This window comes from Nocardia sp. NPDC024068 (genome assembly GCF_040638875.1).
Classification (GTDB): Bacteria; Actinomycetota; Actinomycetes; order Mycobacteriales; family Mycobacteriaceae; genus Nocardia.
This window is the reverse complement of record NZ_JBEZYU010000026.1, coordinates 23,608-77,667: the sequence shown is the minus strand read 5'-3', so window position 1 is coordinate 77,667 and position 54,060 is coordinate 23,608. Positions and strand designations below refer to the sequence as shown.

Annotated in this window: 54 protein-coding genes and 2 pseudogenes; 26 read left to right on the top strand and 30 right to left on the bottom strand. The window is 68.2% G+C overall.

Features of this window, described 5'->3' with window-relative positions:
• Positions 1 to 409 precede the first annotated feature (409 nt).
• On the bottom strand, positions 410 to 2,986 hold the full coding sequence (locus AB0F41_RS20125) for a bifunctional FO biosynthesis protein CofGH (protein WP_357425904.1): 2,577 nt from the start codon (positions 2,984 to 2,986) through the stop codon (positions 410 to 412).
• A 187-nt stretch (positions 2,987 to 3,173) separates the two neighbouring features.
• Here AB0F41_RS20125 and AB0F41_RS20120 point away from each other — a divergent pair, with 187 nt between their 5' ends.
• Together AB0F41_RS20120 and AB0F41_RS20115 are read left to right on the top strand one after the other, a co-directional pair.
• The gene (locus AB0F41_RS20120; RefSeq protein ID WP_357425902.1) at positions 3,174 to 3,686 is read left to right on the top strand and encodes a PH domain-containing protein; all 513 of its coding nucleotides are present in this window, start codon (positions 3,174 to 3,176) and stop codon (positions 3,684 to 3,686) included.
• Positions 3,683 to 5,329: a PH domain-containing protein gene (locus tag AB0F41_RS20115; RefSeq protein ID WP_357425900.1), complete on the top strand. Its 1,647-nt coding sequence runs from the start codon at positions 3,683 to 3,685 to the stop codon at positions 5,327 to 5,329. Before AB0F41_RS20120 ends, AB0F41_RS20115 begins: the two co-directional genes overlap by 4 nt.
• 16 nt (positions 5,330 to 5,345) lie before the next feature.
• Here AB0F41_RS20115 and AB0F41_RS20110 read toward each other — a convergent pair whose 3' ends face one another.
• Together AB0F41_RS20110 and AB0F41_RS20105 are read right to left on the bottom strand one after the other, a co-directional pair.
• Positions 5,346 to 5,693, bottom strand: a complete 348-nt coding sequence (locus AB0F41_RS20110) for a hypothetical protein (RefSeq protein WP_357425898.1) — start codon at positions 5,691 to 5,693, stop codon at positions 5,346 to 5,348.
• Between the two features lie 95 nt (positions 5,694 to 5,788).
• Positions 5,789 to 6,577, bottom strand: coding sequence for a hypothetical protein (locus tag AB0F41_RS20105; RefSeq protein ID WP_357425896.1), 789 nt, complete (start codon positions 6,575 to 6,577; stop codon positions 5,789 to 5,791).
• A gap of 505 nt (positions 6,578 to 7,082) precedes the next feature.
• Between AB0F41_RS20105 and AB0F41_RS20100 the strand changes: the two genes are divergently transcribed.
• Positions 7,083 to 8,246: a mannosyltransferase gene (locus tag AB0F41_RS20100; RefSeq protein ID WP_357425914.1), complete on the top strand. Its 1,164-nt coding sequence runs from the start codon at positions 7,083 to 7,085 to the stop codon at positions 8,244 to 8,246.
• Here the strand turns inward: AB0F41_RS20100 and AB0F41_RS20095 are convergent.
• A complete protein-coding gene (locus AB0F41_RS20095) occupies positions 8,194 to 8,481 on the bottom strand; it encodes a 4a-hydroxytetrahydrobiopterin dehydratase (RefSeq protein ID WP_357425894.1) in 288 nt (95 codons plus the stop codon). The two genes, AB0F41_RS20100 and AB0F41_RS20095, sit on opposite strands and share 53 nt — an antisense overlap.
• Before the next feature lie 49 nt (positions 8,482 to 8,530).
• Positions 8,531 to 8,707, bottom strand: a complete 177-nt coding sequence (locus tag AB0F41_RS20090; protein ID WP_168165626.1) for a hypothetical protein — start codon at positions 8,705 to 8,707, stop codon at positions 8,531 to 8,533.
• Between the two features lie 148 nt (positions 8,708 to 8,855).
• Between AB0F41_RS20090 and typA the strand changes: the two genes are divergently transcribed.
• The 4 genes from typA (at position 8,856) to AB0F41_RS20070 (ending at position 13,960) form a co-directional block, all read left to right on the top strand.
• Complete coding sequence (gene typA, locus AB0F41_RS20085; protein ID WP_357425892.1) at positions 8,856 to 10,754, top strand: translational GTPase TypA; 1,899 nt, start codon at positions 8,856 to 8,858, stop codon at positions 10,752 to 10,754.
• Between the two features lie 116 nt (positions 10,755 to 10,870).
• Positions 10,871 to 12,586 carry an ABC transporter family substrate-binding protein gene (locus AB0F41_RS20080; RefSeq protein ID WP_357425912.1) on the top strand — a complete coding sequence of 572 codons (1,716 nt, stop codon included), beginning with the start codon at positions 10,871 to 10,873 and terminating at the stop codon, positions 12,584 to 12,586.
• Positions 12,583 to 13,473 (top strand): N-acetyl-1-D-myo-inositol-2-amino-2-deoxy-alpha-D-glucopyranoside deacetylase, encoded by an 891-nt coding sequence (gene mshB, locus AB0F41_RS20075; protein ID WP_357425890.1) that lies wholly within the window; start codon positions 12,583 to 12,585, stop codon positions 13,471 to 13,473. The genes AB0F41_RS20080 and mshB overlap by 4 nt, the downstream gene beginning before the upstream one ends.
• A gap of 55 nt (positions 13,474 to 13,528) precedes the next feature.
• Positions 13,529 to 13,960 carry a hypothetical protein gene (locus tag AB0F41_RS20070; RefSeq protein ID WP_357425888.1) on the top strand — a complete coding sequence of 144 codons (432 nt, stop codon included), beginning with the start codon at positions 13,529 to 13,531 and terminating at the stop codon, positions 13,958 to 13,960.
• Between the two features lie 43 nt (positions 13,961 to 14,003).
• Here the strand turns inward: AB0F41_RS20070 and AB0F41_RS20065 are convergent, their stop codons facing one another.
• The 4 genes from AB0F41_RS20065 to AB0F41_RS20050 form a co-directional block, all read right to left on the bottom strand.
• Positions 14,004 to 14,720 carry a DUF1906 domain-containing protein gene (locus AB0F41_RS20065; RefSeq protein ID WP_357425886.1) on the bottom strand — a complete coding sequence of 239 codons (717 nt, stop codon included), beginning with the start codon at positions 14,718 to 14,720 and terminating at the stop codon, positions 14,004 to 14,006.
• A gap of 191 nt (positions 14,721 to 14,911) precedes the next feature.
• A complete protein-coding gene (locus tag AB0F41_RS20060; protein WP_357425884.1) occupies positions 14,912 to 16,087 on the bottom strand; it encodes a hypothetical protein in 1,176 nt (391 codons plus the stop codon).
• Between the two features lie 70 nt (positions 16,088 to 16,157).
• The gene (locus AB0F41_RS20055; protein ID WP_357425882.1) at positions 16,158 to 16,760 is read right to left on the bottom strand and encodes a CHAP domain-containing protein; all 603 of its coding nucleotides are present in this window, start codon (positions 16,758 to 16,760) and stop codon (positions 16,158 to 16,160) included.
• Between the two features lie 115 nt (positions 16,761 to 16,875).
• Positions 16,876 to 18,201 (bottom strand): MFS transporter, encoded by a 1,326-nt coding sequence (locus AB0F41_RS20050; protein WP_357425910.1) that lies wholly within the window; start codon positions 18,199 to 18,201, stop codon positions 16,876 to 16,878.
• A 184-nt stretch (positions 18,202 to 18,385) separates the two neighbouring features.
• On the opposite strand from AB0F41_RS20050, the gene AB0F41_RS20045 reads away from it, so the two are divergent.
• Positions 18,386 to 18,907 (top strand): MarR family winged helix-turn-helix transcriptional regulator, encoded by a 522-nt coding sequence (locus tag AB0F41_RS20045; protein ID WP_357425881.1) that lies wholly within the window; start codon positions 18,386 to 18,388, stop codon positions 18,905 to 18,907.
• Positions 18,908 to 18,959: 52 nt separating this feature from the next.
• A complete protein-coding gene (locus tag AB0F41_RS20040; protein WP_357425879.1) occupies positions 18,960 to 19,550 on the top strand; it encodes a TerD family protein in 591 nt (196 codons plus the stop codon).
• 198 nt (positions 19,551 to 19,748) lie between these two features.
• Here AB0F41_RS20040 and AB0F41_RS20035 read toward each other — a convergent pair whose 3' ends face one another.
• The 5 genes from AB0F41_RS20035 to AB0F41_RS20015 form a co-directional block, all read right to left on the bottom strand.
• Positions 19,749 to 20,168 (bottom strand): TIGR03668 family PPOX class F420-dependent oxidoreductase, encoded by a 420-nt coding sequence (locus AB0F41_RS20035; RefSeq protein ID WP_357425877.1) that lies wholly within the window; start codon positions 20,166 to 20,168, stop codon positions 19,749 to 19,751.
• Positions 20,168 to 22,120, bottom strand: coding sequence for a VWA domain-containing protein (locus tag AB0F41_RS20030; RefSeq protein WP_357425875.1), 1,953 nt, complete (start codon positions 22,118 to 22,120; stop codon positions 20,168 to 20,170). Before AB0F41_RS20030 ends, AB0F41_RS20035 begins: the two co-directional genes overlap by 1 nt.
• A gap of 22 nt (positions 22,121 to 22,142) precedes the next feature.
• Positions 22,143 to 23,540: a sigma 54-interacting transcriptional regulator gene (locus tag AB0F41_RS20025; protein WP_357425873.1), complete on the bottom strand. Its 1,398-nt coding sequence runs from the start codon at positions 23,538 to 23,540 to the stop codon at positions 22,143 to 22,145.
• 103 nt (positions 23,541 to 23,643) lie between these two features.
• Entirely contained in the window at positions 23,644 to 24,282 is a 639-nt protein-coding gene (locus AB0F41_RS20020) for a maleylpyruvate isomerase family mycothiol-dependent enzyme (RefSeq protein WP_357425871.1), read from the bottom strand.
• Between the two features lie 183 nt (positions 24,283 to 24,465).
• A complete protein-coding gene (locus tag AB0F41_RS20015) occupies positions 24,466 to 25,512 on the bottom strand; it encodes a nitronate monooxygenase (RefSeq protein WP_357425869.1) in 1,047 nt (348 codons plus the stop codon).
• Between the two features lie 134 nt (positions 25,513 to 25,646).
• Between AB0F41_RS20015 and AB0F41_RS20010 the strand changes: the two genes are divergently transcribed.
• Both AB0F41_RS20010 and AB0F41_RS20005 read left to right on the top strand, forming a co-directional pair.
• Entirely contained in the window at positions 25,647 to 25,784 is a 138-nt protein-coding gene (locus tag AB0F41_RS20010) for a hypothetical protein (RefSeq protein ID WP_357425867.1), read from the top strand.
• Positions 25,785 to 25,882: 98 nt separating this feature from the next.
• Positions 25,883 to 26,344: an SRPBCC family protein gene (locus AB0F41_RS20005; protein WP_357425865.1), complete on the top strand. Its 462-nt coding sequence runs from the start codon at positions 25,883 to 25,885 to the stop codon at positions 26,342 to 26,344.
• A 40-nt stretch (positions 26,345 to 26,384) separates the two neighbouring features.
• Here the strand turns inward: AB0F41_RS20005 and AB0F41_RS20000 are convergent, their stop codons facing one another.
• From AB0F41_RS20000 to AB0F41_RS19955, 10 genes are all read right to left on the bottom strand, one after another.
• On the bottom strand, positions 26,385 to 27,191 hold the full coding sequence (locus AB0F41_RS20000; protein WP_357425863.1) for an NmrA family NAD(P)-binding protein: 807 nt from the start codon (positions 27,189 to 27,191) through the stop codon (positions 26,385 to 26,387).
• A 141-nt stretch (positions 27,192 to 27,332) separates the two neighbouring features.
• Positions 27,333 to 27,749: a PPOX class F420-dependent oxidoreductase gene (locus tag AB0F41_RS19995; protein WP_357425861.1), complete on the bottom strand. Its 417-nt coding sequence runs from the start codon at positions 27,747 to 27,749 to the stop codon at positions 27,333 to 27,335.
• An 81-nt stretch (positions 27,750 to 27,830) separates the two neighbouring features.
• The gene (locus AB0F41_RS19990) at positions 27,831 to 29,255 is read right to left on the bottom strand and encodes an MFS transporter (RefSeq protein ID WP_357425859.1); all 1,425 of its coding nucleotides are present in this window, start codon (positions 29,253 to 29,255) and stop codon (positions 27,831 to 27,833) included.
• A gap of 73 nt (positions 29,256 to 29,328) precedes the next feature.
• A complete protein-coding gene (locus AB0F41_RS19985) occupies positions 29,329 to 29,808 on the bottom strand; it encodes a MarR family winged helix-turn-helix transcriptional regulator (protein WP_357425857.1) in 480 nt (159 codons plus the stop codon).
• 112 nt (positions 29,809 to 29,920) lie between these two features.
• Positions 29,921 to 30,706 carry an SAM-dependent methyltransferase gene (locus AB0F41_RS19980; RefSeq protein WP_357425855.1) on the bottom strand — a complete coding sequence of 262 codons (786 nt, stop codon included), beginning with the start codon at positions 30,704 to 30,706 and terminating at the stop codon, positions 29,921 to 29,923.
• Between the two features lie 72 nt (positions 30,707 to 30,778).
• Positions 30,779 to 31,774: a glycine betaine ABC transporter substrate-binding protein gene (locus tag AB0F41_RS19975; RefSeq protein ID WP_357425853.1), complete on the bottom strand. Its 996-nt coding sequence runs from the start codon at positions 31,772 to 31,774 to the stop codon at positions 30,779 to 30,781.
• Positions 31,771 to 32,508 (bottom strand): ABC transporter permease, encoded by a 738-nt coding sequence (locus AB0F41_RS19970; protein WP_357425851.1) that lies wholly within the window; start codon positions 32,506 to 32,508, stop codon positions 31,771 to 31,773. The genes AB0F41_RS19975 and AB0F41_RS19970 overlap by 4 nt, the downstream gene beginning before the upstream one ends.
• Positions 32,505 to 33,887 (bottom strand): ABC transporter ATP-binding protein, encoded by a 1,383-nt coding sequence (locus AB0F41_RS19965; protein ID WP_357425849.1) that lies wholly within the window; start codon positions 33,885 to 33,887, stop codon positions 32,505 to 32,507. Before AB0F41_RS19965 ends, AB0F41_RS19970 begins: the two co-directional genes overlap by 4 nt.
• A gap of 64 nt (positions 33,888 to 33,951) precedes the next feature.
• The gene (locus AB0F41_RS19960; RefSeq protein WP_357425847.1) at positions 33,952 to 34,596 is read right to left on the bottom strand and encodes an ABC transporter permease; all 645 of its coding nucleotides are present in this window, start codon (positions 34,594 to 34,596) and stop codon (positions 33,952 to 33,954) included.
• Between the two features lie 290 nt (positions 34,597 to 34,886).
• Complete coding sequence (locus AB0F41_RS19955) at positions 34,887 to 35,825, bottom strand: TauD/TfdA family dioxygenase (protein ID WP_357425845.1); 939 nt, start codon at positions 35,823 to 35,825, stop codon at positions 34,887 to 34,889.
• Positions 35,826 to 36,237: 412 nt separating this feature from the next.
• Between AB0F41_RS19955 and AB0F41_RS19950 the strand changes: the two genes are divergently transcribed.
• Both AB0F41_RS19950 and AB0F41_RS19945 read left to right on the top strand, forming a co-directional pair.
• On the top strand, positions 36,238 to 37,617 hold the full coding sequence (locus AB0F41_RS19950; protein ID WP_357425843.1) for an FAD-dependent oxidoreductase: 1,380 nt from the start codon (positions 36,238 to 36,240) through the stop codon (positions 37,615 to 37,617).
• A gap of 112 nt (positions 37,618 to 37,729) precedes the next feature.
• A complete protein-coding gene (locus tag AB0F41_RS19945) occupies positions 37,730 to 38,149 on the top strand; it encodes a PASTA domain-containing protein (protein ID WP_357425842.1) in 420 nt (139 codons plus the stop codon).
• 103 nt (positions 38,150 to 38,252) lie between these two features.
• Here the strand turns inward: AB0F41_RS19945 and AB0F41_RS19940 are convergent, their stop codons facing one another.
• Positions 38,253 to 38,711, bottom strand: a complete 459-nt coding sequence (locus AB0F41_RS19940) for a nuclear transport factor 2 family protein (protein ID WP_357425840.1) — start codon at positions 38,709 to 38,711, stop codon at positions 38,253 to 38,255.
• A gap of 300 nt (positions 38,712 to 39,011) precedes the next feature.
• Here AB0F41_RS19940 and AB0F41_RS19935 point away from each other — a divergent pair, with 300 nt between their 5' ends.
• The 3 genes from AB0F41_RS19935 (at position 39,012) to AB0F41_RS19925 (ending at position 42,084) form a co-directional block, all read left to right on the top strand.
• Entirely contained in the window at positions 39,012 to 39,896 is an 885-nt protein-coding gene (locus tag AB0F41_RS19935) for an aldo/keto reductase (protein ID WP_357425838.1), read from the top strand.
• Positions 39,897 to 40,014: 118 nt separating this feature from the next.
• Positions 40,015 to 41,304 (top strand): MFS transporter, encoded by a 1,290-nt coding sequence (locus AB0F41_RS19930; RefSeq protein ID WP_357425836.1) that lies wholly within the window; start codon positions 40,015 to 40,017, stop codon positions 41,302 to 41,304.
• 210 nt (positions 41,305 to 41,514) lie between these two features.
• The gene (locus AB0F41_RS19925) at positions 41,515 to 42,084 is read left to right on the top strand and encodes a hemerythrin domain-containing protein (protein WP_357425834.1); all 570 of its coding nucleotides are present in this window, start codon (positions 41,515 to 41,517) and stop codon (positions 42,082 to 42,084) included.
• Between the two features lie 163 nt (positions 42,085 to 42,247).
• On the opposite strand, the gene AB0F41_RS19920 is transcribed toward AB0F41_RS19925, so the two are convergent.
• On the bottom strand, positions 42,248 to 42,442 hold the full coding sequence (locus AB0F41_RS19920; protein ID WP_357425832.1) for a hypothetical protein: 195 nt from the start codon (positions 42,440 to 42,442) through the stop codon (positions 42,248 to 42,250).
• A gap of 350 nt (positions 42,443 to 42,792) precedes the next feature.
• Here AB0F41_RS19920 and AB0F41_RS19915 point away from each other — a divergent pair, with 350 nt between their 5' ends.
• The 3 genes from AB0F41_RS19915 to AB0F41_RS19905 all read left to right on the top strand — a co-directional run bounded on the left by AB0F41_RS19915 (position 42,793) and on the right by AB0F41_RS19905 (position 44,818).
• A complete protein-coding gene (locus AB0F41_RS19915; RefSeq protein ID WP_357425830.1) occupies positions 42,793 to 43,593 on the top strand; it encodes a helix-turn-helix transcriptional regulator in 801 nt (266 codons plus the stop codon).
• Positions 43,587 to 43,778, top strand: coding sequence for a DUF397 domain-containing protein (locus AB0F41_RS19910; RefSeq protein ID WP_357425828.1), 192 nt, complete (start codon positions 43,587 to 43,589; stop codon positions 43,776 to 43,778). The genes AB0F41_RS19915 and AB0F41_RS19910 overlap by 7 nt, the downstream gene beginning before the upstream one ends.
• 185 nt (positions 43,779 to 43,963) lie before the next feature.
• Positions 43,964 to 44,818, top strand: a complete 855-nt coding sequence (locus AB0F41_RS19905) for a chromosome condensation regulator (RefSeq protein ID WP_357425826.1) — start codon at positions 43,964 to 43,966, stop codon at positions 44,816 to 44,818.
• Between the two features lie 18 nt (positions 44,819 to 44,836).
• Here the strand turns inward: AB0F41_RS19905 and AB0F41_RS19900 are convergent, their stop codons facing one another.
• Positions 44,837 to 45,427: an isochorismatase family protein gene (locus tag AB0F41_RS19900; protein WP_357425824.1), complete on the bottom strand. Its 591-nt coding sequence runs from the start codon at positions 45,425 to 45,427 to the stop codon at positions 44,837 to 44,839.
• A 131-nt stretch (positions 45,428 to 45,558) separates the two neighbouring features.
• Here AB0F41_RS19900 and AB0F41_RS19895 point away from each other — a divergent pair, with 131 nt between their 5' ends.
• The 5 genes and pseudogenes from AB0F41_RS19895 (at position 45,559) to AB0F41_RS19875 (ending at position 49,335) form a co-directional block, all read left to right on the top strand.
• Positions 45,559 to 46,542 (top strand): DJ-1/PfpI family protein, encoded by a 984-nt coding sequence (locus AB0F41_RS19895; protein WP_357425822.1) that lies wholly within the window; start codon positions 45,559 to 45,561, stop codon positions 46,540 to 46,542.
• A gap of 55 nt (positions 46,543 to 46,597) precedes the next feature.
• On the top strand, positions 46,598 to 46,915 hold the full coding sequence (locus AB0F41_RS19890; protein ID WP_357425820.1) for a hypothetical protein: 318 nt from the start codon (positions 46,598 to 46,600) through the stop codon (positions 46,913 to 46,915).
• A gap of 453 nt (positions 46,916 to 47,368) precedes the next feature.
• Complete coding sequence (locus AB0F41_RS19885; RefSeq protein WP_357425818.1) at positions 47,369 to 48,199, top strand: hypothetical protein; 831 nt, start codon at positions 47,369 to 47,371, stop codon at positions 48,197 to 48,199.
• A 151-nt stretch (positions 48,200 to 48,350) separates the two neighbouring features.
• Positions 48,351 to 48,581, top strand: a pseudogene (gene gabD2 / locus AB0F41_RS19880) (succinic semialdehyde dehydrogenase); the annotation flags it as partial.
• A gap of 70 nt (positions 48,582 to 48,651) precedes the next feature.
• The gene (locus AB0F41_RS19875; RefSeq protein ID WP_357425816.1) at positions 48,652 to 49,335 is read left to right on the top strand and encodes a type 1 glutamine amidotransferase domain-containing protein; all 684 of its coding nucleotides are present in this window, start codon (positions 48,652 to 48,654) and stop codon (positions 49,333 to 49,335) included.
• A 245-nt stretch (positions 49,336 to 49,580) separates the two neighbouring features.
• Here the strand turns inward: AB0F41_RS19875 and AB0F41_RS19870 are convergent, their stop codons facing one another.
• Positions 49,581 to 50,669, bottom strand: a complete 1,089-nt coding sequence (locus tag AB0F41_RS19870) for a hypothetical protein (RefSeq protein ID WP_357425814.1) — start codon at positions 50,667 to 50,669, stop codon at positions 49,581 to 49,583.
• Positions 50,670 to 50,987: 318 nt separating this feature from the next.
• On the bottom strand, positions 50,988 to 51,626 hold the full coding sequence (locus AB0F41_RS19865; RefSeq protein ID WP_357425812.1) for a dihydrofolate reductase family protein: 639 nt from the start codon (positions 51,624 to 51,626) through the stop codon (positions 50,988 to 50,990).
• An 87-nt stretch (positions 51,627 to 51,713) separates the two neighbouring features.
• Here AB0F41_RS19865 and AB0F41_RS19860 point away from each other — a divergent pair, with 87 nt between their 5' ends.
• Positions 51,714 to 52,202 (top strand): helix-turn-helix domain-containing protein, encoded by a 489-nt coding sequence (locus AB0F41_RS19860; protein ID WP_357425810.1) that lies wholly within the window; start codon positions 51,714 to 51,716, stop codon positions 52,200 to 52,202.
• Between the two features lie 406 nt (positions 52,203 to 52,608).
• Positions 52,609 to 53,424 (top strand): alpha/beta hydrolase, encoded by an 816-nt coding sequence (locus AB0F41_RS19855; RefSeq protein ID WP_357425808.1) that lies wholly within the window; start codon positions 52,609 to 52,611, stop codon positions 53,422 to 53,424.
• Positions 53,425 to 53,859: 435 nt separating this feature from the next.
• On the opposite strand, the pseudogene AB0F41_RS19850 reads toward AB0F41_RS19855, so the two are convergent.
• Positions 53,860 to 54,060 (bottom strand): annotated as a pseudogene (locus AB0F41_RS19850) (hypothetical protein); the annotation flags it as partial.

Sequence of the window (54,060 nt, the reverse complement as noted above, 5' to 3'; positions counted from 1 at the left end):
GCTGTCAGCCCTCGAGACTCGCGGCTGCGCCGCCTCGCTTCGAGGGCTGACAGCAGACGCGGGCCGAACCCTTTCAGGGCCTCGCTGAACTCGGCGCCGAGGGGGTGGCCCGTACTGTAGATCGGGCCTGCTCGGAGCGTTGCCGGGTTGTCGCGTTGCGACCGCGCGGCACGCAGTGTGCGGTTGCCGGTCCATAGGTTGTGGCCTGTGCGCACTTCCATGATCGCGGAGCCGGCTCAGGCGGGCGGGTACAAATTCTGTTGAGTTTTCGGCGAGTCGGGCCTTCGTGCTTCACGTATGAGGCGTGGGAGGCCCGGGTCGCGGGCAAGCGATCGGCGAGAACCACGTGGTCGAGCGGCCTGTTCTTGGGGACCGCATGCCGCGGTGCGGCCGCTCGACCTCTTGCCCTTTACACCAGTTCCAGGCCCGGAACCGGGCCGCGACCTGCGGGGACTCCGTAGGTGGTGGTGCGTTCGCGGACGGGGCGTCCTATGCCTTCCGCTATTTCTGTGAGTTCGGCCACCGTTTTCGCCGAGCCGTGCTGGGAGCCCGCCATCCGGGAGATGGTCTCCTCCATGAGGGTGCCGCCGAGGTCGTTGGCGCCGCTGCGCAGCATCACCTGGGTGCCGGTGGTGCCGAGCTTCACCCAGCTGGTCTGGATATTGTCGATACGGCCGTGCAGCATGATCCGCGACAGAGCGTGGGCGGCGCGGTTGTCGCGGTTGGTGGGGCCGGGGCGGGAGGCGCCCGCCAGATACAGCGGGGCACTCTGATGCACGAACGGCAGCAGCACGAATTCGGTGAAACCACCGGTTTCGTCCTGGATGCCGCGCAGCACCCGCAGATGCCCGACCCAGTGGCTCGGGTTGTCGACGTGGCCGTACATCATCGTCGAACTGGACCGGATCCCCACCTGATGCGCCGTGGTGACCACATCGATCCAGGCCGAGGCCGGCAGTTTGCCCTTGGTGAGCACCCAGCGGACCTCGTCATCGAGGATTTCCGCGGCCGTTCCGGGAATGGTGCCGAGACCGGCTTCCTTCAACGCGGTCAGCCAGTCCCGCACACTCTCGCCGCCGCGGGAGGCGCCGTTGACGATCTCCATCGGGCTGAAGGCGTGCACATGCATGGCGGGCACCCGGGCCTTCACCGCGCGCACCAGATCGGCATATCCGGTGACCGGCAGATCGGGATCGATACCGCCCTGCATGCAGACCTCGGTCGCACCGTCCACATAGGCTTCCCAGGCCCGGTCGGCGACCTCGTCGGTGCTGAGTGTGAACGCGTCGGCGTCGCCCTTGCGCTGGGCGAAAGCGCAGAAGCGGCAGCCGGTGTAGCAGATATTGGTGAAGTTGATATTGCGGTTCACCACGTAGGTGACATCGTCACCGTTGACATCGCGACGCAACTGGTCGGCCAGTCCGGCCACGGCCTCCAGGTCGGCACCGTCGGCGGTGGCCAGCGCCAGATACTGGGCGTCGGTGAGCCCGGCCGGGTCCTTCTCGGCGGCGCGCAGGGCTGCCAGCACATCGGCGTCGAGTCGCGGGGCGGCCGCCAGGTCCCGGACCTGCTCCCGGATGGTGTCCCAGTCGCCGAACGCGTTATCGATATCGCTGCGGGTATCGGTATTGCGGCCGGCGGTGTCGATCGCCGTGTTCAGATCGGTCCGGCCGGCCGACTCCCAGGTCTCGTCCGGTTCCTGCCAGGGCAGACCCACCGGCCGCGCCTCACTGTCGGCCAATCCGGTCTCCGGATCGGTGAGGGCGGCGACGTGCGCGCCGATCCGCGGGTCGATCCACGGGCTGCCGGCCCGCACATATTTCGGATGCGCCGAGGTGCGTTCCACCAGCTCGAACCCGGCCGCGGCGGTGAGTTCGGCGAGCGCATCGAGGTTGGGCCAGGGCCGTTCGGGGTTGACATGGTCGGGGGTGACCGGCGAAACGCCGCCCCAATCATCGATCCCGGCCTCCAGCAGGGCCCGGCACTCCTCGCCCGATACCAGGTTCGGCGGCGCCTGCACCGAGACGTCCGGTCCGAGCAGCAGCCGGGTCACCGCGATGGTCGCGAGGAATTCGGTCAGGTCGGCGTCGGGCGCGTGCCGCATCGCGGTGTCGTCCTTGGCCCGGAAGTTCTGCACGATCACTTCCTGGATATGCCCGAACGCCTTGTGCTGTTTGCGGATCGCCAGAATCGTGTCGGCCCGCTCGGCGATCGTCTCGCCGATACCGACCAGAATTCCGGTGGTGTAGGGCACGGACAGCCGCCCCGCGTCGGTGATGGCGCGCAACCGGACCGCGGGATCCTTGTCGGGACTGCCGTAGTGGCAGTTGCCCTTTTCGGTGAACAGCCTGGTCGAGGTGGTTTCCAGCATCATGCCCATCGACTGGGCCACCGGCTTGAGACGGGAGATCTCCTCCCACGACATCACCCCGGGGTTCAGATGCGGCAGCAGCCCGGTCTCCTCGAGCACCAGGATGGATACCGCGCGCAGGTAGTCCAGGGTGGAGTCGTAACCGCGCTCGTCGAGCCACTGCGCGGCCTCCGGCCAGCGCGCCTCCGGGCGGTCACCCAGGGTGAACAACGCCTCCTTACAGCCCAGTTCGGCGCCGCGGCGGGCGATATCGAGAACCTCGTCCGGTTCCAGGAACATGCCGCGGCCCTGGGCGCGCAGTTTGCCCGGCACGGTGACGAACGTGCAGTAGTGGCAGGTGTCGCGGCACAGGTGGGTCAGCGGGATGAACACATTGCGCGAATAGGTGATGGTGGCCGGGCGGCCGGCCGAGGCGAGCCCGGCGTCGCGAACCCGGGCCGCGCTGCGGGACAGGTCGGCCAGATCGTCGCCGCGGGCATGCAGCAGGACCGTGGCTTCGTCGGCATTCAGGGTGACCCCGTCACGTGCCCGGCGCAGCGCCCGGCGCATGGCGGACGGGGTCGGCACGGGGGTCGGGACGCTCGGTTTTCCTAGCTCGGTCACGCCCTCGATCATGCGGCACACATCCGGAACTGTCTCCTCCCAGGTCGTTGAGCGTTCACAACCGTGGTGTAGTTCGGGCTATTCCGTGCAGGTCACAGCTGCGGGGACAATCGGGTCCGGCGGTTCCGGCCGTTCCTGAGAGGCCGGAGCGCCGTTCTCGGCCGGACCGGCCGACCCGACACCGTGCGACGATGAATATATGACGCCGGACAGCCTGCCGCGGTCACCCGATCTTCTGACCGAGCCGTCGTGGCGGCCGAGTCCACGCGCGAAAACCTTCTGGACTGTGCAGACTGCCCTGGGATGGCTGTTCGTTCTCGCCGTACTGCTCGGGTGGTTCGCCCTCGACGACGGTCGGCGGCCGTGGCAGATCGCGGCCCTGCTGATCGCGGTTCCGGTCGCGGTGGCCGCCACGATCGCGGTACCGCGGTGGCGGTACCGGGTGCACCGCTGGGAGGTCACCGAGGAGGCCGTGTACAGCCGGGTCGGCTGGCTGACCCAGGAGAGCCGGGTCGCGCCGATCTCGCGAGTGCAGACCGTGGATACCGAACGCGGCCCGCTGGAACGGCTGTTCGGGCTCTCCACGATCACGGTGACCACTGCGTCCTCAGCGGGCGCGGTCCGTATCGAATTGCTCGACGGATCGGTGGCCGACCGCACGGTGGCACGCCTGACCGAGGTCGCCGCGCGGCACCGCGGTGACGCGACATGACCGGGCCCCCGGAACCGGGAGCGGCCCCGGGGCCGGAGCCCCGAACCCCGGGCGCCGATGCGCCCGACCCCTGGCTACGGCTGGACCGCCGGATGCTGCTGGTGCATCCGGTCCAGGAGATCGTGAAATTCCTGCCCGCGGTGATCGGCGCCGCGATCCTCGGGGTCAGTTCCGGAAACCCGCTGTACGCGCTGCTGGGCCTGGTGGTCGTGATCCCCTACGGGCTCGCGATCTGGTTCACCACGACCTACCGGATCGGTCCCACCCATGTGGAACTGCGCACAGGAGTCCTGCGGCGGAAACGGCTGTCGGTGCCGCGCGCGCGAATCCGGTCGGTCGATATCGAGGCCGATCCGCTGCACCGGATCCTGGGATTGGCCGCCGTGGTCATCGGCACCGGCCAGGAAGCCGGATCCGAGGACAAGTTCACCCTGGACGCGCTGGCCGCCGACCAGGTGCGGCCGCTGCGCACCCAGCTGCTGGCGCACACCCGCGAACCTCATCACGCCGCCGATGAACCCGGTTCGGCCGCACCCGATCCGGCCGCCCCGGCATCGGCGCCGAAAACCCTCGAACCGCGGGGCGGCCGGGAGATCGGGCACTGGCAGTCGCGCTGGGTCCGCTACGCGCCACTATCGCTGACCGGGTTCGCGCTGGCGGCCTCGGCGCTCGGCCTGGCCGCACAATTCGGCTACGGCGCGGCCGAGGTCGAGATCACCCGCGAAACCGTGCGCAGTTTCCGGGATTTCGGTGTCGCGGCACTGCTGATCGCCGTGCTCCTCGCGCTGGCCGCGCTGGTGGTCCTGGTCAGCGCGGCGGCCTGCGCCCACTATCTGATCACCTATTACGGCCTGCGGGTCATCGATTACGGGAGCACCCTGCAGATCCGCCGCGGCCTGTTCACGCTGCGCCAGATCACGCTGGACACCGCGCGCCTGCGCGGTGCGACCATCCGGGAACCCCTGCTGTTGCGCGCGGCGCGCGCCGCACAGCTGGAGGCGATCATGACCGGTGAGAACCCCCGGCAGAAGATCCTCCCGCAGGCACCGCGTGAAGCCGTGGAACACACGCTGGCCCATCTGCTGAGCCCACACCGGCACGACGGGCCCCCCGCGTCCGGCGACCGGCTCGCGCACCTGACGACACTGGCCGAGATCCCGCTGATCCCGCACGGTCCGGCGGCGCGGCGGCGCCGCCATATCCGGGCCGGCTGGCCCGGCCCGCTGCTCGCGGCCGCGCTGCTGCTCGCCACCGCGGCCGGCTGGGAGTTCTCGGCGTGGTGGTGGTTGCTACCGGTCTGCCTGGTGCCGGTGGGTGCGCTACTGGCCGAGGACCGTTACCGCGGCCTCGGCCATGCGATCCTCCCCGCGACCACCGGCTCCCCCACCTGGTTGATCGTGCGCTCCGGCTCCCTGGACCGGGCCCGGTCCTGCCTCGAGGCGCCCGGCATAATCGGCTGGTCCGTACGACAGACCCTCTGGCAGCGCCGTTCCGGCCTGGTGACCCTGGGTGCGGTGACCGCCGCGGGTAAGAAGGTGTACGTGCTCGAGGACCTCCCCCTCGACCGGGCCCGGCCGGTGCTGGAGGCCGTCACGCCCGGGCTGCGCGGGCCGTTACGCGATCCCGAAACCGCCGCGTCGTGAGTCCGGGCTCGCCGGATCAGGTCTGACTGTGCCGGGTGGCGGCCACCCTGAGCTCCGGTTCGTCGGCCACCACGCGGAGATCCGGGCGCTGGTCCGGACTGGAGTGGTCGCCCCGCCATGACAGCAGTGACCACCTGGACAGCCCCGATAACGCCGAACCGAGGCTGGCGAAGGATCCGCTGGAAATGATCGAGCCGAAGGAACCGATCGAGCCGATCGACAAGAAGGAACCGACACTGCCGACGGACAGGATCGAATACGCCGACCCGATCGACAAAATCGATCCCTCGGACCGGATAGAAAGAATCGAGCGCGAGGAGCCTCGGCTCTTACGGGACCCATTCGAGGTATCGACAGTCACCATGGCCCCGGTCTACCACAATCGCACGTCGAATGCGGCCGGATACGAGCCCGGAGCGGAGCCATATGGCTCCGGTCCGGGCTCAACCGGTGCTCTATTTATCCGACGGTGAAGAATCCGATGGTCGGCGCGAAGGTGCAGCTGCGGACCTCGGTTTCGGTGGCCTGGGTGGTGAGCCCGCCGCCGATCACCGCGACGATCCGGCCGGCCCCGGTCTCGGCGATCGCCGAGAGGGTGGCCGGGCCGTCCGGGTTGATCTTGGCCGCGTCGGTCAGCGGCTGGGAGCCCGAGGCGCCGGTGTCGAGGTTGCGCCACTGCACCATCAGCGGTTGCGTCTGCTCGGCCGTCGGTCGCTCGGTGCCCAGTGCGGTGAAGACGAAACCGGTCTGCCCGGCGGCCGGGCCCGGCGGCGGCAGTTGCGCGGGGCCGGGAACGGCCAGCGCGGTGCCGATCGAATCACCGGACGGGGCAATGCAGCCCTTACCGATTGTCGGGTACAGGAACTGGGCGATCGCCGGGCCGGATTCCGGAATGTCGGGGCCGCCACCACCACTGCCGTCCAGGAAGGTGATGACCCGTTCCAGGGTCGCTTCGATCTGCGGCGGCAGATTCACCGTGTCCAGAAGCGCGCGGGCCTGCGCCAGGATGGCCGCCTGGGGGCTACCCGGGGCGGCGATATCCTGCGCGGCGGGGGCCGGCGCGTTGACGATGGCCGGGGCCAGGGCGGCGAGAACGTCGGTGGGGACCCCTTCGGGGACCATCGGGACGCTGCTCACCGATGCCTCCGTGGCCGGATCCGCGACGGCTGTCGCGGGCGCCACGAGGGAGGCGCTCGCCGCGAAGGCGAGCGCGGACAATGCGATCCGCGATCCTCGGGTGCGAAGCACTGGTCTAGCCGTCCTTACCTCGGGTACATCTGGGCGACGCTGAAAAGCCGTCGTTTCGGGGTCACTCTAAGGACACTGCCGCGCGTTGTACAGCACCGGGGTCGGGATTGCGAGCCCCGTTTCGCTGTGCTACCGAGCAGTAGGTGTAAGTGTAGTGACGGGTGTGAAAACTGTGGCGGCAACAGCCGGGTGTCGCGATAGGTTGCTCAATGGTTACCGGACCTACGGCCGAATGGTTACCGGATGCACCGGAGGGCGCCCCGGAGCCGCATTCCGCGCCGCGGCCGAGGCTCGCGCGGGACCCGGAACGGGTCGGGTTAATGTAGTCCGAGCCGGAAACTCCTGCCGACGCGCGCAACCGCACCGGGCCCGGCCGCCGGAGCGGAACTAGTCGAAAGCTCCTGGATTGAATCTGCCCAGCGCCCGGACCGATATTCGGGGGTTCGTACCGTTTCGCGCGGCCCTGGCCGTGCTCGGGATCAGCGTGCTGGTGCGCCTGCTGTGGATGCTGCTCACCCCGAACGGGATGAACCTGGTCGACCTGCACGTCTACGTCGACGGGTCGGCGGCACTGCTCACCGACCACCTCTACGACTTCACCTACGCCGAGAAGACTCCGGATTTCCCGCTGCCCTTCACCTATCCGCCGTTCGCGGCGGTGGTGTTCTACCCGCTGCACTTCCTGCCGTTCACGGTGGTCGCGGTGCTGTGGCTGTTCGCGATCGTCGCGGCCCTGTACTGGGTGGTGCGGATCTGCTTCGAACTGCTGCTGGGTCCCGAGGCGCTGCGTGATCCGGGCCGGCGTACCGCGATGGTGGGGTGGACCGCGGTGGGACTGTGGTTCGAGCCGGTGCGCACCACCATCGACTACGGGCAGGTCAACGTCTTCCTCATGCTCGGCGTGATGATCGCGATCCGCAGCACCCGGTGGTGGCTGTCGGGCGCGCTGGTGGGGGTGGTCGCCGGCATCAAACTCACCCCGGCGATCAGCGGCCTCTACTTCGTCGCGCGGCGGCGCTGGGCGGCCGTGGCGTGGTCGGCCGCGGTCTTCGGGCTGACGGTGGGCGCCAGTTTCCTGATCAATCCGGCGGAGACCCGTCGTTATTTCGGCACCCTGCTCGGCGACGCCGATCGCATCGGGCCGGTGGGCTCGGTATGGAACCAGTCGCTGCGGGGTGCGCTGAGCCGGCTGCTGGGCAGCGATGTCGGCACCGGTCCGTGGTGGATCGCGGGTGTACTGGTGATCGCCACGCTGGGCTGGTTCGCCTGGCGCTCCCTGCGTCGCGACGATCTGCTGGGTACGGCGCTGATCGTGCAACTCTTCGGCCTGATGGTCTCGCCGATCTCCTGGTCCCACCATTGGGGCTGGCTGTTACCGGCGGTGCTGTGGCTGCTCTACGGCCCGTTCCGGGACGTGCCGGGGGCGCGGATCCTGGCCGGCTATTGGCTGTTGACCACGCTGATCGGCGCCCCTTGGGTGCTGTCGTTCCTGCAGGATTCGATCTGGACCATCTCCCGCTGGGGAGTCTGGTCCTGGCTGGGGGCGGTCGACACGATCGGCGTACTCGCCCTCTACGGGTGGACCATCTGGGCGGGCCGCCGGACCGCGGCCCGGGTCAGCCCGCCAGCCGATCTATCTCCCGGGCCAGCGATACGTCCTGTGCCGTGAGACCACCCTCGGAGTGGGTGGACAGCGCGAACGTGACCTTTCGCCAGCGGATATCGATATCGGGATGATGGTTCGCGGCCTCGGCCACCTCGGCGACCCGCCGGACCAGTTCGATCCCGGCGGGGAACGATTCCGCTTCGACGGTCCGGCTGATGACATCACCCGCGCGAGTCCACCCGGGCAGGGATTCGAGCGCTTCCGAGATTTCCGTATCGGACAACAGTGGTGTGGTCATATCGCCGTGGTACCCCGAACCGCGGCGGCTAACAACGGCCGCGCACGATTCAGGCGGCGCGGGCCTTCTTCAGGCCCTTCTTCAGTTCCTTGCCGCTCGCGCCCGTGGCTTCCAGGCGCTTCATCCGCATAATGACGACAGGGCATTTCACGCAGCGCGTCTTCTTACGACAGCACTTCTTCTTCGGCTTGAGGCTCGAAACCTCGCTCGCCTTGACCTTGCCCATGCGGGTTAGCATACCCTTACCTCCGGGCGCCGCCAGCAGGCCACCGGCTTCCCGGTAGGGTGTAACCGGCCCAGATGCCCGGTGAGTTTCGAATCTCCCTGTCGCAGGGTCCGGCCGCAAGCAACAGTTAACAGCAGGAGGAACCGGCGTGTCGTCTACACGCGATTTTCGCAACGTAGCCATCGTGGCCCACGTCGACCACGGTAAGACGACGCTCGTCGACGCCATGCTGCGGCAGTCCGGCGCTTTCGCCGAGCGCGCCGAACCGGTCGACCGAGTGATGGATTCCGGCGATCTGGAACGCGAGAAGGGCATCACCATTCTCGCCAAGAACACCGCCGTACACCGGCACCACCCCGACGGCACCGTCACCGTCATCAATGTCATCGACACCCCCGGCCACGCCGATTTCGGCGGCGAGGTCGAACGCGGCCTGTCCATGGTCGACGGTGTGGTGCTGCTGGTCGACGCCTCCGAGGGCCCGCTGCCGCAGACCCGGTTCGTCCTGCGCAAGGCGCTGGCGGCCTGTCTGCCGGTGATCCTGGTGGTCAACAAGACCGACCGCCCCGACGCGCGTATCGCCGAGGTCGTCGAGGAAAGCCACGATCTGCTGCTGGACCTGGCCTCCGACCTCGACGACGACGCCGCCGAAGCCGCCGAACTGGCCCTGGATCTGCCCGTCCTCTACGCCTCCGGCCGCGCGGGTAAGGCATCCAAGGAGCAGCCGCAGAACGGCGAGGTGCCGAACGCGGAGAACCTGGACGCGCTGTTCGACGTGCTGTTCGAGAACATCCCCGCCCCCAAGGGCGATGTGACCGCGCCGCTGCAGGCCCATGTCACCAACCTCGACGCCTCGGCCTTCCTGGGCCGGCTGGCGCTGGTGCGAATCCACAACGGCGAACTGCGTAAGGGCCAGAACGTCGCGTGGATGCACGCGGACGGGGTCAAGAACGTCAAGATCACCGAGCTGCTGCAGACCATCGGGGTGGAACGGCAGCCGGGTGAGGTCGCGGTGGCCGGCGATATCGTCGCGGTCGCGGGTATCACCGACATCATGATCGGCGATACGCTCGCCGATCCGGAGAACGCGGTCGCGCTGCCCCGCATCACCGTGGACGAACCGGCCATCTCGGTGGTCATCGGCACCAACACCTCGCCGCTGGTCGGCCGGGTGCAGGGCCACAAGCTCACCGCCCGCATGGTGAAATCGCGCCTCGACCAAGAGCTGGTCGGCAACGTCTCGCTGCGGGTGCTCGATATCGGCCGCCCGGACGCCTGGGAGGTGCAGGGCCGCGGCGAACTCGCGCTGGCGATCCTGGTCGAGCAGATGCGCCGCGAAGGTTTCGAACTGACCGTCGGCAAACCGCAGGTGGTGACCCGGCAGGTCGACGGCAAGGTGCACGAGCCCTACGAGGAGCTCACCATCGACTGCCCGGACGAGTACCTGGGCGCCATCACGCAGCTGCTGGCCGCCCGCAAGGGCAAGATGGTGCAGATGAACAACCACGCCGCCGGCTGGGTGCGGATGGAGTTCATCGTGCCCTCGCGCGGACTGATCGGGTTCCGCACCGATTTCCTGACCGAGACCCGCGGCACCGGTATCGCCAACGCCGTCTCGCACGGATACGCGCCGTGGGCCGGGGAGATCCGGGCCCGGCACACCGGCTCGCTGGTGTCCGACCGGTCCGGCAGCGTGACCCCGTTCGCCATGATCCAGCTCTCCGATCGCGGTCAGTTCTTCGTCGAGCCGGGCGCGGAGACCTACGAGGGCATGGTCGTCGGGATCAACCCGCGCGCCGAGGATCTCGATATCAACGTGACCAAAGAGAAGAAGCTCACCAATATGCGGTCCTCCACCGCCGATGTGATGGAGACGCTCGCCAAACCGCTGCAGCTGGACCTGGAAATGGCCATGGAATTCTGCGCGGCGGACGAATGCGTCGAGGTGACGCCGGAGTTCGTGCGGGTGCGCAAGGTCACCCTGGGTGCCACCGAACGGGCCCGGGAACTGTCGCGCCGCAAGGCGCGCGACCGGGCCGCGCTGTAAGCGGTTTCGCCGCCGGACGGGGCGGCACGGGTTTGGGTAGAGTGCCGAAGGTGATTTCGGGGAGGCGCGCGGTGCGGCGCGGGCTGCTTGTGCTCGTGGCGGTGCTCGTTCCGGTAATGGCCGGATGCACCGCCGACCCGCCGCCGCCCATTGCCAGTACGGACAGTCCGAAGACCGAACCGGCACAGCCGACCAAGAACACGGTCGTGGTCGCCATCGACGACATCGGGATCGGGTTCAACCCGCATCTGCGGTCCAACCAGTCCCCGGCGACGGCGGCGGTGGCCGCGATGGTGCTGCCGAGCCCGTTCCGCCCGACCCCCGATCCGGCGGCACCCGGCGCCACCCTGTGGGTGCCCGACAACGACCTGATCGAATCGGCGACCGTCACCGCGCAGGCACCGTTCACTCTCACCTACAAACTGAAGGACCAGGCCAACTGGTCCGATGGGGCGCCGATCGCGGCCGAGGACTTCTGGTACCTGTGGCAGCAGATGATCACCCAGCCCGGTGTCATCGACCCGGCCGGCTATCGGCTGATCTCCGAGGTGCGTTCGTCCTACGGCGGCAAAACGGTCACCGTGGTCATGAACGAGCCCTACCCCGCGTGGCCGCAACTGTTCGCGAATCTGCTGCCCTCACATCTGATGAAGGACTCCCCGGGCGGTTTCCAGCGGACCCTGGTGGAGCAGATCCCGGTTTCGGGCGGCAATTTCACCATCGAATCCGCCGACCCCGGCCGCGACGAGATCCTGCTGGAACGCAACGACCGGTTCTGGGGCACCCCGGCCCGGCCGGACCAGATCCTGTTGCGCCGCGGCGGGACCCCCTCCCAGCTCGCGGATTCGCTGCGCACCGGCGATACCCAGATGGCGCTGGTCCACGGCGGCGTCGCCACCCGGGCCCAGCTGGCGGCCATCCCCTCGGTACGGACCGCGATCATGCCGCAGTCGCGGCAGTTACGGCTCTCGTTGAACGGCCGCGACGGCGTGCTCAGCGATCACCGGGTGCGCACGGCGGTGCTCGCGCTGCTCGATCCGGCGCTGCTCGCCACGGTCGGCGCGCAGACCGGGAACTGGGTGGAACCGGTCCGCGCCCAGGTACTCTCCCCCTCCGACCCCGGCTACGCCCCGACCGAACCGCCGCGGCTCTCCACCGAGCAGGCGTTCGACCTGCTGGCCACCGCCGGATTCGGCCGGGCCCCCGAGCCGCCGCCGGTCTCGGCGACCTCACCCGCTCCGCGACCGCGTTCACTGGCCCGCAACGGGGAACCGCTGGCACTCCGGATCGGTGCGGTGACCGGCGACGACACCGGTCTGGCGGTGGCCAACACGGCAGCCGACCAGTTGCGCAGCGCCGGGATCGACGCCACGGTACGCCCGCTGCCCGCCGACGAGCTCTACGGGAAAGAGCTCGTGGAAGGTGGCGTCGACGCCGTTGTCGGCTGGGAGGCCACCGGCGGCGATCCGGCGACGGCACTGGCGTCCCGGTACGGCTGCCCGCCCGTGGCGCCCACCCGGACCACGACCGACGACGGCGAGGAAACCGAGGTACCGGCGGCCGTGGAGGCGGCCCGGCAGGCGCCGAGCAATCTGTCCGGTGTCTGCGCACCGGATTTCCAGCCGGCGATCGACGGTGCGCTGCACGGGGTGGAGGTACCCCGGACCCTGGGCGAGGCGGAGCCGCGGCTGTGGGGCGAATCGACGGTGCTGCCGATCGTGCAGGACAACGTGGTCGCCGCCGCCGGTCCGTCGGTGGACGGCGCCTCGCTGAGCGGTGCGATCCAGGCCGGGATATTCGGCGATGCGGCCATGTGGCGGCGGCTACCGTGACCGCCGCCGCCGGCACCGGTGGACTGCTGCTGGTGCACGCCCATCCCGACGACGAAACCATCACCACCGGGGGCACCATCGCCCACTATCGGCGCCGCGGGGTACCGGTGACGGTGGTGACCTGCACCCTCGGTGAGGAAGGTGAAGTCGTCGGCGACCGGTGGGCCGGCCTGACCGCCGACCGCGCCGATCAGCTCGGTGGCTACCGGATCGCCGAACTCACCCGGGCACTGGCCGAACTCGACGCCGGATCGCCCTGCTTCCTGGGCGGCGCCGGCCGCTGGCGCGACTCCGGAATGGCCGGCACCGCCGCGGCGCGGCATCCGCGTGCCTTCGTGAACTCCGGTGACGCCGCCGTCGCGGAACTCACCGAGACGATCCTGGCCCGGCGCCCCCGCGTGGTGGTGACCTACGACCCCGACGGCGGGTACGGGCATCCGGATCATATTCGCGCCCACCAGGTGACCACGGCCGCGGTGACCGCGGCCGCCGCGCGCGGCTGGGACACGCCCAAGTTCTACTGGACCGTGACCGACGCCGATATCCTGCACGATCACCTGCGGGCGCTGGCCCGGCGCACCGTGGACGCGCTGCCCGGTGCCCTGCCGCAGGGCTGGCGGCTCGCGGTGGACGACGAGCTGGCCTGCGTACCCGGCGCCGCGGTGACCACCACCATCGATGTCGCGGCCGAGCTCAACGCGAAACGGGCCGCGCTGCGCGCGCATGCCACCCAGCTCACCGTGTCGCCTTCCGGCCGGGAATTCGCGCTGACCAACATGGTCGCGCAGCCGATCCTGCCCGAAGAGCATTTCGTGCTGGCCCGCGGCCGTATCGGCCCGCGCGGATCGGACGGCCGGGAGGACGACCTGTTCGCCGGTCTGGGATGACGGGCCGCGGCGCCGGGCCGAATAGACTCGACCGTATGCAGCTCTGGGAGTTCCGATGACCAGCGCCACCGACGACAAGATCGGCGCGGATCCCGCGACGCGGTCCACAGCGCTGGTGGAGCGCGTGCTCGGTTCGGTGCTGATCGCCGTTCTGGTCCTGGTCGCGGTGATCGCGCTGATCGTCGAGGTGCTGTACCTGCCGCTGTATATCGGCGGCGTCGCGGTACCGGTCACCGCGATACTGGCCGCGCCCGTGAACCTGGCGCTGGTGTGGGCGGCGGGCACCGTGACCTCCCGGTTGTCGGTGCTGTTCCTGCCGATCGCGGCCTGGCTGGCGGCTTTCCTGGTGGCCGCGAGCAGCGGACCGGGCGGCGATATCCCGCTGCGCAGCGATCTGGGGACACTGCTGCTGTTCCTGTGCGGTGCGGTGGTGCCACTGATCTACATGTATGTGCTGGCGAACCGGCCGAAACCGGCCCGGACCTGACGGCACGGACCGGCTTGTTGCCCGGGCACTCGGCGAGTGCCGGTCACCAGGCGCCGTAGTTCGCGGCGAGGATATTGTTCACATCCACGCCCACCCCGTCGACCGTGCGGTCGTCGATCTCGAACTGGTGCAGATGCGCGGCCGGATGCACGAATGCCGCGGGGGTACCCCAGTCGTGCTGCCAGAACCAGCCGCCCACCCCCGCCAACCGGGCCAATTCGATGGTGGGCGCGTTGGCGTAGACCCCGGTGTTCTCCCGGCCGAGCACCGAATGCCAGCCGTGCAGGTAGGGCAGGATCATGGTCGCGAAATCGATCGGGGTGGGGTTGTCATCGATGGAGGCGTAGATGGGCCGGTTCTCCGGCCCGCCCGCCGCCCGGTGCAGTTCCAGACCGCGGGCCGCATGCCGCTTGCCGGCTTCGAGTCCGCCGCACCAATCCGCGGTGGGGCCCTTGCCGAACTGGTAGCAGGACACGATCGCCAGACCGGCCGCCCGCAACGCGTCGACTTCGCCTGCCCCCAGCGGTTTCCCGGTCATCCACTCCGCACCCGGCCGGCGGTCGGACACATACCGGATGACACCGAGATGACCCGCGTCCCGGATCGCGGCCGCCGAGGGCACTCCCCCGGCATAGTCGAGCAGTGTCCCCAGCGGCGCGGCCGTGGCACGGGCTCGCCCCAGCGCCGAACCCGCCGCCCCGGCAGCGGCAGCGGCGGCGGCGTATCCGAACAGGGCCCGGCGGGACAGAGATGAGACCATCGCAGACTCCTTCACACCCACGTGAACGGCAGCAGCGTGCCCGGCGCGCCTTCCCCATCCGAACCGCGCGCCGGGAGCCTTCAGCGTGAGGTCATTCCACCACAGGAGGTGTCCGATCTCGTGTCGGCGCGCGGAGTCCAGGATCCCGGGCGAACGCGGCCGCACCGGACCCCCGGAAGCGTCGCCGGGCGTCAGAGCAAACGGTCGATGCGCTGGGCCACGTCCACGGTCCGGCCGGCCGGGTCGGCGAGTTCGGCGCGCACCACTCGCACCACCTGGGCGACGATCTGTTTCCTGATCCCGGCGAGCACGCCCAGCGCGGCCGCCCGTACCCCCTGGGCCGCGTATTCGAGCCGGACGTCCTCCCGCAGCGGGGGATCGACCTCCACCACGATGAGCAGCGGGTCGGCGGCGTGGGCGGTGAGAACCAGCGGGATCTCCACCTCGGCCCGGTAGTGGTTGTCCTTGAGGACGTTGACGGTGATATCCAGCGAGACCGGCACCACCAGATCGAATCGCACGAGCGCGATATCGGCGTCGCCCGGCGAATCGGCCTCGGGGTTTTCCGCCGGGCGGTCGCTGATCCGCGGTTCGGCGACCGCACCGCGGACCGTCACCTCGGCCGCCGCCCGCGGACCGGTTCGCAGGGGCCCGATCTCGATCTGCCGTCCGGCCAGGCGGGTGGCGAATTCACCGACCCGTTCCCGGGTGACGATGCGCGGGAAGAAGCGGCGGCCGAATTCGGCGTAGTCGATCCAGTCGAACTCGGTGCGGGTGCGATGCGGAGACCGTTCGCGGGCCATGATGGCCTCGATATCGTAGATGCGGCTGCGCATCACCCCGGGATCGCGCAGCATGGCGTTCACCCGGTTGGCGACCTCGCGCTGCAGCAGGCCCGCGATCGGGTCGAGCATCCATTCGGCCACCGAATCGGCGGCGGCCAACCGCAGCAGGACCTGGACGTCGGTCCGGCGGACCTGCGGGATATCGATCACCACCAGCAGCGGATCCGCGGTGTGGGCGTGGAAGGTGAGGTCGATGGAGACCACGGTTTCCAGGCCCAGACGCTTACCGCCGAGCAGGATCTTCGCCGCCAGCGATACCGGTATCCGGACGCCGTAGGTGATCCGCGGGCCCCGGTGCACCACTTCCGGGCGGCCGATCCGGCCGCGGGCCAGGAATCCGGCGAGACCGGCGGGCCCCAGGTTGAACGGCCCGATGGCGAGTTCGCGGCCGGTGATCCCGGCGACCGCAGCCTCGATTCGTGATTCGGTCACCGCGTGGGTGACGAACCTCCTGCCGAATTCGGCGTAGTCGATCCATTCCGGATTGCCCAGTTCGATCGGTTCCATGAGTCGCTGTGACACCTTCACCTCCACCGCTGAAGATCACGGTACGCGATCGGGGTTCCGGGTCCGCAGGGTCGTCGGCGCCGCGCTACAACCGGCCGTATCCGACGATATCGATATCGGGGACGGAAGCGGGTTCCCAGCGTTCGATGCGCACGATATCGCCCTCGTTCCCGCCGATCGTGGTGACGGTCGCGCCCTCGGCGACCAGCACGATATTCGTATGCTGCCCGTACCGGCTGCCCGGCCCGTACAGGATCACATCACCGGTGGTGGGCCGGTATCCCGGATCGAACGCGACGAATCTGCCCCGGCTCTCGTAGTACTCCTGCAGGGTGTACACCCCGGGTATCCGCCAGGATCCGGAGTTGGGGTTGGCCAGTGGCATCCCGGCCTCGCGCAGCACCCAGCTCACGAAATTCGCGCACCAGGGTTCGTCGGTGCCCTCGGAATAGTCGGCACCGCTACCCGGATCGGCGAATTCGGTTTCGGCGGCGGCGACCACCGCGACCTGCGCGGGGGTCAGCACGGACCGGTCTATCGCGGGGAACTCGGTGAGCCGCTCCCCGACCAGCCCGTCCCCGGAACCCGGCAGTGCGCACGCGCCGACCGCGACCAGCACAGCCCCCATCACGACCGCCCACCGGAACATGCCCGGCCGGCGCACCTGAACTACCGCTCGTTTCCGCATATCGTCCCCTCCCGGACACCGATGTCACGCCCCGATCGGGCGGCCGGCCTTCAGCAACAGCATGCCCGTCGATCGAATCGCCGGGCCAGTGGATCCGGCGCGGCCGCTACGGGAACTAGCGGTCGGCGTGCTCCGTCCGCATCGGGATCACAGCGGTGAGTGCGATGGCCACGATCGCGGCGGTGACCGAGATCAGGAACGCCGTATGGAATGCGTCGCGCGACGGTAGCTGGTGGTCTCCCAGCGTGATCGTCATATTGGCCAGGACCGCGCTCATCACCGCGGCCGAGGTGGAGGTGCCGACCGAGCGCATCAGCGCGTTCAACCCGTTCGCGGCGGCGGTCTCGGTGACCGGCACCGCCCCCATGATCAGCGCGGGCATCGCCGCGTAGGCCAGGCCCACACCGCCGGTGACCAGCACCGAGGCGATCATGATCTGCCAGACGCTGTCCATCATCGCGGACGCGCACAGGTAGCCGATACCGATCACCGCGGAACCGGCGCCCAGGGTCAGTTTCGGACTGAAACGCGCCGAGATCCGGGCCGATACCGGAGAGAGCAGCATCATGACGAAACCGCCGGGCGCCAGCGCGAGACCGGCAGCGACCATGGAAAGCCCCAGCCCGTACCCGCTTTCCGCCGGGGCCATCAGCAGCTGCGGGAAGGTGAGCGACATACCGTAGAGCGCGAACCCGACCGCGATCGAGGCGATATTGGTGAACAGCACCCGCGGGCGCGCGGAGACGCGCAGATCGACCAGCGGATGACGCCGCCGCAGCTCGTAGCGGCCCCAGCCGAGGAACACCACGATCGAGACGGCGAACAGGGTCAGGATGGAGGTGCTGGTCCACCCCCACTGCGCACCCTGAGTAATCGCGATCAGCAGAGCCAGCAGGGCGGTCGCCAGTCCGGCGGCGCCACCGAAGTCGAAGGGCGCCGGAGTGCGGACCGGTGATTCCGGAACGAACCGGAAGATCAGCACCGCCCCTGCTACGCCCATCCCGGCCGCCGCCCAGAACAGGACGTGCCAGTCGGCGTTCTCGGCGATCACGGCGGCCAGCGGCAACCCGATCGCACCGCCGACGCCGAGCGTGGAACTCATCACGGCCATCGCCGAACCCACCCGTTCGGGCGGGAGTTCGTCGCGCATGATGCTGATACCCAGCGGGATCGCGCCGATCGCCACTCCCTGCAGCGCGCGTCCGGCCACCGAGGGGATCAGCGAGGAGGACATCGCGCAGAGAACGGATCCGGCGATCATCGCGAGCAGGTCCAGCAGCAGAATGCGGCGTTTGCCGAACATATCCCCGAGCCGGCCGCTGATCGGCGTACACACCGCCGAGGCGAGCAGCGTCACCGTGATCACCCAGGACGCGTTGGTGGCCGTGGTGTTCAGGAGGGCAGGCAGACTCGGTATCAGCGGAACGACCAGCGTCTGCATGAGCGAGACCACGATGCCGATGGTGCTGAGCGTGGCGATCAGCAGGGTGGGCGACACCGCCGGACGACCCCGTTCGTCGGATCTGGAGGGGTCGTCGGCTACGGCAGTCACGCTTATGCACGTTACATACCCTGTGTATCCTGCACAATTTGTAATCGGGCGAATCAGGCGAGATAGTGTCCGAATGTCCGATTCGGCTGCCTCGCCCGCCGCGACCGCGGCGGACCGCCGGGACCCCGCCGTCCTGGCGCGGCTCGTCCTGGAACTGACCCTGCTGTCCAGGCAATATCCGGCCCCGCGCCGGAATTCGCCGTTCCAGCTGGACAGATCCGCCTATCTGATCCTCACCCGGCTGCAACTCGGGCAACCACTGTCGCTGCGCGAACTGGCCGAGGCGTTCGGTCTCGATGTCTCCACCGTCAACCGGCAGGTCGCCGCCATGCTGGACCAGGACCTGGTGGAGCGGGTGCCCGACCCCGACGGCGGGGTGGCGCGCAAGGTTCGCCCCAGCGACAAGGGGATGCGGCTGTTCGAAGCGGATCTCGCCCTCCAGCGCCACGGTGTGGGCAAGGTGCTCGCGGACTGGCCCGACGGCGAGGTCGACGAACTGGTCCGGCTGCTGGAGCAGTTCAACGAGGGCGTCGAGGGCTTGGCCCGCCACCCCTGGCCGCGCCCGCTGCGCACCGCGAATTCACCTGGTGGATAACGGCATACTCGCCGGTCACCCGGTGTTCTCCGGCAGCCGGTACCGTTGAGCCATGATCACGCTCAAAAAAGAAGACGGCGCAGCGGATCTCGACGGGATCTCCAAGCTGAGTGTCGGAGTCAGCTGGGACCCGTCCGCTGGCGCCAGCGGTGGCGCGCTCGGCTGGGCGCGCCGCAAGAAGGGGGTGGACCTGGACCTCATCGCCATCCTCATGCAGGGCAGCGAGCCGGTCCGCTTCGCCGGCCTCGATTCGCTGGACCCGCTGGGCAACAACTCCGTCCTGCACTCCGGTGACGAGCAGACCGGTTCGGCCGCCGGTGACGACGAGACAGTGCACGTCACCTTCTCCGATGTCCCCGGCGGTATCGACGGGATCATCTTCGTCGCGGCAGCCTTCAAGAAGGGCAGCTCCTTCGAGAAGGCGAACAATATCTCGTTCAAGGTCTACGACGCCTCCGGCGGCAGCAGCCAGCAGGTCGCCGATATCTGGCCCTCGCTGCTGGGCGCCGATAACGCCAACGCGGTGGCCCGGGCGTTCCGCAATGGAAACGCCTGGAAGCTCGAGGTGCTCAACCGCAAGGGCAAGATCAAGCAGGGGGACAAGCAGGCGCTGCTGCGTTTCGCCATGGGTGGCGGTCAGTAGTCGGAGGGCGTGGTCCGGCACGGACGCCGATCACAACGAACCGCGATCTGGGCGCCGCCGGACTCCACAAGGGAGAACTGAACGCGCCCGGGATGATAGGGCGGATACCCGCGCCCGGCCGGTTCCTCGCAGGTGAGCCGCCCGAGATCGGCGCCGACCAGACGTGCGGAATCGGCCGGCCGTCGCAACCACCGGGGGTCAGCCGGGACCGGCCGACCACCCGGACCAGCGGGTGATTTCCAGCGTGAGCACCGGCCCTGGTGGCGGCTGGGTTTCGTACACAGGGTAGCGGGCGGTGAGCAGCTCGATACCGTGTCGCCCGGCGTCATCTGCGGCAACCTGCGCTGTTCCGTCGGCGCGCACCCACCACAACTGTGACCAGTCGTCTTCGTACACATCGGCGAGCACCGCAACCGCCGGGTGGGCGGCGATATTCGCCAGGCGGCGCAGCGCTGTGGTGGATTTCGGTTTGGCGTCGACGGCGGTGTACAGCGTGTCACCGTCGAGGGCGAAGACGATGGGCACGATATGTGGTCGTCCTTCGGGAGTCACCGTGGCCAGCCGGGCTACGCGTTGGTCGCCGAAACGGGCCCGTGCCTGCCGCTCGTCGAGCCGCATCAGCGCCGCCGGCCGCGCAGATAGTCACTGACCACGGCAGTGCCCAGCCCGTCCAGATCGGGTGCCACCACCCGGCCACCGCTGCGCCGGGCCACCAGATCCACGAAAGCGGCCAGCCGCGGTTCCGCACCGAGCATGAACACCGAGATCGACGCACCGAGCTTGGCCAGCGAGTCCACCTGCACCATGGTCATGGCCAGGGTGCGGCGATCCGGCGGCCAGTTGAAATAGGCGGTGCCGTCGGCTTCGAGATGCGCGGTCGGTTCGCCGTCGGTGACCACCAGCACCACCGGCACCGCGTCGGGATGACGGCGCAGATGCCGCCCGGCCAGCAGCAACGCGTGATGCAGATTGGTGCCCTGCTCCCAGACCGGTTCCAGCGCGGTCAGTTCCCCGATCTCCACGGTTCCGGCGTGCCGGCCGAAGGTGATCAGGCTCAGGGCGTCGGACCGGAAACGGGTGCTGATCAGGTGTTGCAGTGCCAGTGCGGTGCGTTTCATCGGCACCCAGCGGCCGTCCTGCACCATCGACCACGAGGTGTCGACGCATAACGCCACCACCGCCCGGGACCGCTGCTCGGTTTCGGCGATCTCCACATCCGCGACATCCAGGGTGACCGTACGGCTCCCGGTGGAGGCGGAACGCAAAACCGCATTGCGCACGGTTCGCGAGACGTCCCACGGTTCGGTATCGCCGAACTGCCAGGGCCGGCTCGCGCCGGTGGGCTCGCCCGCCGCGCCCGCCCGCGCGGTCTCACGCTGACCCTTCCGGGACCGCAACTGCCCGACGATATCCCGTAGCGCCACCTCGCCGAGCCGGCGCAGCGCTTTGGGGGTGAGGCGCAGCGATCCGTCGGGTGCCCGGTCGAACAGCCCTTGGCGGCGTAGCTCGCGTTCCAGTTCGGCGAGGCGGGCGGCGTCCACCCGGGCGTCGGCGCCGAGCTGGCGTTCCAGCATCTCCAGATCGATATCCTCGAGCCGCGCCCCGGGATAGGACTGCGCGAGCTGGGCGGCGAGCTCGTCGAGTTCGCCGAGATCCTGCATCGCCTGAACCGCTTCGCCCATCCCCAGCGGGTCCTGGCCGCGGAACCGGCGCCCGGATTCCCAGTCCTGGCCCGGACGCAGCGCCCGCAGATTCGCGTCGAGACCGGCGATCTGCTGCGCGATGGCCGGGTCGCCGAAGGCCTGCCCCATCAGTTCGTTCAATTCCGCGCGCTGCTGGTCCGACATCGAGTTCATCATCCGCTGGGCCGCGGCGGCGCGGGCGGCCAGCGTATCGATCAGTTCCTCGGTATCCCGGGGGTTCTCCGGAAAGAACTCACCGTGCTCGGCCATGAAGTCGGCGAACTGCTGTCCGGTGTCCTCGCCGCGGCCGTGCGCGGCGAGCAGGTCGTTGAGATCCGACATCATCCGCCGGACCCGTTCCACATCCTGCGGTGTGGCGTTCTGCAACGCCTGTTTCATACCCTGGAAACGGGATTCGAGCAGTTCCTCGCCGAGCAGGTCCCGGATCTTGCGGTAGTTCTCGCGGCCGGTTTCGGATCGCCACTCGTATTCGCTCAGTTCGCTGACGGCGCCCGCGGTGCCCGAAGGCAACGCGTCCAATCGCATTTCGGCGAACCGAGCGTCGTCGGAGGGGTCGGGGAACAGCGCCCGGCGTTCGGCTTCCAGGGCCTGGTCCAGCAGTTCGCGCACCTGCTGGAGCGTGCCGTCGAGCCGGTGAGACCGGGAGATCTCGGCCCGCCGTTGCCATAACCGGCGGGTCAGTTCCTCCAGGCCCGGCAGGTCCTTGGTCCCGCGGCGCAGCAGTTCCTCCAGCGCGGAACGCGGCGACGAGCCCTCCATCACCTCGCGCCCGATATCGGCCAGCGCCTCCCGCAGATCGAGCGGGGGCGCCAGCGGGTCCGGCCCGTCGTGGTAGGGCCCGTAGGAGTATCGGTCGCCGGCTGTCATCACGCCTCTTCCATCCGGGCGGTCACCCGCCGTATACCGCCGTGCCCTCGTCGTCGGAGTCCTTGGCCACCTGCCGTGCCAGGTACAGCGATTCCAGCGCGAATTCGACCGCCGAGGCGATCCGCTGCGCCGGATCGCCGGGATCCACACCGAGCCGGACGGCCACTTCGTGCAGCACCGGAAGTTCGGGGAGGGCGGAGAGCACCTGCGCCCCGGGCACCCTTTCGCCGGTGGTCACCAGATGGCCTTCGTCCACCGCCTCGGCCAGCGGCCGCAGGTCCAGCCCGCCCAGCCGGTCGCGGGCGGTATCGGCGAACGCCCGCCGCAGCAGATGGGTCAGATGTTCCTGTTCCCGGCCCTCTTCACCGGATTCGAACTCCAGTTTGCCGCGCAGCACCGCCGGAACCGATTCCAGATCGACCGGGCGGGCGACGGCCGGGTTCTCACCGGTGAGCGCGGCGCGGCGCAGCGCCGCCGCCGCCACGGTCTCGGCCGCGGCCACCGCGAAGCGCGCGGAGACGCCGGAGCGCTGATCGATGGCCGGGGATTCGCGCAGCCGGCGCACGAATCGCGCGAGCACCTCGATCAGCGGATCGCCCACCTCGGCGACCAGGTCGGCTTCCTGCCGCACCAGCGCCATCTCGGCCTCGACGGTGAGCGGATAGTGGGTCCGGATCTCGGCGCCGAAGCGGTCCTTGAGCGGGGTGATGATACGACCGCGGTTGGTGTAGTCCTCGGGGTTCGCGGTCGCGAGCAGCAGGACGTCCAGCGGCAGCCGCAGCGTATAGCCGCGTACCTGGATATCGCGCTCCTCCATCACGTTCAGCAGTGCCACCTGGATCCGCTCGGCCAGGTCGGGCAGTTCGTTGACGGCCACGATGCCCCGGTGCGCCCGCGGCACCAGGCCGAAGTGGATGGTCTCCGGGTCGCCGAGGCTGCGGCCCTCCGCGACCTTCACCGGATCGACATCGCCGATCAGATCGCCCACCGAAGTATCGGGGGTGGCGAGTTTCTCCGCGTACCGCTGCGACCGGTGCCGCCAGGCGACCGGCAGGTCGTCGCCGAGCTCGGCGGCCCGCCGCAGCCCCTCCGGGCTGATCGGCTCCAGCGGGTGCTCACCCAGTTCCAGACCGTCGATCACCGGAGTCCATTCGTCGAGCAACCCGATGATCGTCCGCAGCAGTCGCGTCTTCCCCTGCCCGCGTTCGCCGAGCAGCACCACGTCGTGGCCCGCCAGCAGTGCCCGCTCCAGCTGCGGCAGCACCGTCCGCTCGAACCCCACGATCCCGGGCCAGGGCTCCTGCCCGGAACCCAGCCGGGCCAGCAGATTCTCCCGGATCTCGGCCTTCACACTTCGCGGCGCGTATCCGGCCGCCCGCAACGCGCCCGCGGTGGCGGGCAGGTCTGTTGGCACAGTCACCTCCTCGACGCTACGACGATTTCGCCCATAGGTCGACAGTTACCTGCGTCCGGCCCCGCATCGAGGTCCCCGGCAGGACCCGCCGGACACCCGCCGAGGTCCCTCAGGACCCGCCGGAACCCAGCCGGTCGCGCAACACCGGCACACCCTCGCCGGTCAGGTCGGCGAACGCGGCCGCCCGCGCCGAGGCGATCAGCAGCAGCCCGAGGAGCGGCCCCCGCACCTCCGGCCCGGAACCCGCCGTGAAGTCGGTGTCCGCGGCCACCAGGGTGAGCCCCGCGGTGAGCTCCTTACCGCCGCCGAAGCTCGCCGTGGTGCGCAGCTGCAATCGCAGCGCATCGGCCACCGCCGGCTCCGGATACGCCCGCGTGATGCCGAGCGGACGCCGGATGTCCTCCCCGTGCACGATCATCTCCACCAGCCGGCTGTCGAGCGGGGCCGGCGGAGTGACCGTCCGGTCCACCACGCCGCGCAGCCGGTCCAGCGTCTGCGCGGGCGTGGCAGCGCGTTCCCGCAGCACGCCGTACGCGGTGAACCGGTCGAAATCGAATCGCGCCCGGGCGAATTCCCAGGTGAAGCCGAGCCGGGTGGTTTTCGACGACGCGACGATATGGGCGACCACATCGTGCACCGTCCACTCCGCGCACAGCGACGGTGTGTCCCACTGCCGGTCGGTGAGTCCGTCCAGATCGGCGATGAGCGCGATCCGCTCCGCACGGACGGTCGGCCAGACATCCTGCACAATTCCTCCCTCGGGCACGGGCCGGCGAGCCGGACGTCCCGGCGCCGCCGGATCGAGTCGGCGCCCGGCCGGTGGGTCGCTACCGGCCGGGAGCCCGGCTACCGCGCGGGCAGCGCGGCGGCACCGTGGCAGAAGGCAGAGTACGGCTCGGCACCGACATGCGGGGCGAACCGGCGCACCCGGTCAGCCGCGCCGGGCGCCCGCGGCCACCGCCTCGCCCCAGAGCCGCCGCAGGATCTCCGCCGCCGGTTCCACCGTGGCGTCCCGGTAGCCGCTACCCGCCCAGAGCGCCATATCGTCGGGCACCCCCTGTTCGGCCGCGGCGGCGCGCACCGGGCTGGTGAGGTGGTGCAGCTGCGGATAGGCGGCGGGCGCGTCCGCGTCGTGTGCCGCGATGAACCGGTTGGCCAGCCCCCGCGCCGGACGGCCGGAAAAAGCACGGGTCACGACGGTCTCGGTGAATCGGGGATCGACGAGGGCGTCTTTGTGCGCGGCCTTGGCCCCCGACTCCGGACTCCGGAGCAGCAGCGTGCCGAGCTGGACGGCCGCGGCGCCGTGGGCCAGCGCCGCGGCGATCGCGGCACCGTCGCCGATTCCGCCCGCCGCGATCACGGGCAGCGGCGATCGGCCCGCGATCTCGTCGAGCAGGGTGTGCAGGGGCGTGGTCCCCGGCTCGTCCTCGACGTGGAAGGTCGCCCGATGACCGCCGCCGTCGGGCCCTTGCACGCAGAGCGCGTCGACCCCCGCCGCCTCCGCGAGGCGCGCCTCGGTGAGGTCGGTGACCGTGGCGATCACCGCGCTACCCGCCGCGCGAAGCCGGTCGACGGCCCGCCGGGGCGGCAGCCCGAACGTCAGCGACACCACCGGGACCCGCTGTTCGACCAGCAGATCGACTTTTTCGCCGAACCGGTCGTCGTCGCGATCCCGGACCGCGGGCGGTTCGATCCCGTATCGCCGCGCGGTCTCCCGCAACCGCTCCCGGTACCGCGCCACGGCCTCGGCGTCGAACGAGTTCTCCTGCGGTACGAACAGGTTCACCCCGAACGGCGCCGGCGTCCGTTCCCGCACCGCCCGGATCTGCTCCGCCACGGCTTCGGGCGTTTTGTACCCGGCGGCCAGGAATCCGAGCCCACCGGCCTCGGCGACGCTCACCACCAGCTCCGGGGTCGAGGGGCCGCCGGCCATCGGTGCGGCGATCAGCGGGACAGCGAGATCTGCGAGAGCGAACACGAATCCACCTCCGGGTCGGTAATCCGAACCCGACGATACCCATCCCGCCGGTTTCCCCGGCGCGCACTCGTGCGACGCGGTCAGACCTGGTCACGCAGCATTTCGCTGGGCCGGGCCGCGCGAGAGGGGCCATCGTGTTCTGCGCGCTGCCGGTGGCCGCCCTCTCCTATGTCGTGACCAAGAACATCTGGGTCTCCACCGGCGCCCATATCGTCAACGACTGGGCGCTGTTCGGCCTCGGGCTCGCCGCCTCCGGCGCTTCGCTGCTGTAACAGCGTCGACACGGCCGCCCGTCCACCCGGATTCGGGAGCCGGGCCGGGAGATAATCCCGGCATCCCTGGTATCCGCCGACCTCCCGCAGGAGTGGGCATGACCGATACGTTCGTCATCGAACGCACGACCACCATCGCCGCACCGGAAACCGCGCTCCGGCCGCTCATCGACGATCTCCGCAACTGGCGCGACTGGTCGCCCTGGGAGGACGCCGACCCGGACCTGCGGCGGACGTATTCGGGGCCGGAATCGGGGGCGGGAGCCCATTACGAGTGGGAGGGCAACCGGAAGGCCGGGGCCGGCTCGATGACCGTCATCACCTCCGGACCCGGTCGCATCACCATCGACCTCGAGTTCCGCAAACCGTTCAAGAACCGCAACGATGTGCTCTTCGTGCTCGAACCGGCCGGCAATATGACCGAGGTCACCTGGCGGATGAGCGGGACCAAGAACCTGTTCCTGAAGCTTTTCGGCTTTTTCTATCCAATGGACAAGGTCGTCGGCCCGGATTTCGAGAAGGGCCTGGCGCGGTTGAAGGCGCTCGCCGAAGGCAACTGAGGTCCCGCCGGCCTCGAGGTTCCCCGAGGCCGGCGGCGGCTCAGAAACGGTCCTTGTGCTCGGTCACCCATTCGGTGAAGGTGCGGGCGGGCCGGCCGAGTATCCGGTCCACAGTTCCGTCGGGGGTCCGCGCTTCGACGGGCGGGTCGGCGTGCCAGCCGATCACGTATTCGGCGTCGGCCCGCGGCACCCCGCTCCGGGTCAGCCGTTCGATGGCCTGTCCGGCACTCAACTGCTCGAACCGCACCTCCCGGCCGAGCGCGGCGGCCAGTATCGCGACCCGCTCCCGGGTGGTCAGTGCCTGCGGCCCGTTGAGGTTGTAGGCCCGGCCCGCGTGCCCGTCCTCGGTGAGGGCGGCCGCGGCGACGGCGCCGAGGTCTGCCTCGTGCACCACCGCGCTGGGCAGGTCGAACGGTTCGCGCACCACCGATTCGTCCCGGATGGAATCGGACCAGGTGAGAGCGTTGGACATGAATTCCTGTGGTTCGAGCCGGGTCCAGGCCACACCCGATTCCGCGACCGCGTTCTCCGCGGGACCCACGTAGCCGCCCCACAGGATCGTGATCCGCTCGACCCCGGCCGATACCGCGCGGCGCACGAGTTCGGGCCCGGTCTCGGCGACTCCGGCGGTGACGGTGATATGCAATCCGGTGACGCCGTCGAAGACACCTTCCAGTGATCGCGGCTCGGTATGCGAACCGGACACCAGTTCCGTACCCGCGGGCAGCAGGCTTTCCGCCCGCCGCGGATCCCGGGTGAGCGCACGGACGCTGCGACCCCGTTCCAGCAGTTCCGCCACCACATGCCTGCCGGTGTTACCTGTTGCGCCCGTTACCAATATCGACATCTCGAACTCCTTTCCGAGACCGAACGCTAAGACCTGAACAATGATTGAGGTCAAGTGCCGGTTTCCCGGCGAGCGGTCCGCCGGGTTACCGCGCGCAACACCGCATCCATGAGCGAGCAGTCACCCGCGTGCGCCGCGATCTCAGTCGGACGTCGATGGGTCCGGGATGGCGAAGCCGGTGACCTTGGAGGGCGTCACCCGGACGATGAACCGGCGGAGATCCTCCGGTTCAGCGGATGGCTCCTGGCCCAGATACTTCTGGGACAGCCGCCGCGGCAGGGATTTATCCGGGTCCTCGATCAGTTCGGCGGTGCCCTGAATATCGATGGACCGGTACGGGTTCGAGGCATCGATGACCGTGATCCCGATCCGGTTGTCCCGGTCGAGGTTGCGGACCTTGCGGCGGCCGGTCGTCGAGGAGAACTGCACGGTATCGCCGTCCCGCTCGATCCAGACCACCGAGGTGTGCGGGGCGCCGTCGGGCTGGATGGTCGCCACCGTGGCGAAATTCCTGCCATCCAGCAGTTCGCGCGCCGATCGGTCGAATTCCACAGTCATGATCCGTCCATTCTCTTCGTCGTTTCTTCGAGTGAATTCGATTGCGGTACAAATATTCTGGGTTGAGCAGGCAGGTCTCGGTCAGGGCACCGGCGCCGGTCCGGGTACCGGTGCGGCGTTGGTCGCCGGCCGTAATACCGTGTAGGCCACCAGCAGCGCCGCCACCAGCAATCCGGCCGCGATACCGAAGGCCAGCCGGAAACCGCCCGTCAGCGCCTCGGCAGCCGGCGCGCCGGTGGTGAGCAGGGTGGCCGTGCGCGCGGCGGCGAGCGTGGACAGCACCGCGACCCCGAGCGCCATACCGATCTGCTGGGTGGTGTTGAACAAACCGGACACCAGGCCCGCGTCGCCGGCGTCGGCGCCGGACATGCCCAGCGCGGTGAGCGCGGGCAGAACCAGTCCGAATCCGGCGATCAGCACCATCATCGGCAGCAGATCGGTGAGGTAGGAGGCGTGCACCGGCAACCGGGTGAGCCAGAGCATCGCCCCGAGCAGCAGGGTCAGTCCGGCGAGCAGCACCGCGCGTTCGCCGAATCGGGTGTTCAGCCGTGCCGAGACGAACAGCGATACCCCGCCGATCGCCGCCGCGGCCGGGAGCAGCGCCAACCCCGTCTGCAGGGCGTTGTACCCGAGCACTCGCTGCATATAGAGGGCGACCAGGATCTGGAAGGCGAACATCGCCGATACGGTCAGCATCTGCACGGCGTTCGCGCCGGAGACACTGCGGGAGCCGAAGATCCGCGGCGGCAGCAGGGGGTCACGCACCAGGTTCTGCCGGACGGCGAACGCGATCAGCAGGGCCAGCGATACCGCGCCGAGTCCGAGCGTGCGGCCCGCGAGCCAGCCGTGCTGCTCCACACCGACGATCGTGTAGATCCCGAGCATCAGCCCCGCGGTGACCAGCGCGGCACCCGGGACATCCGCCTTGCCGGCCCGGGTCGTACCGCGATCCGCCGGAAGAACTTTCACCGCCAGGGCGAGGGTGGCCAGGCCGATCGGGATGTTGATGAAGAAGATCCAGTGCCAGCCGAACGCGTCGGTGAGCACACCGCCGAGCACCTGGCCGAGTGCCGCGCCCGCGGCGCCGGTGAAGCTGAACACCCCGATGGCGACCTTGCGTTCCCCGGCCTCGGTGAACAGCGTGACGAGGATGCCGAGCGCCACCGCGGAGGCGAACGCGCTGCCCACGCCCTGCAGGAATCGCGCCACGATCAGGAGAGCGGGGCCGGTGGCCGCCCCGGCCACCAGGGACGCGACGGTGAAGACGGCGTTTCCGAGCAGGAACATCGACCTGCGGCCGAGCAGATCACCCAGCCGGCCGGCCAGCAACAGCAGCCCGCCGAAGGCGATCAGATAACCGTTGACGACCCAGCTCAGCCCGGCGGCGGTGAACCCGAGGTCCCGCTGGATCTCCGGTAGCGCCACGGTGACGATGCTGCCGTCGAGGATCGTCATCAGCGTCGCGGCCGATAAGACCGCCAGCGCGAGGCGTTTCGGGTAACTCATGGTGCTCTCCTGTCCAGGATCCGACAGAAGAGACTGTAGTAGATAGTTTCGTTGCAGACAATCTATTCACGAACTACTGCCGCGCGCGGCGCGCCGCCGGGGGCGCCTCCGGCGCGGCGGCGAGATGCCCCTCGGTCAATCGCCGCAATGCGCGCAGCAGGATCTCGCGCTCCGCGGACGGCAGGGATTCGAGCGCCGCCCGATGGACACCGTCGACGATCTCCTGACTCCGCGTCGCCATATCCCGCCCCGCGGCGGTGACCGCGATGATCCGCGCCCGCCGGTCGGTCGCGGCGGGGCGGCGCTCGGCCAGTCCGGCCCGCTCCAGCGCGTCGACCGTGACCACCATGGTGGTCTTGTCCATATCCCCGATCACCGCCAGCTGGGCCTGGGTTCGCTCCTCTTCCAGGGCGTGGACCAGCACGCAGTGCATCCGGGCGGTCAGCCCGATCTCGGCCAGCGCGGCGGCCATCCGGCCACGGAGAACATGGCTGGTGCGGTCCAGCAGGAAGGACAGGTCCGGTTCGGCTGCGACAGGGGCCATAGCGGTCATGACCCCATGATAGTTCCGTTACAGACGATCTACCCTCGCCCCTGACGGGCGGGGAGGTTCCCGACCGGGACAGCCCGGCCGACCCCGGGTAACGGCCGGGGCGCGGGGATGGTCAGGGCTTACGTGCGACCCCGGCGTACCCGGGAATCTTCGTGTCCATCGACGCCGGCGGCTCGATCGGCGGGCGCCACCGGTGGATCGGCACGAGTCCCGGTTCGAGCAGGTCGAGCCCCTTGAACAGCGTGGCGATCCCGGCCTTGTCGCGGGGTTCGCAGAACAGACCGCGTTCCCGGTACACCGCCGCCGTCGCGGCGACCCCCTCGGGATCGAAATCGCCGGTCAGATACGTCATGGCCAGGTACGAGCCCGGCGGCAGCGCGTGCACCAGCGTTTCGGTGACGTCGTCGGCCCCGGGCACGAAGTTCAGCAGCGCGACCAGCGACAGCCCGATGGGCCGGTCGAAATCCAGGGTGCGCCGCGCGGCCTCCAGGATCTCCTCCGGCCGGGTGGCGTCGGCCTGGATGTAATCGGTACGCCCCTCCGGCGTGCCGACCATCAGTGCCCGCGCGTGCGCGAGCACGACCGGGTCGTTGTCCACATAGACCACCCGCGCCTCCGGGGCCTGCTCCTGGGCGACCTGGTGGAGATTCGGTGCGGTGGGGATTCCGGTGCCGATATCGAGGAACTGGCGCACACCCGCCTCGCCTGCGAGGAACCGCGTGACCCGGTGGATGAAACCGCGATTCTGCTGGGCCGCGAGCCGGACATCGGGCAGCGCCGCCAGCACCTGCTCGGCGGCCTCCGCATCGGCCGGATAGTGGTCCTTGCCGCCGAGATAGTAGTCGTACATCCGCGCGACATGCGGTTCCTGCTCGTTGAGGCCGGCCCTCGGTTCCATAGACGTCAATTTACAAGACCGGCATCATGTCTCGCGACCGTCGGTGATGCCCACCGGTGGAACCGCCGCGACCTACCCGGGGGCGGCGACCAGCCCTTCGCTCCGCAACCAGTCGTAGGCGACATCGGCCGGATCCTCGCCGTCGATATCGACGCGGCCGTTGAGTTCCTGCATCAGATCGTCCGTGAGGCGCTGCGAGATGGTGCCGAGCAACTCCCGCAACTGCGGATACCGCTCGATCACCTCCTCCCGCACCACCGCGGTACCGCTGTAGGGCAGGAAGAACTTCCGGTCGTCCGCCAGAACCACCAGATTCAGGTTCTTGACCCGGCCGTCGGTGGTGTAGATCATCCCGAAATTGCACGGCTGCCCCTCGGCCGTGGCCGTGTACACCACCCCCGCGTCCATCCGGGTGACATTCCCGGCCGGAACGCCGTTCGGATCGTTGTACGGGATTCCGTACTTCTGAAGCATCGGGACGAATCCATCGGAGCGGCTGAAGAATTCGTCGTCGACGCAGAAGGTGCGCTCGGCCACCGGAAGCGCGGCGACATCGGACAGCGATTTCACCCGCAGCCGTTCGGCGGTGGGCATGGACGCGCCGAACGCGTAGGTGTCGTTGAAGTTGGCCGGCGGCAGCCACTCCAGACCGTTCTCGCTCTTCTCGATATCGTGCACCCGCTGCCACAGTTCCTGCGGGTCGGAGATGGTCTCGGTCTGGTTGTGGTACGTGACCCAGCCGGTTCCGGTGTACTCCCAGAGAATATCGGCGTCGCCGTTGAGCTGGGCCTGCCGCGAGGACGCGGAACCGGGCGCGCCGGTCAGGTCGGCGACCTCGGCGCCGGCCGCGGCCAGATAGGTCGCGGTGATCTTGCCCAGCAGCACGCCCTCGGTGAAACTCTTCGAGGTGACGGTGAGTTCCGCCCCGTCCAGCGGTCGCGCGCCGTCGGGCAGCCGGGCGTCGTGGAACGTCCCGGACGAACTCACCAGACCGCATCCGGCCAGCAGCGATACCGTCGCGATGAGCACACCGATCAGCGTGACCGGCCGGGCACGTGACGCTCTCATGACACACCTCGTGGAGTCGCGGCCAGTTCGACGAGCCTGCCGAGCCAATCGATGATCAACGCCAGCAACGCGACGAGGACGGCGCCGGAGATGAGCAGTTTGGGCAGGAACAGGGTGACGCCGGTGGTGATGAGCGTGCCGAGGCTCGTCGCGCCGATGAAAGTGCTCAGGGTCGCCGTGCCGACCAGGATCACCAGCGCGGTCCGCACCCCGTTGAGAATGACCGGCACCGCCAGCGGCAGTTCGACCTGCAACAGCGTGCGCGCGCCCGAGAATCCGATGCCGCGCGCCGCCTCGATCGTGCGCTGATCCACCTGCCGCAATCCGACGATCGTGTTCTGCAGAATCGGCAGGATGGCGTAGACGACGAGACCGACGATCGCCGTGCGGAAGCCGGTGCCCAGCCAGAAGGTGAACAGCACCAGCAGGCCGACCGCGGGCGCCGCCTGACCGATATTGGCGATATTGACCGCCAGCGGCTCGAACCGTTTCAAGGTGGGACGGGTCAGCGCGATCCCCAGCGGAATCGCGAGGACGACCACGATCACCGTGGCCACCACGGTGAGCTTGACATGCTCGAGAATCGTCGTCTGCAGGCTGGACCAGCCGAGTGAGGCCTGTTCGGTGGGGGTGAGCGTCGCCGAGCGGTACCAGAGGATGTAGCCGATCCCGACGATGACGATGATCAGCGGTTCGAACCAGACGTCGATCGGCAGGCGCCGCAGCCGGTTCACGACGGGCCGGCCTTTCCGTTCTCCCCGCCCGCCGGTTGTCCGTCGGCATCCGCCGCGCCCGGATCGCCGCCGTCCGCCGTGCCGGTATCACTCGCGACACCGTCTTCGGGGCGGACCGGCGGTTCGTCGTCGGCCGCGACCACGGGGGTCGGCGCCGGATCGGTGCCGTCGACATAGGTCGTGTAGGAGACGGCGGCCGCGTCGTCGCGTACCTCCGCGAGTTTGTCCCGGATCAGCTCGGTGACCAAACCGATGCTCAGCGACCCCACCACTGCCCCGCGGCCGTCGGTGACGAGCGTGGCACCCTGGCTGGTGGCGAGCATCGCGTCTAGCGCGTCGTTGAGGGTCGACGACCGCGCCACCACCGGCAGCCGCCGGTCCAAGAAGTCCGAGACCTCCGGTTTGGTCGCCAATTCGGTGATGGTGGGCCACGACCGCGGCCGCCCCGCCGCATCGACCACCACGACCCAGGTGTGCCCGGCGGCCTTCGCGCGATCGATCACCGTCTGCGACGGTTCACCGACCCGGGCGGTCACCACCTCGTCTGATTCCACATCCCGTACCCGCTGCACGGTGAGGTACGCCAGTTTCGCGCCCGACCCGACGAATTCCTCCACGAACGGTGTCGCGGGATCGGTGAGGATCTCCTCGGGCCGCGCGTACTGCTCGACCTTGCCGCCCTCGGAGAGGATGAGCACCTTGTCGCCGAGTTTGGTGGCCTCCTCGAAATCGTGGGTGACGATCACGATGGTCTTACCGAGTTCGTGCTGGATTCCGATCAGACTGTCCTGGAGCCGGGCCCGGGTGATCGGATCGACCGCGCCGAACGGTTCGTCCATCAACAACACCGGCGGATCGGCCGCGAGCGCGCGGGCCACACCGACCCGCTGCTGCTGCCCGCCCGACATATCCTTGGGCAGCCGGTCGGCGTAGAGGGCAGGGTCCAGGCCGACCAGCTCGAGCAGGTATTCGACCCGTTCGGCGATCCGCTTCTTGTCCCAGCCGAGCACCCGCGGGATGGCGCCGATATTGCGGGCCACCGTCCAATGCGGGAACAACCCGCCGGATTGGATCACATACCCGATCGACTGCCGCAGCTTGTCGGGATCCTCTTTCGTGACATCGCGGCCGTCGATGCGGATCCGGCCCTCGGTCGGTTCGATCAACCGGTTGATCATCTTGAGTGTGGTGGTCTTGCCGCAGCCCGACGGCCCCACGAAGGCGACCATATGGCCTGCCTCGATCTCCAGGTCCAGGCGTTGCACCGCAGGCTTGTCCTGGCCCCGGAAGCGTTTGACGACGCCGTCCAGGTGGATGGCCGCACCGGTCACATTGCGGTCCGGCGACTCGGGGGCCGGCCGGTCGGTCACATCGGTCACTGCGCCTCCTTCGAAGCGGGTGCCTGCGCTCCGTGGCGGCCGAGGCATGGGCGGAGGTATCGCGTCATGACAGTCCCTTTGCGATCGTGAAGCGTCCGAGCAGGACGAGCAGCGCGTCGAACACCAACGCGATGAGGACGATGAGAACGGTTCCGGTGAAGGCCATCTCGAGCGCGTTGGCGCCGCCGAGCCGTGAGAGCCCGTTGAAAATCAGCGATCCCAGGCCCGGCCCGAGCACATAGGCGACGATGGCCGCGACTCCGACGATCATCTGGGTGGACACTCTGATACCGGTGAGGATCACCGGCCAGGCGATCGGCAGTTCGACGGTGAACAGGATCCGCCAGCGGGAAAATCCGATCCCCTGCGCGGATTCGATCACCGAGGCCGGCACCGACCGCAGCCCCACGATCGCGTTACCGATCACCGGCAGCGCCGCGAAGAACGCCAGCATCAGGAACGAGGGGACGACGCCCAGCCCGAAGGGCACCAGCAGCAATGCCAGCAGCGCCAGCGACGGAATCGTCAGCGCGACCCGGCTCGAGGTCAGCGTCAGCGACGACATCAGTGGCAGCCGGTAGACCGCGACCGCGATCAGCACGGCGACGACCGTCCCCGCCAGGACCGTCTGGAATGCCAGGGACGCATGCTGATAGGTGAGGAATGCCAGCGTCTCCCCTCGGCCCTGGATATAGCTCCACAGATTCACGGGATTCCCCTCGTCATCCGTATACCGGCCGGCCCCGGGTGGCATGATGATCGCCGGACGCACGAGCTGTCGAGACTAATGGATGCCGGGCGTCCGGCCCCGGACGGCGCGCGGCGGGCGATTTCCCGGGGCTCCCGGACTCCCCGAAGATCACTCGGCCACCGAAAACACTGTGACACAGATACTCCTGCCGCGCCGGATGAGCGGCGCGGCAGGTCGGCTCGAGCACGCGGTACCGAGGTTCGGGCGGCACGCGGCAGCGGGATTCGAGCCGCACGCGGCAGCCGGATTCAAGCCGCACGCGGCAGCGGACCTGCCGTCGAATAGTTCCCGGCGTCACCGGCGATCACCGTGCTCGGTACGCCGTCCACGCCCACCGGAATCTCCCCCGCCAGCGTGATACGGGTCAGCCGGCGGTGTTCGCCGCCGTCGTAGTCGTCGATCGCGTAGTGCTGGGTGGCCCGGTTGTCCCAGATCGCGACATCGCCCGGAGACCAGTTCCACCGGGTGGTGTTCTCCAGACGCGTCACCCGATCCTGGAACAGCCGGAACAGCGTATGCGACTCGTCGCCGGTCAGGCCGACGATCTGTTTCACGAAATGCCCCAGCAGCAGCGCGCGTTCCCCGGTCTCCGGGTGCACCTCCACCACCGGGTGCTCGGTTTCGAAATAGCGCGATTCGAATTCGCGCCGGTACGCCTCGACCTCGTCGTCGGGATGGTCCTCGGCGGTGGCGGCGTAGTCGTAGAGGTTCGTATGCCGGGCGCGCAGACCCTCGGCGAGCCGCTTCAGCGGCTCCGGCAGTGCGTTGTACGCCGCGACCGTGGACGCCCAGGTCGTGGACCCGCCATAACTCGGCAGGGTGACCGCCCGCAGGATCGAGGCCTTCGGCACCCGGTCCACGAACGTCACATCGGTATGCCAGCTGTTGGACCGGCCGTGCCGGGAATCGATCGCCAGGCTCTTCACCCCCGCCGAGGTGACGGTCGGGTGGGGGGTGGTCGGCGCCCCGAGCAGCTGCGCGAACTCGTACTGCCCGTCCTCGGTGAGCTGATGCTGATCGCGGAAGAAGATCACCTTGTGCTCGTGCAGCGCCGACCGGATCGCGACCACGGCTTCGGCGTCCAGATCGCCGCCCAGCCGGACCCCGTCGATCCGCGCGCCGATATGGGTACCGAGCCGGGTCACCCGTACCGCGGTCCGGGTGCCGGGGGCGTAGTCGACGGTCATAACCAGGGCCTTTCGCTCGACCTGATGATCAGGACAGACGAAACCACGCCACGACCCGCAGGCCCAGTATTTCGGTCACCCGGATCGGAAGCCCCGTCAACCGCGCCCGGGACTGCCGCGCCGGGGCGATCACTTCACCGGCGACCCACCGCGCGATTCCCTCCGGGTACGGCGACGGAAGGCCGATAACGAGGTGCCCGAAGCCGGCGCCGACGGCCGCGTCGATCGCCTTGCGGGCGGGAGTGGAACGGCCGAGGTGTCCACGCGGTGAGCTCCGGCCCTAGAATTGCCGTACAACTCGATGCTCGAATCCGATTCTTCGTGATTTCGTACCCCGCTCTCACGGGTGCGTTCCGTAGTACGCCCGCCCGCACGGCGGTCGCGTACAGAACTTCGACTCGAGGCGGCGCTCATGAAAGACGTCGACTTTTGCGTGATCGGCGGGGGATTCGCCGGAACGACCGCGGCCCTGCGACTGAAACAGGCAGGGCATTCGGTCACCATGCTCGAGGCACGCGACCGGCTCGGCGGGCGCACCTTCACCGAGACCCGCCCCGACGGGTCCTGGATCGATAGAGGCGGCGCCTGGGTGGGGCCCGGGCAGGACCGGATCCAGGCTCTGATGAGGGAATACGGAGTACCCGCCTATAAGCAGTACACCGGCGGCGAGGCCATGATGCTCGTCGACGGCAAGGAGTACCGCTACAGCGGCACCATCCCGTGGTCGATGAGCCCGTGGGTGGCGATGAACCTCGGCGCCGCCCTGCTCGATCTGGGTCATCTGTGCAAGACCATCCCGCTGGACGCGCCGTGGACCGCCGAGCAGGCCGAACGGTGGGATCGCCTGACCCTGGAGCATTGGCTCAACACCCATGTCGTCTCGAAGGCCGCCCATGAACTCCTGGAGGCCGCGCTCGCCGGCGCCTACACATCCGCGGGCTCGGAGGTCTCACTGCTGTTCGCGCTGTATCAGATGGCATCCGGGGGCGGTCCGGCGTTCATGCTCGGCGTCGAGGACGGTGCCCAGGATTCCCGGCCGGTCGGCGGTATGGGAGCCGTCTACCGCCCGATGGCGGCCGAACTCGGCGACGCGGTCCTGCTGTCGCGGCCGGTCCACCGAATCGAGCAGGACGTCGGCGGTGTGACCGTGCACGCCGTCGACCACATCGTGCGCGCCCGGCGGGCGATCGTCGCCGTCCCCCTGGCGATCGCGAGCCAGATCCACTACGAGCCGATGCTGCCCGTCGACCGCTCGTTCCTGCACCAGCGGATGCCGAGCGGCGCGATCATCAAGACCTCCGTCGTCTACGACGAACCGTTCTGGCGGACCGCCGGGCTGTCCGGGCAGTCGGCCGCTCCGGGCTCACCGGCCACCATCACCATCGACGCCTGCACCGATACCGGCCGCCCCGGGATCCTGTGTGTCATCACCGAGGGTCCTGTCGCCCGGCGGATCGGCGCGTTCGACACCGCCGACCGGCGCCACACGATCCTCGGTGAACTCGCCGAACGCTTCGGCGAGCGGGCCCGCACCCCCGAGGACTACATCGAACAGGACTGGAGTACGGAGCGTTACTCCGGCGGCGGCATGCTCAGTCACGCGCCCACCGGGGTCCTCACTCAGTTCGGGCACGCCCTGCGCCCACCATGTGGACGTATCCACTGGGCCGGCACCGAGAGTTCCGCGGTCATGTGCGGGTGGGTCGACGGGGCGGTGCGGTCGGGTGAGCGGGCGGCGCACGAGGTGCGGGAATACGAGATGGCCGGCGCGGCCGGACCGGCGCGGAGCTGACCCGCGAGCGACATAATCCCGCCATGCCGAGTCCGCCTGTAACGCCGCGCGGACCCGCCGACGATTGCCCGGTGATCTGAGTCACAGCAGATATCCGGGCGAAGGGAAAAGCATGCAGAGAATCGCGGCGTACCTGGCCATCGCGGCGGCACTGACGGCCACGGCGTGCGGGGCGACCGAAACGCAGACCGCCGATGTGCACACCGCCGTCCCCCCGGCGCAGACCACACCCGTCACGGCCGTTCCGGCCGACCGATCCGAGCCCGCCGCCGATCTCCCCGGCCGCAGCGATTCCGTCGCCGTACCCATGCCGGACGTGGTGTGCCTGAACCTGCAGGACGCACAGGACCGGATCCAGGCCGCCGGAGTGTTCTTCTCCCGCAGCGAAGACGCCACCGGAGCCGGTCGCAGACAGATCGCGGACCGAAATTGGGTTGTGGTCGGCCAGAATCCCGCCGCCGGCCTGCCGGTCGGTGAGGGCGACGCGGTCCTGTCGGTCGTGAAGACCGGCGAACCGGGCGACTGCTCCTGAATCACTAGGACGGGTCCCGGCCGGCTCACAGGCGGCGACCGGCTAGGCGGCGAGTCTTCGACGCGCTACGCACCTGGCATCACCGGCGGACCCGCGACCACAGTCAGGGCGCGAGGTCCGCCACTCCACTGCCGGTCGCGATATCGAACGGCACCGAGACCTGATCATGCACGACCGACCAGCGGCCTTCGATCCTCCGGAAGCAGAACGTGATCCGCACCCACATCCCGCCGGTGGCCGCGCCATTGTTCAGTACGCCGCCGAGCCTTCCGAAGGCGTGCCCGAACGCGATATCACCGCCCACCGTGACAACCAGATCGCGGATCTCGTAGGTCACCTCCTCGAAGACTGTGAACACTTTCGCCCAGTTCCGCAGTTTCGCGTCGATCCCCACGTGCTGCAGCGGCGGTTCGATATCGAAGGACACGACGTCCGGCGCGTAGAGCGGCCGCAGTGCCTCGAGATCCTTGGCCTCGATCCCCTCGACGATCTTCTCGACCTGCCTCCGGATCTCGGCATCCGGCGCATCGGCGGCGACAGAAGATGTTCCCGCGACACTCACCGGGCCTCCACGATGCCGGCCTGGACGCCGGTGCGGCCGAGCGGTCGGTACTGCATCAGGTGGGTTCTCCTTGTCGTGTCGTCAGTCGTTTCCGGTGGCCCTTCATATCGCCGCGGGGCATGTACCTGCTACTTCACGGTAAACTCACGGGCGGCCGCCTGCGAGGTACTGCCGTTACACGGAAGAGCAGCAACTCCCACGCGGACGCAAGAGCGCGTTACATGGAGAACACCGTCCCGCCGCTTTCTCCGGCCGCCGGGACGCCCCATAACCCGTCGCCCCGAACGAAAGGTTCCGCCGATGGACACGCTCACCCTCAACAACGGCGTCCGGATGCCCGCCCTCGGGCTCGGGGTATTCCAGACCCCGCCGGACGAAACCACAGCCGCCGTCTCCGCCGCGCTCGAACTCGGCTACCGGCATATCGACACCGCCGCGGCGTACGGCAACGAACGCGAGGTCGGCCGGGCGATCCACGAATCCGGGGTGCCGCGCGAGGACGTCTTCATCGAGACCAAGATCTGGATCAGCGACTTCGGCTACGAAGAAACCCTGCACGGTTTCGACAAGAGCGCCGCCAAACTCGGCGTCGACCAGATCGACCTGCTCATCCTGCACCAGGCCCTGCCCTCGGATTTCGACCGGACTCTCGGCGCCTACCGTGCCCTGGAGCGGCTCCTCGCCGACGGCAAGGTCCGCGCCATCGGCGTCAGCAACTTCATGGTCGACCACCTGACCCGGCTCCTCGACGCCACCTCGGTCGTACCCGCCGTCAACCAGCTCGAGATCCACCCCTACTTCCAGCAGCATGCCGTACTCGACTTCGACGACAAACACGACATCCTCAACCAGGCGTGGTCTCCCATCGGCGGGATCACCCATTACCCGGGCTGGGGCGAGGACCGCAAGAGCGTGCTCGAGGATCCGGTGGTCACCGGCATTGCCGAGGCGCACGGCAAGAGCCCCGCCCAGGTGCTACTCCGCTGGGGCCTCCAGCAGGGCCGTTCGGTGATCCCCAAATCAACCAAGCGCAAGCGGATCGCCGAAAACATCGACGTTTTCGATTTCGAGCTCACCCCGGCCGAACTCGCCGCTCTCGACGAATTGGAGACCGGCCGGCGCGGCGGTCCCGAACCGGAGGACGTCACACTCGCCTCCTTCGGCAAACCCATCCCCGAGGCCTGACGCACCTCCACTCGCGCCGGCCGTAGTTCCGCCGTGGCGGCTATGCCGCCCCGCCCCGTCCCGCCCGCACTCCGAACCGTGGGCGGTGGATCGGCCGGGGGTCTGCCAGGATGACCGCATGGGAACCCTGGCTCGCCCCGGCACGATCTCCGCCGGGACCCTGGTTCTGCTGACCGCCCTCTACTTCGCGCAGGGCCTGCCGTACGGCTTCTTCACCCAGGCCCTGCCCGTCGTACTCCGCGAGTCCGGCTTCTCCCTGATCGAGATCAGCGCCACGGGCGTCCTGTTCGCCCCGTGGGCCCTGAAATTCCTCTGGGCCCCCTACGTCGACCACTACGGCACCCGGCGGCAGTGGCTGCTGACCCTGCAACTCACCGCGTCGGCGGTCACGCTGGGCCTCGCCTGCCTGGACCTGTCGTCGTCACTGCGCTGGCTGCTGATCGGCATCGCCGTGGTCAACGCGGTCTCCGCGACCCAGGACATCGCGACCGACGGTCTCGCGGTCCAGCTCCTCGGACCCCGGCAACGCGGCCTGGGCAACGGTATCCAGGTCGGCGCCTACCGCATCGGCATGATCGTCGGCGGCGGCGCGCTGCTGTGGTTGTTCTCGCTCGCCGGCTGGCGAACCCTGTTCGTGGCGATGTCGATGCTGCTGCTGCTCTCCGCGATCCCGGTGTGGTGGTCGCCGCGCACCACGATCCGCAGCACCTCGGCGAAAGCGCCGGCGAACCCGGGAAGGTTGACGACCGGCTGGTGGAAAAGGCTCCGGCGGCCCGGAATGCTCGTATTCATCCTGCTGATCGGCGGATTCAAATTCGGCGACTCGATGGGTTCGGCGATGGTCGGCCCGTTCATGTCCGATACCGGCCTCACCCTCGGGCAGATAGCGCTGGTGAAAGGAGCCCTGTCGTCGGCCGGCGCACTCGCGGGCGCGGCCCTGGGCGGCTGGCTGTGCTTCCGGCACGGCCGGCGGAACGCGCTGCTGATCGGTGGTGTCACCCAGACCGCGAGCTTGGCGCTGTACCTGTTCTCCGCGCTGGGTGTCGGCGGATTCCCCCTGATCGTCACCGCGAGTATGGCCGAACACATTCTCGGCGGCGCCGCGACCGTCGCGGTGTTCACCCTGATGATGGACGCCTCCGACGCCGACCATGCCGGTAGCGACTACACCCTGCTGGCCTGCGCGGTCGTGGTGGGGCAGGGGATCGCCGGGTTCGCCGCCGGCACGATCGGGGAACTACTCGGCTACCCGGCCCTGTTCGGGACGAGCCTGGTGCTGTCGGGAATCGGTTGCGCGGCACTGATTCTCGCGACCGACCGCGGTGCCGGACCGGCCGGGGTCCACGCGGTGTGGGCCCGCGGTAGTTCGCACCCGCACCAGTCCCTCGACAAGGACCTCGCCGGCTGAACTCACAGAAAGAGCGGCCGGCCGCCGGTCACGGATGCAGGGCGAGGACGAAGGAAATGGCATCCGGCGTGCGGCGCGGCTCGCCGATCCACCGGCGGCACGGGCACCCAGTGGTGGGTTATCGTCGGCTCCTCATGACAGGCGGACCACGCGACAGCAGCCCGCCCCAGCATTCCACACCGACCTGACGTGCGCCGATAGGGAGGCCTGATGGATATCACCGACCTGATCCTCGACGACCACCAGGAGCAGCGGCGGTTGTTCGCCATCCTGGAGCAGATCGACCGCAGGGATACCGACATCCTTTCCGCGATCTGGGACCGGCTGGCCGCTTTTCTCGAGTTGCACGCGCAGGCGGAAGAGGAGATCTTCTACCCCGAGCTGCTGCAGGTGGGTCGCGCGGCCCGGCGCGCGGCGGCGGTCCGGGAGGAGACCCTCGACGCCATCCACGATCACAACGAGATCAGAGACGCCGTGGCGGAGGTGGGTCGCCATCGGACCGGCACCGATGACTGGTTCGCGGCCGTCGCGGCCGCGAATACGGCCAACAGCGACCATATGGCCGAAGAAGAACGCGAAGGTCTCACCGAGTTCCGCCGCCTGGCCGCCCTGCCCCGCCGCCATCAACTGGCCGTCGCCTTCGCCGCATACGAGGCGCGGAACTACGCCGGCGTCCAGGCCGTGGACAAGGATCCGGAAGGCTACGTCCGTACGGCCGCGGACAAAGCGCGGACCGCACCCAACGGATCCTTGAGTGTCGGCACCCTGAAGCGAACTTGATCCAGCAATTCGACGCAGCTGCTGAAACAGCGGTTCGGTCTCCCCCGGGTCGTACCGCAATCAGCGATAGCGTTGATTGCATGGGTCCGCCAACACCTGCCATGTCGCGGTGCCGGGCTGGCCGACGTCGATCGACCGCAGCTGCCCCGCGGGTCCCGCGCGCTCACTTTCCGTCGATCACCCGTCCCAGCTCGAGATCGATATCGAAAATCTTCGGCGCCGCCCCACACTGGGCGATCGCCTTCCGCGCCTCCGCCCGGATCGCGGACTTGTCGTCGACGATCCTGGTGACACCGAACGCCGGCACGTAGATGAGCCACTTCGACCCATAACAACTCACTTTCACTACGAAATGCACGCGTCTCCCCCGTTCCCTCGGTCGCCCAGCTCGTCACGTCGCCACGCGGATTCGGCGTGCCGCGCATCGGATTCGACCTTCGGAGCCTGGAAACCGCCCGCCTGGCACGCAGGGCTCACCGACCGCTCCGAGTGGTCGCATGTCCACCTCCTGAGCGCATCTGCAAACGTGGCAAGCGTAGTCAGCGGCAACAACTCCGCGGTCTGTCGTGGGATGTCGTCGTGCCGCGGAATCCGTTGTATCAGCGCAGTCATCGTGTACCCCTTAGGTTCGGACAGTCCGGATACCTCAATGGTTGCCTTGGTGGGCAACGGGATCCACGGCGCACGCGATGTACATATGATGGATCCATGCGACGGCAACGCCTCATCGACGCCCGTAAGGCCATCGGCAGGACTCAGGAGGAGGTGGCCGAGGCAGTCGGTGTGGACCGCACAACGCTGGGCAAGTGGGAACGTGACGAGTCGACTCCGCAACCGGGTCAACGCTCCCGCTACGCCGAAGCCCTGGGGCTCACCTTGGACGAACTGGCCGCGATGCTGTCCAGCGTTCCGTCCGTCGACAGCGAGACACCCGACTGGGTATCGACCTACCTGGGGATGGAGCAATCGGCCACGGCGATCAAGGCCCACGAGCCCCGAGGTGTCTATGGGCTGCTTCAGACTCCCCGGTATACCGAGGCACTGATTTCCCGTGTCGGCATTACCGGCGTATCGGACACCTATATTCAGCGGTCGGTAGAGCAACGGCTCTACCGACAGAAACGTGTCCGCTCAGGCGACCTGGAAATCGACCTCGTGCAACCCGAATCGGCACTGCACCTCATGGTCGGGACGCCTCAGGTCATGGCCGAGCAGATGGCTACCTACCTCCAACTGTCCGAACTTCCCACGGTCACACTGCGGATCTCCACCTACAGCGCCGGCAACCATGAAGCCCTCAGGCTCGGCAACTTCGCGCTCATGACGCATCCGTGGGGAACACCGCGAGTGCACCTGGAGGGGTACGGCGGCGGCCGGTTCATCACAAATGCCGATGAAGTAGGCTATTTTTCGGCCGTGTTCGATCAAGCGAGGAGCATAGCCCTGACTCCGGCGGAGTCGAAGAAATTTGTACATGGGCTAGAAAAGGCGTGGAGTAAGAAATGTTGAATTGGCGGAAGTCCAGTTTCACGAATCCTGAAACATGCGTTGAGGTCGCCAGGACACCGGACGGAAATTTTCTCGTCCGTAATTCGAACGCACCGGACGCCGGAACCGCGGAATTCACGAATGCCGAATGGGACGCCTTCATCCGAGGTGTAAAAAATGGCGAGTTCGATCCAGAACAACCATAAGATCATCCAAAGCTCATCCATTTATTCGATGATTGGGATCTCCTCGAATTCAAGCGTGACCGACTGGCCGCCTATCTGAAACGTTGTGCAGCTTGGCTGGAACGGGACAAGACGGGGCCAGGCCGACGGCCGAGCGTACGCCCGGCCCCGGAGCGGTCGAACAGCGCAGAAAGGTAACGCCGCCGATGCGGGAGAATCCAGCCGTACTTGCCGCCGGCAGGCGTCATTCGGTCGGTTTGCGTTCGGACGGAACCGTCATCGCCACCGGAAACGGTTCTGCCGGTGAGTGCGACGTTCCGGCGTGGTGCGACATCGTCGCTGTGGCGGCCGGGAACGTCCACGCCGCCCGGAACACCGGTAAGTCGCACACCCTCGGATTGCGGTCGGACGGAACCGTCGTGGCCACAGGCTGGAACGGCGACGGGCAGTGTGCCGTCGCAGAGTGGCGGCGGGTCATATCCGTGGCTGCGGGCTGGCGGTTTTCCCTGGGATTATGCGCGGACGGCACTGTCGTCGCGTCTGGTCGCGACAACGAAGCGCAGTGCGAGACCGGAGGTTGGCGCGAGATCGTCGCGCTGGCCGCCGGCGACTGGCATTCCGCCGGGGTCCGGGCGGACGGCACCGCGGTCGCTACGGGCAACAATCGGTTCGGTCAGTGCGATGTCGCCGGGTGGCGGGACCTGACCGCGATCACGGCGGGATACCTGCACACGGTGGGCCTGCGAGCCGACGGAACCCTGACGGCGACCGGGCAGCGCGGCTCGGGCGCGTGCGATATCGAGGGGTGGACCGGGATCGTGTCCGTGGCGGCGGGTAGCCACCACACCGTCGGGGTGCTCGCGGACGGCCGGGTGCGGGCGACCGGCGACAACGGCCACGGGCAGTGCGATGTGGGTGGTTGGCGCGATATCGTCGCGGTCGCGGCGGGCGCCGCCCACACGCTCGGCCTCAGGAGTGACGGCACCGTCCTTGCCGTGGGCGACCGTGCGGACGGCCGATGCGATGTCGGCGAGTGGGCGGGCATCCGGACCCTCGGATGACCGCCCTCTTCTGGATGTTCAGCCGAGGTCTGCGGCGGTCCGCACCACGACCCCGTACAGGTCGGCGACCGTCGCCAGCGCCGCCTTGTGCAGTTGATCGGCGGGCACCTCGGAGACGACGGTCTGCAGTGGCCGGGTCGCGCAGGCGTCGGCGACCACGGTCGGCGTCTTCCCGCGCAGGAAACACCCCTCGGCGGTGAACTGGACGCACATGTTCGTCATGAACCCGGCGAGGACGACGTCCCGCTTGTTCGCGGTGTCGACCAGGCGGGCGAGGTCGGTGCCGACGAAGGCGTTCGGCGCGGTCTTGACCACCACCGCCTCGCCGTCGAGCGCGGCCACCCGATCGTGGATCCGGCCGATCTCGGCGTGGATGTCGTAGGGAGTTCCCGGCCCACCGTCGTTGACGATATGGATGATGGCGGCTCCGGCCGCACGCGCCCGGGCGAGCAGGTCGGCGGCCGCGCCCAGGGCGGGCTCCCAACCGTCCAGCTCCATCACGCCACGGGTGTAGGTGTTCTGGTAGTCGACCATGAGGAGGGTCGAGTTCGCGAGCTCGGCGGGGGTGTCGTCGAGGCCGTTGAGCCGGCGCAGAGTAGTCGTCGTCATATGCGTTGTCCTTCGGAGAAGTGGTGCTCCGCCCGCGGTTCGCCGGGCACCGTTCACGCTATGAGCGGGCACGAATGTCGGCAATGTCGAGTAACCTGCAAATACCGACATCGGGACGGAGAGGAGCGACCGTGATCGAAAGACTGGTCGTCGTCACCTTGTTCGACCGGATCGATCTCCTCGACGTCACCGGGCCGCCGGAAGTCTTCTCCCTCCTGGGACGGGAGATGGATGGGCCGACGGGCTACGAGGTCGTCCTCGCCGCGCAGACGATGGATCCGGTGACCACCTCCGCCGGGGTGCGGATCCTGCCCGACGCGACCTTCGCCGAGGTCGCGGAGAGAGCGATCGACACTCTCGTCGTGCCCGGCGCCGTCGAGGACGACGGCGACCGCCGGGTCACGGCGCTGGTCGATCCGGCGGTTGTGGGGTGGGTGCGGAAACTGGCCGGGACCACACGCCGGGTCGCGTCGGTCTGCGTGGGCGCCCACGTCCTCGCGGAAGCGGGACTCCTCGACGGCAAGCGCGCCACCACCCACTGGTCCACCGCCGCCCAGCTCGCCGCGGATCATCCCGAGATCACCGTCGACGCCGACCCGATCTTCATCCGGGACGGCGATATCTGGACGGGAGCGGGTCTGACGGCGTGCCTCGATCTGACCCTGGCCCTGGTCGCCGAGGATTTCGGGCACGAGTACGCGCTACGAATCGCCCGGCAGCTCGTCATGTATCTCACGCGGCCCGGCGGGCAGAGCCAGTTCAGCGTGCCGCTGGAGCCGATATCGACGACCCGCCGCGTCGACGCACTGCGCCACTACATCGCCGAGCACGCGTCCGAAGCATTGACCGTGGCCGATCTCGCCGCCCATATCCACGTCGGGGACCGCCAGCTCACCAGGATTTTCAAACAGGAACTCGGCACTACCCCGGCGGCCTACCTCGAGTCCGCCCGTGTCGAGATCGCCCGCAACCGGCTGGAGACCAGCGACGACACCCTCGCCAGAATCGCCACGGCCTGCGGCTTCGGCACCGTGGACACGCTGGGCAGGGCGTTCCGGCGCGGTCTCGGCGTCACACCGGCGGAGTACCGGAGCCGGTTCCGCCGGCTCGAGTAACAACCACACCACCTGAGCGATGTGATCCAGACAACATCAATTCAGGAGGTTCGGAATGCTTACTGCGAAGCGACTCGCTGCCGGCGCCGCCGTTGCCACCGCGACCGCGACCGCCGTTCTCGCTGGTGGTGGCGTTGCCCAGGCCGACGTGCCGGTGTGGCAGGCCAACTGTCATGTCTACAACGTCTTCAATACCGGCGGGATGGCCAATTGCGAGCTGCCCACCTGGCATCAGGTGAAACTCACCTGCGTCGCGTGGCCCGTCCCGTTCACCTACTGGAAGTACGGCCCGGCCCAGTACGGGCAGAACCAGTCCTGGGCCAGTTGCGACGCACCGGGCGCGCTGGTACGGGTCGAGGTCATCCAGGCGTAGGTCACGCCCGGTGGACCTGCTTGTCAGCGGCCGTGTCCATCAGCTCGGCGCGCTCGATATCGCTGCGGGAAGCCGGAAAGCCTCCGGCGCCGGGCGACTCCGGTCTCCTCGGTCACGGTCGCCCACCCTGCGGTGATTCGCCGCAATCTGCAGCCGTTACGCCCGACCTGACCGGTCCCGGCCTCGAAGAGCGGTGCAACGTTCACAATAACCAGGGCAAACTCTGTGCGCCCGGGCCGTTGCCGCGTCCGCCGGCCGCTCGTTAGCCTTTCGTCACAGCGGGACGAAAGCGGTAGTGACCATGGCTGACTCAATCCGGCATGTTGCCCACGAGAGCGCCGACCGTGCCGATTCCCACCGGCTGTCCACCGTGGCGCGCCCGCACCGGTGAAGGCCCCCACTGCCGGCCTCCTCACTGCAGCGCTGCGCCGGCTCGGAGCACAGTCTTCCCGGGTGGTGAAATCCGCGGCGGTCCAGACGTCTGCCAAATACCGCGGTATCGCCCACGGCATGCGGGGAACAGAGGCACTGCAGGAGCTCGATCGCCGCCCGGGTTTCACCACATGGGAGGTTGTAGGCCTAGGGGTCTCGATGATGGTCGCCGCGAAGACCGGCTCGGCAATTTTCCACGCCGTTCACGACGACCCGGCAGAGCCGGAATCACCGGTGACCTCCGAGATCGACCCCACCGTGGAGCGCTACGCCGCGATGTCTCCCTTTCTGCGGCAACAGTTGGCGAATCTGCGCGCCGAGGGCTGGACCATCGGGTACGGCGCCATCGATTCGCTCGGTGCGACTCGGAACTGGACCAAGACAATTGTGATCGACGAATCCCTGAAGAGCGATCCGCTGAAAGCTACGTCGGTACTCGCGCACGAGGTCGGACACGCATATCCCGGCCAGTTCGACCCCGGCCCCCTGCCGCCCCACCCCGATGAGGACTACACCAGCTGGCTCGAACGGAATCTGCGGCTGCGCCGGCTCTCCGAAGCCGAGAGCGAACTGGTCGCCGGTCAAGTGCGCTGGGAGATCATGCGCGAGGGAGGCCCTGATATCGGACTTGTCGATGACATTGCGATGCACCTCTACATGGCGGCCGACACGGATCTGATGTCGCGAGACGAAGCACGCGAGCGGATGACCGAACATCTCGACTGGTACTCGTTCGCGAACTACTGGTCCGAACACGAAAGGGTCTGGAACAAGTTCTTCGCCGAAACACACGGCCCGGCGGTCGAACGGCCGGACCGCGCCGGATCACCGGCCCCTCCGAAATCGCCCTAGCCCATTCCGGGTAGCGGATCATTTCACGCGGCACGACTGTTCAGCCAGCTACGGTATCGGCGCAGCGCACGCCGCTGGAGCAAGGTTTCCTGGAGGAGAGCGACCTTGGGGTTGATCCCGGGGCGGGTACGCCGACCCGCGCCGAGACGGCGAAGCTGTTGCCGCCGCCTGGGGCAGTATCGACGCCCCGATGGGCGGTATGGGTGACTCCGGTCTCGGTCGTCGCCACGGTGCCGACGGGCTGCTGAAGTACACCGAACCCCAGACCGTCGCGCACCAGCGCCTACAAGGCTTCAACCCACCACGCGGTATCGGCCACGACCGGTGGCCCCGAATCCTCACCCTCGCGCTCCGAACACTCCGGCGGGTGGGTGCACACTGAATCGACAACGGTCGCACCAGCGAAAAGAAGGTACAAGCAGGCACCAACGACGAACAAAGGACGATCACGCATGACCAAGCGCATCTTGAACGTCGTCACCAACGTCGGCCACGACGACGACCCGTCCCACCCGACCGGACTGTGGTTGTCCGAACTCACCCACTCCTGGCATGTGTTCGAAGAGCATGGATTCGAGCAGGCCATCGTCAGCCCGGCGGGCGGCCCCACCCCCTTGGAACCGCGGTCGCTGAAATTCCCCAACTACGACCAGACCGCCAAGGCGTGGCGTGCCGACCCGGCCCGCATGGCGCTGCTGGCGAACACCTACGCACCCGAGGACATCGACTCGGCCGACTACGACGCCATCTACTTCACCGGCGGGCACGCGGTGATGTACGACTTCCCCGGCAGCGCGGGCCTGCAACGCATCACCCGCGAGATCTACGAACGGGGCGGAATCGTCGCCTCGGTGTGCCACGGCTACTGCGGCCTGCTCAACACCGAACTCTCCAACAGCACGCACCTCGTCTCCGGGCGCAGGCTCACCGGGTTCGCCTGGCGAGAGGAAGTCCTCGCCCGAGTCGACAAGCTCGTGCCCTACAACGCCGAGGCGGAGATCAAGAAGCGCGGCGCCCGCTACGAGAAGGCCACACTGCCGTTCGTCCCCTACGCCGTGGTGGACGGGAACCTGGTGACGGGGCAGAACCCCACATCCGCCAAGAAGACGGCGAAGGCGGTCGCAGCTCGGCTATGACTCGTCCATCCGATTGTCGAGCCAGAACGAGGACCGATCACAGCGTGATGCGCCTCGAACACGGTGCGTATCGATCGCTCACCAGTGGGCATGAAGTCATTGATACCTCCGATCTGGACCGCGAGCCGAAGAGCGTCCACCCGGCCGGCCCGCCGCACGGTCGGAGCATGGAGGCCGAGGCCGGTCCCCCTTCCATCCAGCTTGCCAAGCCTTCCCCGCCCCGGTCCCACTGCACAAGGACCGGGTCAAAGATCGTCTGTGGTCGTCGATACCTCGAGCGCGTGTAGTGAAACGTAGCGCTGCCGCTGTGTGAATGCAGAACCTCGGCCGATTCCGCGGTGAGGTAGCGGGCAACTCAACTGTCGATGTACGGGGTCACCTGCGTGAGTGAGAAGAAATACCTGATAGGAACCCGCAATCCACCCGTGCGACCTCGACTCATCGATGACGCGGGCAATCTTGCGGTCCATCACGTCGACAGACTTGCGAAGCCGATCAGCCGACGCCGCAGACCATTCGACATTGTCACGACGGTATTGGATGCGCGGAATGTCCGATTGGATGTGGGAATCGAAGTAGAACGCGATCCGCTCGACGGGACGAAAGAACCTGCCCGGTTGACAAACGTAGGCGTTGCAGTGCTGGTACAGAGGCCATGCATCTTTCGCAGCAACAACCGCGGTATCCGCAACTGCTATCGGACGTAGCGCATACTGATCCATGGCGGTACTCACTTCTTGCAACCACTTCGCAGCCGAAGAATCTATGAACGACGCCACTTCGATAACCCGTCGAATTTCAAACGGAACATCGACGTTCAGTAGGCTGTCGTGGTGCGCAAGCCGGTTACGGAACTTGCGCACACCTTCGACCGCTACCGAAAGCTGTTTCCGTTGCCCTGACGAATTCGGAAATGCATGGCGCAAGCAATCACGCCAGAGCTGTTCATATTTGCGTCCCAGCAGACCCGACCAGAACCCGAAGCTCAGCCCGGCGACGATCTGGTGGCGCGACTCACGCTTCATCGGCCGTAGACGTGCCCGGACCGCATCCACGGCCTCGGAAAGGTCGGCACCGTCAGGAACTGGCATCAAAAACCATGGGATGCCGATCGATGACTCGTCGAAGTATGCCCGCAGCTCCCTGTCCAAGGCGTTCCGAAGTAACACCTCAAGGTGCCCGACCACTTCGAACGATACTGCGGCTGTGCGGCTGGACCACACGTACAGCTTGAGCGCAGCGTCGCGATCACCCCCGGCCGCCTTCAGAAACGGATCCAGACGGCGCTCGGACAGCAGATCCCACACGTCTGTTGCGGCATAATCCCCGGACACATCTGAATGCTATCCTTGTCGAGAACGCCCCAGTGCCGCCTCTGAAGCAATTCATGCGCCTGGGGCTCCCAAATTTCTCGGTCAGGTCAGACGTTGAAGCGGAACTCGACCGCCCGGAAACATCACCGGCGCGCCGAGTTCGTTGTCGAGGCCAGGCCTGCGCCACCGTCGATCATCGCGCCCTTCTGCTTCGAGGCGATTAGCCAGCGCAAGGCGCGGACTGCCCGGTTCGATCGCTCGCCCGTAAGCGCTCGGCAGCTCGATGAGCTCGAATCACGGTCGACACTGGTGACTGCCATCGACTCGAGCCACCCGCTCTCACCGCCTGCGGTTCCAGAGCTGATGCGTCAGACCACTGGAGGTGCTGACGGACTCGACACTGAATCGCCCTTCCAGGCCGGCGAGGTGATCCCAGATCCGAACACCGGCACCGAGCACGATCGGAATGATCGACACGTGCAGGAAATCGATGAGATCGGCCTGGAGGAACTCACCCACCGTGGTCGGCCCGCCACCGATCCGGACGTCCAGCCCGCCGGCTGCCTCCTGCGCCAGGCGAAGCGCCTCCTGCGGCGAGGCATCCACGAAGTGGAAACTGGTGCCGTTGTCGAACTCGAGTGTTTCGTGCGGGTAATGGGTCAGGACGAAGACCGGGGTGCGGAAGGGCGGGGCATCACCCCACCATCCCTGCCAGCCGTCGTCCGGCCATTCGCCCGACTGCGGGCCGAACTTGCGACGACCCATGATCTCCGCCCCGATGCCCTGCCCCCACATGCTGAACATGGCGCGGTCCACGGTCACCGGTTCGTCGATTCCGTGGATGCCCTCGATGACGCGTCCGTCGAACTTGCTGAAAAGCGCCTGCGCTCCGCCGATCGGCGCGTCGAACGTCACGTGATCGCCGGCGGCATACCCGTCCGAGGAGACGAAGAGGTTGTGGACTCGCGTACGGGACATGATGGCTCCGATACAGGTGGTTGCAATATGAAATCACTTGGATCGTAACGTAGAGTGGTTTCCATCTGCAATCACTTTGGAGGTCGGATGGCGAGAGAACAGCCCCGATCAGGGTGCGCGATCAATGCGGCGGTCGAGGTGCTGGGCGACGCCTGGAGCCTCATCGTGCTTCGCGATATCGTTTTCGGGGGTCGCCGGCACTTCCGCGAACTCCTGACCCGCAACGACGAAGGCATCGCGTCGAACATCCTCGCCGGCCGCCTCCGGAAACTGGTCGAGGAGGGCCTGCTCTCCCGCGACGATGCGACGCGCGGGCAGCGGGCGGCGTATTCGCTCACCGAGGCAGGGATTCAGACGGTTCCGGTGATGGTGGCCCTCGGGGCCTGGGGCATGCATCATCGGCCCACCTCACACGCATTGACCGTGCGCGCTCGGATCCTGGCCGAGTCCCCGGACCTGGTCGACGACCTCATCGACGAGCTGCGCGAGATTCACCTCGGCATTCCGCGACCCGCCCCCGAACGCCCCCTCGCGTCCGAACGACTGCAGCAGGCCTTCGAAGCCGCGACACAGTGAGCGGACGCATGGTCCAGTGGCAGTGATGCGCACGAACCGGCCGTCTCGAACTCCGACGTCTGAACGTTCACGCGTCCCGACGCCTTTGTAAGAAGGCCCTGAGGTCGAACCGAAACGCGCCTACACGTCAGCGCCGCGTAGGTGGTGGGCCGCTCACGAACGCGCGGCATCCGGCCCGGCCACAGGACCGGTGAGCACCGATCGACCCATGCCCTGGAGCTGCCTCGGTTCGTTCACAAACCATGTTCATTTCGCCGTGTAAATCCCCGCGACCAGGCAAAACACCGTATCAGCGGCTATGTCAGGGCGGTGTCAGGACCGTGACAGCCGGCCCGGCGAAAGTTACCGAACAAGAGCACAGAACGGATGCACCGGCCTTCCCCGGCGCATCAACGAAAGGAAAACAATGTCCGGCAACTTCACTCCGCACTCGGCCGACTCGACCTGGACCGGCATGGTGCCCGTCGACGACACCGCGCTGGCCGTGAGCGACACCGGCGGCTCCGGCCGCCCGATCGTCTACCTGAACGGCTCCTATGCAAGCCAACGGCATTGGCAGCGGGTAATCGCCGACCTCGGTCCCGGCTACCGGCACATCACCTTCGACGAACGCGCCCGCGGCAAGTCGAAGCGATCCGAGGACTATTCCTTCGAGGCGTGCCTGCGCGATATCGACGCGGTCCTCGCGGCGCGGGAAGTGCACCAGCCGCTGCTGGTGGGCTGGTCCTACGGCGCGCTGCTGGGGGTGCACTGGGCCGACCGCCACCCGGACCGGGCCCTGGGTGTGGTAGGGGTGGACGGCCCGTACCCGTCCGGCTGGACCGACGAGGCCGGCCGGGAACGGCTCCGCAAAACGTTCCGCCGCATGCGGTTGCTGCTGCCGCTGGTCGCCCCGATGGGCCTGGCCGCGCGGATGAGCGCCGACCAGCATGCCGAGATCCAGATCGAGTCCCATGCGCTGCACGCCGCCCTCGGTCCCATCCTCGACGGCATGAGCCGCCCGGTCCGGTACGTGGCCGCCTCGGCCGACACCGTCTACGACAAGGGCGGTGAGCTGGAGCAGATGCGCCGTACTCTCGACCCGTACCTGGAGCGGAACCCGAACCTGAAGGTCAGCGCGAGGGTCACCAGCGACCACGGCAAGATCCTGCGTAAGGATTCCCCCGCGGTCGCCGACGCGGTCCGTGAGATCGTCGCCCTCCTCGAGCGCCAGGGGAGCTGAGCTATGACGCACCCCTCCGGCACGCAACGGCATCCCCGGCGCCGGCTCATCCTGGCGGTGCTGGTGCCTGTGCACGATGGTGCCGGTGATCGACAACGGGGTGCCGGCGGTAGCGATCCCGTCGCTCACCACCGATCTCGACGCGACCGGCCCAGGACATTCAGCGGGCGATATCCGGCACCCTCGGCCTCTCACTGAGCATCATCTGCGCGGTGGTCGTGGTCCGACCAGGACAGCAATCGGTTCGGGCCCACGGAGCCGTTCGAAGTAATGCGGGCAGACAACCCATAGTGCACACCGTTGCATTATGCACAGAGAAATATCGCGCGTTATGCGCAGAGAACAATTATTACCTGCCGTCGAGCGAATAAGTCCGCCCAGGAACGGGAAGAATCGACAATGGGAAGGCTAGAGAGGGGCGCCCAATCCATGACGTCAACCGATAATCTTTCTTCCCTTTCCCTCGACTTCCGCGATCGCCCCGGATCCGTCGAACCCGGCGGCCCCGGCACCACCCCATCCCTCGACTTCCGCGACCGCCCCGGATCCGTCGAACCCGGCGGCCCCGGCACCACCCCATCCCTCGACTTCCGCGACCGCCCCGGATCCGTCGAACCCGGCGGCCCCGGCACCGTA

Coding starts and splice junctions, on each gene's coding strand:
- AB0F41_RS20125 (WP_357425904.1), bottom strand. CDS start 2,986: ATGATCGAGGGCGTGACCGAGCTAGGAAAACCGAGCGTCCCGACCCCC.
- AB0F41_RS20120 (WP_357425902.1), top strand. CDS start 3,174: ATGACGCCGGACAGCCTGCCGCGGTCACCCGATCTTCTGACCGAGCCG.
- AB0F41_RS20115 (WP_357425900.1), top strand. CDS start 3,683: ATGACCGGGCCCCCGGAACCGGGAGCGGCCCCGGGGCCGGAGCCCCGA.
- AB0F41_RS20110 (WP_357425898.1), bottom strand. CDS start 5,693: ATGGTGACTGTCGATACCTCGAATGGGTCCCGTAAGAGCCGAGGCTCC.
- AB0F41_RS20100 (WP_357425914.1), top strand. CDS start 7,083: ATGCTGCTCACCCCGAACGGGATGAACCTGGTCGACCTGCACGTCTAC.
- AB0F41_RS20095 (WP_357425894.1), bottom strand. CDS start 8,481: ATGACCACACCACTGTTGTCCGATACGGAAATCTCGGAAGCGCTCGAA.
- AB0F41_RS20090 (WP_168165626.1), bottom strand. CDS start 8,707: ATGGGCAAGGTCAAGGCGAGCGAGGTTTCGAGCCTCAAGCCGAAGAAG.
- AB0F41_RS20080 (WP_357425912.1), top strand. CDS start 10,871: ATGGCCGGATGCACCGCCGACCCGCCGCCGCCCATTGCCAGTACGGAC.
- AB0F41_RS20070 (WP_357425888.1), top strand. CDS start 13,529: ATGACCAGCGCCACCGACGACAAGATCGGCGCGGATCCCGCGACGCGG.
- AB0F41_RS20065 (WP_357425886.1), bottom strand. CDS start 14,720: ATGGTCTCATCTCTGTCCCGCCGGGCCCTGTTCGGATACGCCGCCGCC.
- AB0F41_RS20055 (WP_357425882.1), bottom strand. CDS start 16,760: ATGCGGAAACGAGCGGTAGTTCAGGTGCGCCGGCCGGGCATGTTCCGG.
- AB0F41_RS20050 (WP_357425910.1), bottom strand. CDS start 18,201: ATGCAGACGCTGGTCGTTCCGCTGATACCGAGTCTGCCTGCCCTCCTG.
- AB0F41_RS20045 (WP_357425881.1), top strand. CDS start 18,386: ATGTCCGATTCGGCTGCCTCGCCCGCCGCGACCGCGGCGGACCGCCGG.
- AB0F41_RS20040 (WP_357425879.1), top strand. CDS start 18,960: ATGATCACGCTCAAAAAAGAAGACGGCGCAGCGGATCTCGACGGGATC.
- AB0F41_RS20035 (WP_357425877.1), bottom strand. CDS start 20,168: ATGCGGCTCGACGAGCGGCAGGCACGGGCCCGTTTCGGCGACCAACGC.
- AB0F41_RS20030 (WP_357425875.1), bottom strand. CDS start 22,120: ATGACAGCCGGCGACCGATACTCCTACGGGCCCTACCACGACGGGCCG.
- AB0F41_RS20005 (WP_357425865.1), top strand. CDS start 25,883: ATGACCGATACGTTCGTCATCGAACGCACGACCACCATCGCCGCACCG.
- AB0F41_RS20000 (WP_357425863.1), bottom strand. CDS start 27,191: ATGTCGATATTGGTAACGGGCGCAACAGGTAACACCGGCAGGCATGTG.
- AB0F41_RS19995 (WP_357425861.1), bottom strand. CDS start 27,749: ATGACTGTGGAATTCGACCGATCGGCGCGCGAACTGCTGGATGGCAGG.
- AB0F41_RS19990 (WP_357425859.1), bottom strand. CDS start 29,255: ATGAGTTACCCGAAACGCCTCGCGCTGGCGGTCTTATCGGCCGCGACG.
- AB0F41_RS19985 (WP_357425857.1), bottom strand. CDS start 29,808: ATGACCGCTATGGCCCCTGTCGCAGCCGAACCGGACCTGTCCTTCCTG.
- AB0F41_RS19980 (WP_357425855.1), bottom strand. CDS start 30,706: ATGGAACCGAGGGCCGGCCTCAACGAGCAGGAACCGCATGTCGCGCGG.
- AB0F41_RS19975 (WP_357425853.1), bottom strand. CDS start 31,774: ATGAGAGCGTCACGTGCCCGGCCGGTCACGCTGATCGGTGTGCTCATC.
- AB0F41_RS19955 (WP_357425845.1), bottom strand. CDS start 35,825: ATGACCGTCGACTACGCCCCCGGCACCCGGACCGCGGTACGGGTGACC.
- AB0F41_RS19950 (WP_357425843.1), top strand. CDS start 36,238: ATGAAAGACGTCGACTTTTGCGTGATCGGCGGGGGATTCGCCGGAACG.
- AB0F41_RS19945 (WP_357425842.1), top strand. CDS start 37,730: ATGCAGAGAATCGCGGCGTACCTGGCCATCGCGGCGGCACTGACGGCC.
- AB0F41_RS19935 (WP_357425838.1), top strand. CDS start 39,012: ATGGACACGCTCACCCTCAACAACGGCGTCCGGATGCCCGCCCTCGGG.
- AB0F41_RS19930 (WP_357425836.1), top strand. CDS start 40,015: ATGGGAACCCTGGCTCGCCCCGGCACGATCTCCGCCGGGACCCTGGTT.
- AB0F41_RS19925 (WP_357425834.1), top strand. CDS start 41,515: ATGGATATCACCGACCTGATCCTCGACGACCACCAGGAGCAGCGGCGG.
- AB0F41_RS19915 (WP_357425830.1), top strand. CDS start 42,793: ATGCGACGGCAACGCCTCATCGACGCCCGTAAGGCCATCGGCAGGACT.
- AB0F41_RS19910 (WP_357425828.1), top strand. CDS start 43,587: ATGTTGAATTGGCGGAAGTCCAGTTTCACGAATCCTGAAACATGCGTT.
- AB0F41_RS19905 (WP_357425826.1), top strand. CDS start 43,964: ATGCGGGAGAATCCAGCCGTACTTGCCGCCGGCAGGCGTCATTCGGTC.
- AB0F41_RS19900 (WP_357425824.1), bottom strand. CDS start 45,427: ATGACGACGACTACTCTGCGCCGGCTCAACGGCCTCGACGACACCCCC.
- AB0F41_RS19890 (WP_357425820.1), top strand. CDS start 46,598: ATGCTTACTGCGAAGCGACTCGCTGCCGGCGCCGCCGTTGCCACCGCG.
- AB0F41_RS19875 (WP_357425816.1), top strand. CDS start 48,652: ATGACCAAGCGCATCTTGAACGTCGTCACCAACGTCGGCCACGACGAC.
- AB0F41_RS19865 (WP_357425812.1), bottom strand. CDS start 51,626: ATGTCCCGTACGCGAGTCCACAACCTCTTCGTCTCCTCGGACGGGTAT.
- AB0F41_RS19860 (WP_357425810.1), top strand. CDS start 51,714: ATGGCGAGAGAACAGCCCCGATCAGGGTGCGCGATCAATGCGGCGGTC.
- AB0F41_RS19855 (WP_357425808.1), top strand. CDS start 52,609: ATGTCCGGCAACTTCACTCCGCACTCGGCCGACTCGACCTGGACCGGC.